Annotated in this window: 49 protein-coding genes (1 of these 49 running past the window's edge); 35 read left to right on the top strand and 14 right to left on the bottom strand. The window is 72.2% G+C overall.

The window, feature by feature from the left end; translation table 11 throughout:
- Nucleotides 1-692: the 5' portion of an NADP-dependent oxidoreductase gene (locus AB0D29_RS15220; RefSeq protein WP_362854477.1), read on the bottom strand. Its footprint begins 232 nt before the window's first position; the window shows 692 of its 924 coding nt (coding positions 1-692); it begins with the start codon at nt 690-692; the stop codon falls past the left edge of the window.
- A 126-nt stretch (nt 693-818) separates the two neighbouring features.
- Between AB0D29_RS15220 and AB0D29_RS15215 the strand changes: the two genes are divergently transcribed.
- The 12 genes from AB0D29_RS15215 (at nt 819) to AB0D29_RS15160 (ending at nt 14,329) form a co-directional block, all read left to right on the top strand.
- Entirely contained in the window at nt 819-1,841 is a 1,023-nt protein-coding gene (locus tag AB0D29_RS15215; RefSeq protein WP_362854475.1) for a helix-turn-helix domain-containing protein, read from the top strand.
- 90 nt (nt 1,842-1,931) lie between these two features.
- Entirely contained in the window at nt 1,932-2,276 is a 345-nt protein-coding gene (locus tag AB0D29_RS15210; protein ID WP_362854474.1) for a DUF1330 domain-containing protein, read from the top strand.
- Between the two features lie 2 nt (nt 2,277-2,278).
- Entirely contained in the window at nt 2,279-3,229 is a 951-nt protein-coding gene (locus AB0D29_RS15205) for a hypothetical protein (RefSeq protein ID WP_362854472.1), read from the top strand.
- Between the two features lie 49 nt (nt 3,230-3,278).
- Complete coding sequence (locus AB0D29_RS15200) at nt 3,279-3,968, top strand: SDR family oxidoreductase (protein WP_362854470.1); 690 nt, start codon at nt 3,279-3,281, stop codon at nt 3,966-3,968.
- Nucleotides 3,965-4,948 (top strand): methionine synthase, encoded by a 984-nt coding sequence (locus AB0D29_RS15195; RefSeq protein WP_362854468.1) that lies wholly within the window; start codon nt 3,965-3,967, stop codon nt 4,946-4,948. Before AB0D29_RS15200 ends, AB0D29_RS15195 begins: the two co-directional genes overlap by 4 nt.
- Before the next feature lie 30 nt (nt 4,949-4,978).
- The gene (gene ligA, locus AB0D29_RS15190) at nt 4,979-7,180 is read left to right on the top strand and encodes an NAD-dependent DNA ligase LigA (protein WP_362854467.1); all 2,202 of its coding nucleotides are present in this window, start codon (nt 4,979-4,981) and stop codon (nt 7,178-7,180) included.
- A gap of 407 nt (nt 7,181-7,587) precedes the next feature.
- Nucleotides 7,588-9,768: a bifunctional diguanylate cyclase/phosphodiesterase gene (locus AB0D29_RS15185; protein ID WP_362854466.1), complete on the top strand. Its 2,181-nt coding sequence runs from the start codon at nt 7,588-7,590 to the stop codon at nt 9,766-9,768.
- Nucleotides 9,769-10,109: 341 nt separating this feature from the next.
- Nucleotides 10,110-10,406 carry an Asp-tRNA(Asn)/Glu-tRNA(Gln) amidotransferase subunit GatC gene (gene gatC, locus AB0D29_RS15180; RefSeq protein ID WP_030010586.1) on the top strand — a complete coding sequence of 99 codons (297 nt, stop codon included), beginning with the start codon at nt 10,110-10,112 and terminating at the stop codon, nt 10,404-10,406.
- A 5-nt stretch (nt 10,407-10,411) separates the two neighbouring features.
- Nucleotides 10,412-11,905, top strand: a complete 1,494-nt coding sequence (gene gatA / locus AB0D29_RS15175; protein WP_351287528.1) for an Asp-tRNA(Asn)/Glu-tRNA(Gln) amidotransferase subunit GatA — start codon at nt 10,412-10,414, stop codon at nt 11,903-11,905.
- Nucleotides 11,902-12,147, top strand: coding sequence for a hypothetical protein (locus AB0D29_RS15170; protein WP_356878288.1), 246 nt, complete (start codon nt 11,902-11,904; stop codon nt 12,145-12,147). Before gatA ends, AB0D29_RS15170 begins: the two co-directional genes overlap by 4 nt.
- Nucleotides 12,148-12,163: 16 nt before the next feature.
- Nucleotides 12,164-13,672, top strand: a complete 1,509-nt coding sequence (gatB, locus tag AB0D29_RS15165) for an Asp-tRNA(Asn)/Glu-tRNA(Gln) amidotransferase subunit GatB (protein WP_362854465.1) — start codon at nt 12,164-12,166, stop codon at nt 13,670-13,672.
- 90 nt (nt 13,673-13,762) lie between these two features.
- The gene (locus AB0D29_RS15160; RefSeq protein ID WP_362854464.1) at nt 13,763-14,329 is read left to right on the top strand and encodes a hypothetical protein; all 567 of its coding nucleotides are present in this window, start codon (nt 13,763-13,765) and stop codon (nt 14,327-14,329) included.
- A gap of 154 nt (nt 14,330-14,483) precedes the next feature.
- Here AB0D29_RS15160 and AB0D29_RS15155 read toward each other — a convergent pair whose 3' ends face one another.
- The 3 genes from AB0D29_RS15155 to AB0D29_RS15145 form a co-directional block, all read right to left on the bottom strand.
- The gene (locus tag AB0D29_RS15155; RefSeq protein WP_362854463.1) at nt 14,484-16,376 is read right to left on the bottom strand and encodes a protein kinase; all 1,893 of its coding nucleotides are present in this window, start codon (nt 16,374-16,376) and stop codon (nt 14,484-14,486) included.
- 170 nt (nt 16,377-16,546) lie between these two features.
- The gene (locus AB0D29_RS15150) at nt 16,547-17,146 is read right to left on the bottom strand and encodes a GNAT family N-acetyltransferase (RefSeq protein WP_362854462.1); all 600 of its coding nucleotides are present in this window, start codon (nt 17,144-17,146) and stop codon (nt 16,547-16,549) included.
- Nucleotides 17,143-19,275, bottom strand: a complete 2,133-nt coding sequence (locus AB0D29_RS15145; protein ID WP_362854699.1) for a penicillin acylase family protein — start codon at nt 19,273-19,275, stop codon at nt 17,143-17,145. The genes AB0D29_RS15150 and AB0D29_RS15145 overlap by 4 nt, the downstream gene beginning before the upstream one ends.
- A gap of 85 nt (nt 19,276-19,360) precedes the next feature.
- On the opposite strand from AB0D29_RS15145, the gene AB0D29_RS15140 reads away from it, so the two are divergent.
- Nucleotides 19,361-20,101, top strand: coding sequence for a siderophore-interacting protein (locus AB0D29_RS15140; RefSeq protein ID WP_362854461.1), 741 nt, complete (start codon nt 19,361-19,363; stop codon nt 20,099-20,101).
- 237 nt (nt 20,102-20,338) lie between these two features.
- Here the strand turns inward: AB0D29_RS15140 and AB0D29_RS15135 are convergent, their stop codons facing one another.
- Both AB0D29_RS15135 and AB0D29_RS15130 read right to left on the bottom strand, forming a co-directional pair.
- A complete protein-coding gene (locus AB0D29_RS15135; protein WP_362854460.1) occupies nt 20,339-20,839 on the bottom strand; it encodes a DinB family protein in 501 nt (166 codons plus the stop codon).
- A 164-nt stretch (nt 20,840-21,003) separates the two neighbouring features.
- The gene (locus tag AB0D29_RS15130; protein ID WP_362854697.1) at nt 21,004-21,807 is read right to left on the bottom strand and encodes a GNAT family N-acetyltransferase; all 804 of its coding nucleotides are present in this window, start codon (nt 21,805-21,807) and stop codon (nt 21,004-21,006) included.
- A 60-nt stretch (nt 21,808-21,867) separates the two neighbouring features.
- Between AB0D29_RS15130 and AB0D29_RS15125 the strand changes: the two genes are divergently transcribed.
- The 6 genes from AB0D29_RS15125 to AB0D29_RS15100 all read left to right on the top strand — a co-directional run bounded on the left by AB0D29_RS15125 (nt 21,868) and on the right by AB0D29_RS15100 (nt 29,483).
- Nucleotides 21,868-22,305: a signal peptidase I gene (locus AB0D29_RS15125; protein ID WP_362854459.1), complete on the top strand. Its 438-nt coding sequence runs from the start codon at nt 21,868-21,870 to the stop codon at nt 22,303-22,305.
- Between the two features lie 135 nt (nt 22,306-22,440).
- Nucleotides 22,441-24,690 (top strand): MMPL family transporter, encoded by a 2,250-nt coding sequence (locus AB0D29_RS15120; RefSeq protein ID WP_362854458.1) that lies wholly within the window; start codon nt 22,441-22,443, stop codon nt 24,688-24,690.
- Nucleotides 24,691-24,729: 39 nt separating this feature from the next.
- Nucleotides 24,730-25,284, top strand: a complete 555-nt coding sequence (locus AB0D29_RS15115) for a GNAT family protein (RefSeq protein ID WP_362854457.1) — start codon at nt 24,730-24,732, stop codon at nt 25,282-25,284.
- 109 nt (nt 25,285-25,393) lie between these two features.
- Nucleotides 25,394-25,984, top strand: a complete 591-nt coding sequence (locus tag AB0D29_RS15110) for a hypothetical protein (protein ID WP_362854455.1) — start codon at nt 25,394-25,396, stop codon at nt 25,982-25,984.
- A gap of 167 nt (nt 25,985-26,151) precedes the next feature.
- A complete protein-coding gene (locus tag AB0D29_RS15105) occupies nt 26,152-26,340 on the top strand; it encodes a hypothetical protein (RefSeq protein WP_362854453.1) in 189 nt (62 codons plus the stop codon).
- 11 nt (nt 26,341-26,351) lie between these two features.
- Nucleotides 26,352-29,483, top strand: a complete 3,132-nt coding sequence (locus tag AB0D29_RS15100; RefSeq protein WP_362854451.1) for an AAA family ATPase — start codon at nt 26,352-26,354, stop codon at nt 29,481-29,483.
- Here the strand turns inward: AB0D29_RS15100 and AB0D29_RS15095 are convergent.
- From AB0D29_RS15095 to AB0D29_RS15085, 3 genes are all read right to left on the bottom strand, one after another.
- Nucleotides 29,446-29,625 (bottom strand): DUF6191 domain-containing protein, encoded by a 180-nt coding sequence (locus tag AB0D29_RS15095; RefSeq protein WP_362854696.1) that lies wholly within the window; start codon nt 29,623-29,625, stop codon nt 29,446-29,448. The two genes, AB0D29_RS15100 and AB0D29_RS15095, sit on opposite strands and share 38 nt — an antisense overlap.
- A gap of 42 nt (nt 29,626-29,667) precedes the next feature.
- Complete coding sequence (locus tag AB0D29_RS15090) at nt 29,668-30,903, bottom strand: PQQ-dependent sugar dehydrogenase (RefSeq protein ID WP_362854449.1); 1,236 nt, start codon at nt 30,901-30,903, stop codon at nt 29,668-29,670.
- A 105-nt stretch (nt 30,904-31,008) separates the two neighbouring features.
- Nucleotides 31,009-32,016: an aldo/keto reductase gene (locus tag AB0D29_RS15085; protein WP_362854448.1), complete on the bottom strand. Its 1,008-nt coding sequence runs from the start codon at nt 32,014-32,016 to the stop codon at nt 31,009-31,011.
- A 73-nt stretch (nt 32,017-32,089) separates the two neighbouring features.
- On the opposite strand from AB0D29_RS15085, the gene AB0D29_RS15080 reads away from it, so the two are divergent.
- The 6 genes from AB0D29_RS15080 (at nt 32,090) to serA (ending at nt 41,828) form a co-directional block, all read left to right on the top strand.
- Nucleotides 32,090-33,037, top strand: coding sequence for a 2-hydroxyacid dehydrogenase (locus AB0D29_RS15080; protein ID WP_362854446.1), 948 nt, complete (start codon nt 32,090-32,092; stop codon nt 33,035-33,037).
- Between the two features lie 351 nt (nt 33,038-33,388).
- Nucleotides 33,389-36,220 (top strand): EAL domain-containing protein, encoded by a 2,832-nt coding sequence (locus AB0D29_RS15075; protein WP_362854444.1) that lies wholly within the window; start codon nt 33,389-33,391, stop codon nt 36,218-36,220.
- A 204-nt stretch (nt 36,221-36,424) separates the two neighbouring features.
- The gene (locus tag AB0D29_RS15070; protein WP_362854442.1) at nt 36,425-38,311 is read left to right on the top strand and encodes an acetolactate synthase large subunit; all 1,887 of its coding nucleotides are present in this window, start codon (nt 36,425-36,427) and stop codon (nt 38,309-38,311) included.
- Nucleotides 38,312-38,342: 31 nt separating this feature from the next.
- Entirely contained in the window at nt 38,343-38,867 is a 525-nt protein-coding gene (gene ilvN / locus AB0D29_RS15065; RefSeq protein WP_030010002.1) for an acetolactate synthase small subunit, read from the top strand.
- A 128-nt stretch (nt 38,868-38,995) separates the two neighbouring features.
- Complete coding sequence (gene ilvC / locus AB0D29_RS15060; protein WP_030708395.1) at nt 38,996-39,997, top strand: ketol-acid reductoisomerase; 1,002 nt, start codon at nt 38,996-38,998, stop codon at nt 39,995-39,997.
- A 241-nt stretch (nt 39,998-40,238) separates the two neighbouring features.
- Nucleotides 40,239-41,828, top strand: coding sequence for a phosphoglycerate dehydrogenase (gene serA / locus AB0D29_RS15055; protein WP_362854441.1), 1,590 nt, complete (start codon nt 40,239-40,241; stop codon nt 41,826-41,828).
- Nucleotides 41,829-41,894: 66 nt separating this feature from the next.
- On the opposite strand, the gene AB0D29_RS15050 is transcribed toward serA, so the two are convergent.
- Nucleotides 41,895-43,451: an MFS transporter gene (locus AB0D29_RS15050; protein WP_362854440.1), complete on the bottom strand. Its 1,557-nt coding sequence runs from the start codon at nt 43,449-43,451 to the stop codon at nt 41,895-41,897.
- Between the two features lie 89 nt (nt 43,452-43,540).
- Here AB0D29_RS15050 and AB0D29_RS15045 point away from each other — a divergent pair, with 89 nt between their 5' ends.
- On the top strand, nt 43,541-44,134 hold the full coding sequence (locus tag AB0D29_RS15045) for a TetR/AcrR family transcriptional regulator (protein ID WP_362854438.1): 594 nt from the start codon (nt 43,541-43,543) through the stop codon (nt 44,132-44,134).
- Here AB0D29_RS15045 and AB0D29_RS15040 read toward each other — a convergent pair.
- Together AB0D29_RS15040 and AB0D29_RS15035 are read right to left on the bottom strand one after the other, a co-directional pair.
- Complete coding sequence (locus AB0D29_RS15040) at nt 44,067-44,435, bottom strand: hypothetical protein (protein WP_362854694.1); 369 nt, start codon at nt 44,433-44,435, stop codon at nt 44,067-44,069. The two genes, AB0D29_RS15045 and AB0D29_RS15040, sit on opposite strands and share 68 nt — an antisense overlap.
- Before the next feature lie 159 nt (nt 44,436-44,594).
- Complete coding sequence (locus AB0D29_RS15035) at nt 44,595-45,914, bottom strand: helix-turn-helix domain-containing protein (RefSeq protein WP_362854437.1); 1,320 nt, start codon at nt 45,912-45,914, stop codon at nt 44,595-44,597.
- Between the two features lie 160 nt (nt 45,915-46,074).
- Between AB0D29_RS15035 and AB0D29_RS15030 the strand changes: the two genes are divergently transcribed.
- The 4 genes from AB0D29_RS15030 to AB0D29_RS15015 all read left to right on the top strand — a co-directional run bounded on the left by AB0D29_RS15030 (nt 46,075) and on the right by AB0D29_RS15015 (nt 50,023).
- Complete coding sequence (locus AB0D29_RS15030; RefSeq protein ID WP_362854435.1) at nt 46,075-47,001, top strand: proline dehydrogenase family protein; 927 nt, start codon at nt 46,075-46,077, stop codon at nt 46,999-47,001.
- A 31-nt stretch (nt 47,002-47,032) separates the two neighbouring features.
- Complete coding sequence (gene pruA / locus AB0D29_RS15025; protein ID WP_362854433.1) at nt 47,033-48,664, top strand: L-glutamate gamma-semialdehyde dehydrogenase; 1,632 nt, start codon at nt 47,033-47,035, stop codon at nt 48,662-48,664.
- A gap of 253 nt (nt 48,665-48,917) precedes the next feature.
- Nucleotides 48,918-49,808: a hypothetical protein gene (locus tag AB0D29_RS15020; protein WP_362854432.1), complete on the top strand. Its 891-nt coding sequence runs from the start codon at nt 48,918-48,920 to the stop codon at nt 49,806-49,808.
- Complete coding sequence (locus AB0D29_RS15015; protein WP_362854431.1) at nt 49,808-50,023, top strand: hypothetical protein; 216 nt, start codon at nt 49,808-49,810, stop codon at nt 50,021-50,023. Before AB0D29_RS15020 ends, AB0D29_RS15015 begins: the two co-directional genes overlap by 1 nt.
- Here the strand turns inward: AB0D29_RS15015 and AB0D29_RS15010 are convergent.
- Nucleotides 50,007-50,708 carry a nitroreductase family protein gene (locus tag AB0D29_RS15010; protein ID WP_362854429.1) on the bottom strand — a complete coding sequence of 234 codons (702 nt, stop codon included), beginning with the start codon at nt 50,706-50,708 and terminating at the stop codon, nt 50,007-50,009. The genes AB0D29_RS15015 and AB0D29_RS15010 overlap by 17 nt on opposite strands.
- 109 nt (nt 50,709-50,817) lie before the next feature.
- Here AB0D29_RS15010 and AB0D29_RS15005 point away from each other — a divergent pair, with 109 nt between their 5' ends.
- A complete protein-coding gene (locus AB0D29_RS15005; protein WP_362854427.1) occupies nt 50,818-51,369 on the top strand; it encodes an SMI1/KNR4 family protein in 552 nt (183 codons plus the stop codon).
- A complete protein-coding gene (locus tag AB0D29_RS15000; RefSeq protein ID WP_362854426.1) occupies nt 51,342-51,875 on the top strand; it encodes a GNAT family N-acetyltransferase in 534 nt (177 codons plus the stop codon). Before AB0D29_RS15005 ends, AB0D29_RS15000 begins: the two co-directional genes overlap by 28 nt.
- A gap of 30 nt (nt 51,876-51,905) precedes the next feature.
- Here the strand turns inward: AB0D29_RS15000 and AB0D29_RS14995 are convergent, their stop codons facing one another.
- Entirely contained in the window at nt 51,906-53,936 is a 2,031-nt protein-coding gene (locus AB0D29_RS14995) for a phosphocholine-specific phospholipase C (protein WP_362854425.1), read from the bottom strand.
- 728 nt (nt 53,937-54,664) lie between these two features.
- On the opposite strand from AB0D29_RS14995, the gene AB0D29_RS14990 reads away from it, so the two are divergent.
- From AB0D29_RS14990 to AB0D29_RS14980, 3 genes are all read left to right on the top strand, one after another.
- Nucleotides 54,665-54,793 (top strand): hypothetical protein, encoded by a 129-nt coding sequence (locus tag AB0D29_RS14990; protein ID WP_351287615.1) that lies wholly within the window; start codon nt 54,665-54,667, stop codon nt 54,791-54,793.
- A gap of 78 nt (nt 54,794-54,871) precedes the next feature.
- A complete protein-coding gene (locus tag AB0D29_RS14985) occupies nt 54,872-55,912 on the top strand; it encodes a 3-isopropylmalate dehydrogenase (RefSeq protein WP_362854423.1) in 1,041 nt (346 codons plus the stop codon).
- 228 nt (nt 55,913-56,140) lie between these two features.
- Complete coding sequence (locus AB0D29_RS14980) at nt 56,141-57,226, top strand: branched-chain amino acid aminotransferase (RefSeq protein WP_362854421.1); 1,086 nt, start codon at nt 56,141-56,143, stop codon at nt 57,224-57,226.
- Nucleotides 57,227-57,356 lie beyond the last annotated feature (130 nt).

The following is a 57,356-nucleotide window of genomic DNA, read 5'->3' as shown; positions in this document are numbered from 1 at the left end:
AGGTGCCCGCCGGGCTTCAGCACCTTCAGGGAACGCTCCGCGATCTCGCCGCCGACCGCGTCGAGGACGACGTCCACGTCCGAGACCGCCTCGGTGAAGTCCTGCTCCCGGTAGTCGATCACCTCGTCCGCGCCCAGCTCGCGCAGCAGACCGTGCTTGCCCGCGCTCGCCGTGCCGATCACGTACGCGCCGCGGGCCTTGGCGATCTGCACCGCCAGGTGCCCGACCCCGCCGGCCGCCGCGTGCACGAGCACCCGCTGCCCGGCCGCGACCGCGGCCGTGTCCACCAGCGCCTGCCAGGCGGTCAGCGCCGCCAGCGGCAGGGCGGCCGCCTGCACGTGGTCGAGGGAGGCCGGCTTGCGGGCGAAGTGCCGGGCGGGGGCGGCGACGTACTCGGCGTAGCCGCCGGCCTGCCGCGGGAAGCTCGGCATGCCGTAGACCTCGTCGCCCGGGCGGTACACGGTCACGCCGGGGCCGACCGCCTCGACGGTTCCGGAGACGTCCCAGCCGACGATCGGGACCTCGCCCCAGGTGATGAGGGCGCCGCTGGCCCGGGTCTTCCAGTCGACCGGGTTGACGCCGGCCGCGTGGACCCGGACGAGGATTTCGCCCAGGCCCGGCTCCGGCCGGTCCACCTCGCGCTCGACCAGGGTCTCGGGGCCGCCCCATCCGTTCACGATCATCGCGCGCATGCCTGTCCGCCTCATTTCGTTCGATCACATCCGATACCGGGTTCTCCCCGGCGACACGTCCCACATTCGGGCATCGCCGGCCCGCACGGTGTTGGCCGAATGGCCACTATCTGACAGAATCTGGCCATGAGCTGCGTACGGAAGACGACACCGGAGGCAGGGGACGTCCAGGGAGGCGGCAGGCTGCACCGGATCGCGGTGCTCGCCCTGCCCGGCGTGCCCCCCTTCGAGCTGGGGATCCCCTCGCGCGTCTTCGGCAGCGCCGTGGACGAGGCCGGCGAGGCCCTGTACGAGGTCGTCGTCTGCACGGCCGACGGCCGCCCCGTGCTGAGCGACGCCGGGTTCACCATCCAGCCCGCCGCCGGACCCGAAGCGCTCGCCGCCGCCGACACCGTGATCCTCCCGCCCACGCACGCCATGCCCGAGCTGGCCGACGGTGCCCCGCTGCCCCCAGAGGTCACCGCCGCCATCGCCGGCATCCGCCCCGGCACCCGCCTGGTCTCGATCTGCACCGGCTCGTACGTCCTCGCGGCCGCCGGACTGCTCGACGGCCGGCCCGCGACCACGCACTGGAACCTGGCTCCCGAGTTCCGCCGGGCCTACCCCCGGGTCCTCGTCGACGAGGACGTCCTGTTCGTCGACGACGGCGACGTCCTGACCTCCGCCGGGGTCGCCGCCGGGGTCGACCTGTGCCTGCACCTGATCCGGCGCGACCACGGCGCGGCCGTCACCAACCGGGCCGCGCGGATGTGCGTCGTACCGCCCTGGCGCGACGGCGGGCAGGCGCAGTACATCGACCGGCCCGTCCCCGAACCCACCGTGGCCACCACCACGGCCACCCGCGCCTGGGCCCTGGAACGCCTCGCCGAACCGGTCACCCTCGCCGAACTGGCCGCCCACGCCCGGATGAGCCTGCGCACCTTCACCCGGCGCTTCCGCGACGAGGTCGGCATGACCCCGGTGCAGTGGCTCACCGCGCAACGCCTCGAAGTGGCCCGCCAGTTGCTGGAGTCCAGCGACCTTCCGGTCGACCTGGTCGCCCACCGCGCCGGCTTCGGCTCCGGCAACTCCCTGCGCCAGCACATGCGTGCCGCCCTCGGCATCTCCCCGATCGCCTACCGGCGCACCTTCCAGCCCGCCTCGGCATGACCTGTGGGGTAATCGCCGCGGCCGGCGCGCGCTGACAGGATCGGACCAACGGGCCCGGACCGACGGGCCGGTCACACCGGGGAGCAGACCATGACCGCGTACGCCATCGCCCACATCCGCCCCGAGACGATGAACGAGGACGTCCTCGAGTACATCGAGCGGATCCAGTCGACCATGGACCCCTTCGAGGGCCGCTTCCTCGTGCACGGCAAGGAGGTCGAGGTGGTCGAGGGACCCTTCCCCGGCACCGTCGTCGTGATCGGCTTCCCGGACATCGAGCGGGCCCGCGCCTGGTACGCCTCCGACGCCTACCGGGCCATCCTCCCGCTGCGCACCCGCCACATGGCGGGCGAGGTCCTCCTGGTCGAAGGCGTCCCCGCCGACTACGACGCCTCCAAGACGGCCGCCCGTCTGCGCGAGGAAGCGGGGCTCTGACGATGGGCAACCGGGCCGTCTTCGTCCTCTCGGGGCCCCTGGGCCACACCCGCCACCGCTCCTCCCACGGCGCCGTGGACCTGGGCCTCGACCTGCTCGCCGGGCCCGAGGCAGTGCTCCCGTTCCTGCGCAGCCACGCGAGGGAGGACGGCTGGTACCCCGACGACATGGTCGAGGCCGGCGTCCTCGCCGACGAGACCCGCCGGCTCCTGCTGGTCTTCGCCCAGGAGGGGCCCGCCGCTTCCCTGCGCACCCGGGCGGCCACCCTGGAGCTGCTGCGGTGCGCCTGGCCGGGCTGGGAGGTGCGCTGGCTCTACGACGGCCAGAGCGGGCTGCGCGCCCACCTCGGGCTCGACCCGGGGGAGCCGGACACCGCCGTGTACCCCGGTCCCGCACTGGAGCCGGACGACGAGGAGCTGGACGACCCCGACCCGCTGGTCGCCGTGGTCACCATCGGCGCGGACCGCTGCCACGTGCTCGCCGACATCGACGACCACCCGGTCGAGGAGGGGCCCGCCCTGCTGGAGCGGCTCCGGGACGCTCCGGACCACGGGAGCCACCGGCTGCGGGCGGACGCCGGCATCCACGTGGATCCCGAGCGGCGCCGGGTCGGCTGGTGGCTGAACACGGCCCGCGCCCACGGCCGTACCCTCGCCGCCCGGTGGCCCGGCTGGACGGTGGAGTTCTGGGAGGACCGCTGGGCCGAGCACGAGCGGGCCTGCGGCGGCCGCTTCGCCCCGCCCGCGCCGGACCGCGCCGCCGCGCTGGCCGAGGTACGCGACCAGGCCCTGGAGCGGTGGGCCGGGCCGCGGGGCGACGTGCGGGCCCGGCTCGTCGCGACGCTCCCGCACGCCGTGATCGGCCAGGGCTTCGCCCCCGCCGTCCCGGCGGAGCGGGCGGCCGCCGCCCGCGCCGCCGTGGAGCGCGCGTACCGGACGGCCGTCGGCACCTGACCTCGACCTTCGGCTCCCGCGCCCGTCCGGGGGTGCGAGCATGGGCGGTATGGCTACTCACATGATCACCGGTGCCGGATCCGGCATCGGCGCGGCCGTCGCGGCCCGCCTGCACGCCCGTGGCGACGACCTCGTCCTCCTCGCCCGCGACGCCGCCCGCGGCAAGCAGCTCGTCGAGCGGTACCCCGGAGCGGGCGTCCTCGTCGGCGACCTCGCCGACCCCGAGCGGCTCTCGTGGGCCTTCTCCAAGCAGGCGATCCCCGAGCGGATCGACTCCCTGCTGCACGTCGCCGGGATCGTGGACCTCGGACCGGTCGGGGAGCTGCGGCCCAAGACCTGGCACCAGCAGCTCAACGTCAACCTGATCGCGCCCGCCGAGGTCACCCGGCTGCTCCTGCCCACCCTGCGCGCCTCCAAGGCCACCGTCGTCTTCGTGAACTCCGGCGCGGGCCTGACCGCCCACGCCGACTGGAGCGCGTACGCCGCCTCCAAGCACGGGCTGAAGGCCCTCGCCGACTCGCTGCGCGCCGAGGAGAAGGCCAACGGGATCCGCGTCACCTCCGTGTACCCGGGGCGGACCGCCAGCCCCATGCAGGCCAAGGTGCACTCCCAGGAGGGCAAGGAGTACGACCCGGCCGCCTGGATCGACCCCGAGTCGGTGGCGACCACCATCGTCATGGCCGTCGACCTGCCGCGCGACGCCGAGGTCAACGACCTGAGCGTCAGGCCGGGCCGGTGACCGCGAGCGCCACCGGCGTCGGTTCGCTGCCCGGCGGCGACGCCCGCGAGGCCGCCAAGACCGTCACCGGGTCCTTCGAGGAGTTCCCGTACCTCGCCGAGCTGCCCGCCCGGGGCCCCGGCGCCGACATGATCGGCCGTTCCCTCGGACTGCTCGTCGACATGTACGCGCACGTCGAGCCCAGCGGCTGGCGGATCAGCGACCGCCCCGGACGGGACTCGAAGCGGGCCCGGTCCTGGCTCGGCGAGGACCTCGACGCCCTGGAGGAGTTCACCCAGGGGTACACCGGGAAGCTCAAGGTCCAGGCGGTCGGCCCGTGGACGCTGGCCGCCGCCCTGGAGCTGCACGGCGGCGAGGCCATGCTCCAGGACGCGGGGGCCTGCCGGGACCTGGCCGGATCGCTGGCCGAGGGGCTGCGCGACCACCTGGCCGACGTGCGCAAGCGGATCCCCGGCGCCGACGTCGTGCTGCAGTTCGACGAGCCGTCCCTGACGGCCGTGCTGCTCGGCCGGGTCCGCTCCGCGAGCGGCTACCGCACCTACCGCGCCGTCGACCGGCAGGTCGTCGAGGGCACGCTGCGCGAACTCTTCGCCGTGCACGACGGGGACGTGATCGTGCACTCCTGCGCGCCCGAGGTCCCCTTCGGCCTGCTGCGCCGGGCCGGGGCCACGGGCGTGTCGTTCGATTTCTCGCTGCTCACCGAGCGCGAGGATGACGCCATCGGGGAGGCCGTCGAAGGCGGTGCGAAACTCTTCGCCGGAGTGGTGGCGGGCACGGACGGTCCGTTGTCGGACCCTGCCGGTAGCGTCATGGGTGTCAGGAAGCTTTGGCGCAGGCTGGGGCTGGCCCCGGGGACTCTGGCGGAGTCCGTCGTGGTCACTCCGTCGTGCGGTCTGGCGGGCGCCTCGCCCGCCTACGCCCGCGCGGTGCAGGCGCATTGCGTCAGGGCGGCGAGGTCGCTCGCCGACAACCCTGAGTGACGGTCGAGACGGGGCACGGGAGGACACGGCATGGCAGCCGAACAGCAGGACACGGCAGTACCGGCGGCGGTGCGCGAGCAGCACCAGCTGCTCGCCGAGCAGATCGAGGAGCACCGCTTCCGGTACTACGTGAACGACCAGCCGGTCGTCAGCGACGCCGAGTTCGACAAGCTGCTGCGCTCGCTGGAGGCGCTGGAGGAGCAGTACCCGGAGCTGCGCACGCCCGACTCGCCCACCCAGAAGGTGGCCGGGGCGTACGAGACGGACTTCGCCTCCGTCGAGCACCGGGAGCGCATGCTCTCCCTCGACAACGCCTTCGACGACGAGGAACTGGCCGCCTGGGCCGAGCGGGTGGCCCGGGACGTCAACACCTCGGACTACCACTACCTGTGCGAGCTGAAGGTGGACGGCCTCGCCGTCAACCTCACCTACGAGAACGGCCGGCTCACCCGTGCCGCCACCCGCGGCGACGGCCGCACCGGTGAGGACATCACGCCCAACGTCCGCACCATCGCCGAGATCCCGGACCGCCTCAAGGGCGACCGGACCCCGGCCCTCGTCGAGATCCGCGGCGAGGTCTACTTCCCGATGGAGAAGTTCGAGGAGCTCAACGCCCGGCTCGTGGAGGCGGAGGGCAAGCCCTTCGCCAACCCGCGCAACGCCGCGGCCGGTTCGCTGCGGCAGAAGGACCCCAAGGTCACCGCCAGCCGCCCGCTGCACATGGTCGTCCACGGCATCGGCGCCCGCGAGGGCCTCTCGATCGAGCGCCAGTCGCAGGCGTACGAGCTGCTGCGCGAATGGGGCCTGCCGACCGCCCGGCACAACAAGGTGGTCGCCTCCCTCGCCGAGGTCCGCGCGTTCATCGCGGAGTTCGGCGAGAACCGGCACTCGGTGGAGCACGAGATCGACGGCGTGGTCGTCAAGCTCGACGAGATCGCCCTCCAGGGGCGGCTCGGTTCCACCGCGCGCGCCCCGCGCTGGGCGATCGCCTGGAAGTACGCACCCGAAGAGGTCAACACCAAGCTGATCGACATCAAGGTCGGCGTCGGCCGCACCGGGCGCGTCACCCCGTACGCGCAGGTGGAGCCGGTGACGGTGGCGGGCTCGGAGGTGGAGTTCGCCACCCTGCACAACCAGGAGGTCGTCAAGGCCAAGGGCGTGCTCATCGGGGACACGGTCGTGCTGCGCAAGGCGGGCGACGTCATCCCCGAGATCCTCGGGCCGGTGGTGGACCTGCGGGACGGCAGCGAGCGGGAGTTCGTGATGCCCGCCGAGTGCCCCGCGTGCGGGACGGCGCTGCGGCCCATGAAGGAGGGGGACATCGACGTCCGGTGCCCCAACGCCCAGACCTGCCCCGCCCAGCTGCGCGAGCGGCTCTTCTACCTGGGCGGCCGGCAGTCCCTGGACATCGAGAACTTCGGCATGGTGGCCGCGGCAGCGCTGACCGCCCCGCTGGAGCCGGCGCAGCCGCCCCTGCTCGACGAGGGCGACCTCTTCGGCCTGACCATCGAGCAGCTGCTGCCCATCAAGGCGTACGTCCTGGACCCGGACAGCGGCCTGCCCAAGCGGGACCCGAAGACGGGCGAGGAGAAGATCGTCACGGTCTTCGCCAACCAGAAGGGCGAGCCGAAGAAGAACGCCCTGGCCATGCTGGAGCACATCGCCGCCGCCAAGGAGCGCCCGCTCGCCCGCATCATCAACGGCCTGTCGATCCGTCACGTCGGCCCGGTCGCGGCCGAGGCCCTCGCCCGCGAGTTCCGTTCGATCGAGCGCATCGAGCAGGCCACCGAGGAGGAGCTGACCGCCACCGACGGGGTCGGGGCGATCATCGCCGCCTCCCTCAAGGAGTGGTTCGCCGTCGACTGGCACCAGGAGATCCTGCGCAAGTGGCGGGAGGCCGGGGTACGGATGGAGGAGGAAGGTTCCGCCGAGGAACAGGGGCCCCGTCCGCTGGAGGGGCTGACCGTCGTCGTCACCGGCACTTTGCAGAGCCACACGCGGGACGGCGCGAAAGAGGCCCTGCAGAGCCGCGGGGCCAAGGTCACCGGCTCCGTGTCGAAGAAGACCTCGTTCGTCGTCGTCGGCGACAACCCGGGCTCCAAGTACGACAAGGCCGTGCAGTTGAAGCTGTCCATCCTCGACGACGCCGGTTTCGCCGTGCTGCTGGAGCAGGGCCCGGACGCGGCGCGGGCGGCCGCGCTCCCGGTGGACGGCGGAGGCGAAGGGGAGTAATACCGGGTAGTACCGGGGAAAGCCCGCGAGGGGAATCGCCGAGGGGGAGTAGCGAAGGCGAACGGATGCGTGGCGTGCGGCCGTACGGGCGGGCGCACGCCAGGCGCGGCGGCCGGTGGTAAACGGCTGGTACAAGGCTGGTCGCAGGGCGGTGACCTGTCGGATCATCGGATGGGTGACGTGGGGGTCCTGGTCCAAACTCACCCGTTCGGCGGATACCGTACTGATGAGGATGGCTGGGTCGCATTCGGGCAACCACTGCCGACCGCTGCCCCTGGGAGCCTCGCGCGTCCTACTGTTGAGGGGTGCGCCTGTCGTGCACGGCTGCAGGATGCGATCCGGCCGTGGTGGCATGACATCGGGGCCATCGCGTGACATCGGCATCGCCGGCTGTGAGAGGTACGGGCATGAAACCCACCGAAAGCGCCGACCCGTCACCTGAATTCGGCGGGGAACTCCCGTCCATGCGGGCGGGCAGGCTCGGTGTCCTGGGTGCCAGGACACCGGAGACCCGACCGATCGACACCGACGCGGGCGGACAGGAACGGCGCGGCGTGCTGCCCTTCCTGGTCGTGGGCCTCTCGGTCGTGGTCCTCGGCGCCGGCATCGTGTCCGCGCTGAGCGGCCGTCACGCACTGTTCCCCGGCGGCACGGTCGGCTGGGCGCTGGCCCTGCTCACCGGCATCATCGTCGGCCACCTGGTCGCCCTGGGCCGCGACCGCTGGTGGGGCGGCACCGGATCCGGCGCCGCGCTCACCCTCGGCGTGCTCCTCCTCTACGGGTGGGTGCCCGCCGGCCTGGTCTCGCTGGCCGTCGTCTCCCTGGTCGGAGCCGCCCGCCGGCACCGCTGGCGGCAGGGGCTGCTGCACGGCTCCGTGGACATCCTCGGCATCAGCGCCGGGGCCCTCGTCCTCGCCGCCTTCGGGGTGGAACCCTCCGTCGAGACCCCCTGGCTGCCCACCACCTGGGAGCTGGAGGCGGTCCCCGAGGTGGTCCTCGTCGCCGTCGCCTACCTGCTCGTCACCCGGGTCCTGCTCTGGATCGCGCTGGCCCCGCGCGGCGGCGGCCTGCCCACCGTCGCCCGCACCGCCCTGCTCCGGCAGGCCTTAGTCGCGGTCGCGCTGCTCGGCATCGCCCCGCTGATCTGCGTCGTCGCGGTCACCCAGCCGGTCCTGCTGCCGCTGTTCGCCGTACCGCTGATCGCGCTGGACTCCACCCTGTGGATCGCCCGGGCGCGCGCCGAGGAACAGCTGCGGGACCCGCTGACCGGGCTCCCGAACCGGCAGTGGCTGCTGGAGCGCGCCTGGTCCGCCCTGGACGAGGCTGAACGTTTGGGCACCCGGGCAGCTCTTGTGCTGATCGACCTGGACCGCTTCCGGGCGGTCAACGACACCCTCGGCCACCTGGCGGGCGACCGCCTGCTCCTCCAGATCGCCGACCGGCTGCGCCAGGCCCTGCCCGAGGAAGCCGAGGCGGCCCGGCTCGGCGGCGACGAGTTCGCCGTGCTGCTCCCCGTCACCGACTCCACCACCAGCGCCCAGCGCGTCGCCCGCCACCTGGTCGCGGAGCTCAGCTCCCCGCTCGACCTGGACGGGCTCACCCTCGTCCTGGAGGCCAGCGCCGGCCTCGCCGTCTTCCCCGACCACGCGCTGGACGCGGAGGGGCTGCTGCGGCGCGCGGACGTGGCGATGTACCAGGCGAAGCGCGACCGGACGGGCGTGGAGGTGTACGAGTCCAAGCGGGACAGCAACACCCCCGACCGCCTGGGCCTCCTCGGCGACCTGCGCAGGGCCCTGGACGCAGGCGAAGTGGAACTCCACTACCAGCCGAAGGTCCGCTTCGACGGCCAGGTGGCCGGGCTCGAAGCGCTGGTCCGCTGGGTCCACCCGGAACGCGGGCGGGTGTCCCCGGACGAGTTCATCGCGATCGCCGAGACCTCCGGGCTGATGCCGCACCTGACGGAGTACGTCCTGGAGACCGCCCTCGCCCAGGTGGCACGGTGGCGGGCCCAGGGACTGAAGGTCCCGGTGGCCGTCAACGTCTCGCCGCGCGACGTCCACACCCCGGGCTTCGCGGGTGCGGTGGCCGCGCGACTGGCTCGCCACGGGGTCCCGGCGAGCGGGCTGCAGCTGGAGATAACGGAACACGTCCTGCTGGAGGACCCCCAGCGGGCGGCCGACACCATGGCCGGGCTCACCGGCCACGGCGTGAAGATGTCCCTGGACGACTTCGGCACGGGCTACTCCTCGCTGGTCCACCTGAGGCGGCTGCCGGTCAGCGAGCTGAAGATCGACCGCTCCTTCGTGGGCCGGCTCGCGGTCGACGCGCAGGACGCGGAGATCGTCCGCTGCACCGTGGACCTCGCGCACTCGCTGGGCCTGCTGGTCGTCGCCGAGGGCGTGGAGGACGACGAGACGTGGGAGCGGCTGCGGGACCTGGGCTGCGACGCCGTCCAGGGGTGGCTGGTCGCCGCCGCGATGCCGCCGCAGGAGGCCACCGCCTGGCTGCTGGCCCGCGGCGAACGCGGCTGGCGCCGCCCGGCCGACATCTCGGCGGAACTGGCCGCGGCCGAGGCCGACGCGGTCTGACTCCCGTCGGGTTGCGGTCGGGCTTGCGAGTGCCGCGCCGCTGCCGGGGCTCCGCCCCAGACCCCGCGCCTCAAACGCCGGCGAGGCTGAAATTGCCCTGCGGGCATTCCAGCCTCGTCAGGCGCAGGGTTGCTCTGCGCGCACTTCTGGGCCGGCGCCAGCCAAATCCAGCCCCGCCGGCGATTGAGGCGCGGGTCCGGGCGGCTCCCGGGAGGCTCTGCGCAGCGGCCCGCGCGGCGAACCCGGGGCGGGCCGGGCCAAACCGTTTCGCAGGCCGGGCGCCGGGCCCCATAGGATTGGGTCCGAAACCAAACATCCACCCACCCCCAGAGGATCGCTGCATGCCTGGCATTACGCGCGAGGAGGTCGTCCACCTCGCTCGGCTGGCGCGCCTTGAGCTGTCCAGCAACGAGCTGGATCACTTCGCCGGACAGCTCGGCGACATCATCGGCGCGGTCGCCCGCGTTTCCGAGGTCGCCGACCAAGACGTCCCGCCGACCTCCCACCCGCTGCCGCTGACGAACGTCATGCGCGCGGACGAGGTCCGTCCGTCGCTCACCCCCGAGCAGGCGCTCTCCGGTGCTCCCGCCCAGGAGCAGCAGCGTTTCAAGGTGCCGCAGATCCTGGGGGAGGACTAACAGCCATGGTCGACATCATCAAGCTCACGGCCGCCGAGACCGCCGAGAAGATCGCCTCCGGCGAGCTCACGGCCGTCGAGGTGACCGAGGCCCACCTGGCCCGCATCGACGCCACCGACGAGAAGGTCAACGCCTTCCTGCACGTGGACCGCGAGGGCGCCCTCGCGCAGGCCCGCGCCGTCGACGCCAAGCGCGAGCGCGGCGAGAAGCTCGGCCCGCTGGCCGGCGTCCCGCTGGCCCTCAAGGACATCTTCACCACCGTCGGGGTCCCGACCACCGTCGGTTCGAAGATCCTCGAAGGCTGGATCCCGCCGTACGACGCCACCCTGACGCGCAAGCTGAAGGAAGCCGACGTCGTCATCCTCGGCAAGACCAACATGGACGAGTTCGCCATGGGGTCCTCCACCGAGAACAGCGCCTACGGCCCCACCGGCAACCCCTGGGACCTCACCCGGATCCCCGGCGGCTCCGGCGGTGGCTCCGCGGCAGCCCTCGCCGCCTTCCAGGCCCCGCTGGCCATCGGCACGGACACCGGCGGCTCCATCCGCCAGCCCGCCGCCGTCACCGGCACGGTCGGCGTGAAGCCCACGTACGGCGGCGTCTCCCGCTACGGCATGGTCGCCTTCTCCTCCTCCCTCGACCAGGGCGGGCCCTGCGCCCGTACGGTCCTGGACGCGGCGCTCCTGCACGAGGTCATCGCGGGCCACGACCCGATGGACTCCACCTCCATCGACGCCCCGGTCCCGCCGGTCGTCGAGGCCGCCCGCAACGGCTCGGTCGCCGGCATGCGCGTCGGTGTGGTCAAGCAGTTCGCCGGCGAGGGCTACCAGGCCGGCGTCGTCCAGCGCTTCAACGAGTCGGTGGAGCTCCTCAAGGAGCTCGGCGCCGAGATCGTCGAGCTGGACTGCCCCTCCTTCGACCTCGCGATGGCCGCGTACTACCTGATCGCGCCGTCCGAGTGCTCCTCGAACCTGGCCCGCTTCGACGCCATGCGCTACGGCCTGCGCGTCGGCGACGACGGCACCAAGTCCGCCGAGGACGTCACCGCCCTGACCCGCGAAGCCGGCTTCGGCGACGAGGTCAAGCGCCGCATCATCCTCGGCACGTACGCGCTCAGCTCCGGCTACTACGACGCGTACTACGGCTCCGCCCAGAAGGTCCGCACCCTCATCTCGCAGGACTTCGAGAAGTCCTTCGAGCAGGTCGACGTGATCGTCTCCCCGACGACCCCGACCACCGCCTTCCCGATCGGTGAGCGCACCGACGACCCGCTGGCGATGTACCTCGCGGACCTGTGCACCATCCCGACCAACCTGGCCGGCAACTCCGCCATGTCGCTCCCCTGCGGCCTGGCCCCGGAGGACGGTCTCCCGGTCGGGCTGCAGATCATCGCCCCGGCGATGAAGGACGACCGGCTCTACAAGGTCGGTGCCGCCGTCGAGGCCGCCTTCGTCGCGCGTTGGGGTCACCCGCTGCTTGAGGAGGCACCGTCGCTGTGAGCACCAGTGCACTGTCCAAGGCCAAGGGCTTCAAGAAGTCCAAGACCGGGACCTACCTGTCGATCGGCACCACCGCCTTCGGCGCCCTGAGCGTGATCAAGCAGGTCAAGAAGGCCCGCGTCGAGCACGACACGCTCAAGCTGATCGACGCCGCCGTGTCCGCCGCCGCCATCGTCACCGGCCTCGCGATCCTGTACCGCGAGCTGAAGCGCCTGGGCGACGACGACGTCCTGCTGGGCTGAGAGGGAAAGTTTCACCGTGACCTTCACCGAACTGCTGTCGTACGAGGACGCTCTCGCCTCGTTCGACCCCGTCATGGGCCTCGAGGTCCATGTCGAGCTCGGCACCAAGACGAAGATGTTCTGCGGCTGCTCCACGGAGCTGGGCGCCGAGCCCAACTCGCAGACGTGCCCCACCTGCCTCGGCCTGCCCGGCTCGCTCCCGGTCGTCAACGCGATCGGCATCGAGTCCGCCATCAAGATCGGCCTCGCGCTGAACTGCGAGATCGCCGAGTGGTGCCGCTTCGCCCGGAAGAACTACTTCTATCCGGACATGCCGAAGAACTTCCAGACCTCCCAGTACGACGAGCCCATCGCCTTCAACGGCTACCTGGACGTCCAGCTGGAGGACGGCGAGATCTTCCGCGTGGAGATCGAGCGCGCCCACATGGAGGAGGACACCGGCAAGTCGCTGCACGTCGGCGGCGCCACCGGCCGTATCCACGGCGCGTCCCACTCCCTGCTGGACTACAACCGCGCCGGCATCCCGCTCATCGAGATCGTCACCAAGCCGATCGAGGGCGCGGGCGTACGGGCCCCCGAGGTCGCCAAGGCGTACGTCGCCGAGCTGCGCGAGGTCATCAAGGCGCTCGGCGTCTCCGAGGCCCGCATGGACAAGGGCCAGATGCGCTGCGACGTGAACCTGTCGCTGCGCCCGACCCCCGAGTCCGAGTTCGGCACCCGCTCGGAGACCAAGAACGTCAACTCCCTGCGTTCCGTCGAGCGCGCGGCCCGCTTCGAGATCCAGCGCCACGCGGCGGTGCTCTCGTCGGGCGGCTCGATCGTGCAGGAGACCCGGCACTTCCACGAGGAGGACGGCTCCACCACGGCCGGCCGCATCAAGGACAACGCCGAGGACTACCGGTACTTCCCGGAGCCCGACCTGGTGCCCGTGGCCCCGGCCCGCGCCTGGGTCGAGGAGCTGCGCGGAGCGCTGCCCGAGATGCCGCGCGTGCGCCGCAACCGGCTCCGCGAGGAGTGGGGCGTCACCGAGCACGACATGCAGTCGATCCTCAACGCGGGCGCCGTGGACTCCATCGTCGCCACGATCGAGGCGGGTGCCGACTCGGCCGCCGCGCGCAAGTGGTGGATGGGCGAGCTGGCCCGCAACGCCAACGAGCAGGGCGTCGTGGTCGACGAGCTGCCGATCACCCCGGCCCAGGTGGCCCGGGTCGCGGCCCTGGTCGCGGACGGTTCGCTCAACGACAAGCTGGCCCGCAAGGTCCTCGAAGGCGTCCTCGCCGGCGAGGGCACCCCGGACGAGGTCGTCGAGAAGCGCGGCCTGAAGGTCGTCTCGGACGAGGGCGCGCTCGGCGCGGCCGTGGACGAGGCCATCGCGGGCAACGCGGCCATCGCGGACAAGATCCGCGGTGGCAAGATCGCCGCCGTCGGCGCCCTGGTCGGCGCGGTCATGAAGACCACCCGCGGCCAGGCCGACGCCGCGCGCGTCAAGGAGCTCATCCTGGAGCGCCTGGGCGTCTCCGAATAGGCCTCCGCACGCTGCACCAGACGACGGCCCCGTACCGGATTTCCGGTACGGGGCCGTCGCCGTTGCCGCAGCCGTCAGACTGTGCGCGGGGTGATCACCGTGCAACGGGCGCGGGACCGGAAGGAGTCGGGGGGTGCGCCGGTGGAGATCGGTGCGATCGTCATCGCGGTGGCGGGCGTCGCGGGCACACTGGGCGGCGCGCTGCTCACACAGCGGGGCGCGGAGCGCACGAAGCGCCGCGAGATTGAGCTCGTGCGCGCCCACGAGGAGAAACGCGAGAACCAGGCGTTGCGGCGCACCGGTTACGTGGACCTCAACCGCGACGCCCGGCAGTTCACCACCGCACTCAACCGGCATCTGCACACCCTGCGGGAACGCGGGATCGAGGACGCCGACCGAGCCGCGCTCGATGCCGCGAAGGACGCCTTCCGCGACAGGTACTCCGAGGCGCAGATGATCGCCCCGGACACTGTCCTCGCGCCCGCGGCGCGGGTCCACCACGCCCTGACCGCCGTCTACGGGCAGGTGAAGCGTCTGGAGCGGGGCACGCCGGAGCCGGGGGAGTCGATGGACTCGGCGGTGGAGGCGCAGCAGGCGATCTGGGACCCGCTCCGCGAGATGCGGGCGGCCATGCGCGCCGACCTCGGCGTGGACTGAGAACACGGAAGGCGCCCTCGCCGGCGAGGGCATCCCGGACGAGGTCGTCGAGGAGCGCGGCCTGAAGGTCGTCCCGGACGAGGGCTGAGCGTGAACGAAGGGCGCCCCGTGCCGGTTTCGTGCCGGTGCGGGGCGCCCTTGCGTGTATCCGGGCTCAGCGCTTCAGGGTGGGGCTGGCGAGGACGACGTACCCGTCCTTGAGACCGCAGGTGTCCTCCACCCGGATCCGCAGCCGCAGGGCGCCCTTGACCTCCACCGTCTTGGAGACCGGCTTGCCCAGGGCGACCTCCTCGTTGAAGAGGGCGGGCTGGTCGTCGATGGAGACGGAGATGCGGCCCCGCTCGACGGGCGAGTTGTCGGCGATCCCGGCCGTGAACTCCAGCGTGGACCAGGCCCGGTTGAGATTGAACTCGGCGGACGAAGTCTGCGAACAGTCCGCGACGAAGGAGCTGCCGTAGGACTTGGTGTTCAGCGTGGCGGCCTCCACCCGCAGGCCGTTCAGCCCGTCGATGGGCTGGAGGTTCGTCAGGTCCGCCATGCTGCTCGCCGGTGCGGTGCCGGGGTCGCTCGGCCCCGGACTGCCCGAGGGACCGGACCCGCTGCCCGGCGGGTTCGACGGGGTGGCGCGCGAGGCCGAGGGCGTCGGATCGGCGGGAGCGCTGGTGGCGCCCCCGGCGCTCGGGGTGGAGCCGCCCGCCCGGACACCCCCGTCCTTGTCCTTGTCCTTGTCGCCCAGCAGCTGTACGCCGACCACCGCGAGGGCGGCCAGCACCAGCACCGTGGCCGCCGAGCCCAGGACCAGGCCGGTCCGCCGCTTCTTCGGGCGCACGGGCTCCGGCGGGGTCGGGACCGGTGCCGGTGCCGCTGCCGGTGCCGGGTTCAGGTTGTACGTCGGCCCGTACCCGGCGGGCACGGCCGACGGGACCGGCTCCGGCCCCGCCGTCGGCGCCGGATCCGGCACCGTCTCCGGGGCGGTCGCCCGGTCCGGTACCGGGGCGGACTCCGGTGGCGCCGCAGCCGCGTGCGCGATCGGGGTGTACGCGGACGGCGCCGCCACCGGCGGCGGGCTCGCGGGCTGCGGCGGCACCGCGGGCTGCGGTGGGGCGGCCGGGCGCGGCGGGGTCTCCGGGACGGCCCGCTGCGAGGTGGAGGTCGTCGTGGACACCACCGCGTGCCGGACGTCCTTCATCCAGCCCGCCAGGTTCACCGGCCGCTTCCCCGGGTCGGCCGCGTAGATCGAGGCGATCCGCGCCCGCTGCTCGGCGTCCAGCACGGCGATCTGCGGCAGCGCCGTCAGCGCGTGCGCCAGCTGCTCCGGCGTGGCGGGCGGCGACTGCCCGCTCAGCAGGAAGTAGGCGATCGCCCCGAAGGCGTACCGGTCCGTGCCCGGCGTCCGCTTGCCGTCGAAGACCTCGGGTGCCGCGTAGCCCGGGGTGAACCAGACCTCCGCCGTCTGGTGGTCGGCGGTCAGCTTGCTGAGGCCGAAGTCCACGAGCGTGGCCTGCCCGTGGGCGTCGACCATCACGTTGCCGGGGGAGAGGTCGCCGTGGACGACCTGGCGCCCGGACGGGGTGGCCTTCCCCGAGTGCAGCCAGTCCAGTACGTCGGCCAGCTGCTCCAGGGTGCGCATCACCTCGCGCCGCTCGGCGGCGCTTGCGAGCGTCCGCTCGGCCCGCCAGTCCCGCAGGTCCAGGCCGTCGACGTGGTTCATCACGAGGACGAGCGCCCGCCCCGTCAGGGTCGAGGACTCCCCGGGCCGGTGGATCGGCGGACCCTCGAAGTGCTCGCGTACGCCCACGACGCCGGGCCGGTGGACGAAGCGCAGCAGTTCGGCCTGCTCGTTCCACTTCTGGCTGATGCGGTCGAAGATGTCGGGCGTGATGGTCGTCTTGGAGTCGAGCACCTTGACGACCACGGGCTCGGATCCGCCGGCGAGCTCGATCTCCGCAAGATAGAGCACGGCCTCCCCGCCACGCCCGATCGACCGGAGCAGGCGGTACCGGTCCGCCGCCGAGTCCGGTCCGATGTGCAGGTTCTGACTGGTCAATGTCCCCCACCTCAACACAGTTTGAGAGGGCATCAGCTTCCCGGGCGATACGTGTGGGGTCAATCGGAATCGGAAATCCCCGTGAGAAGCGCGGCCGGGCGCCCTGCGGGCGGAACCGCCCGCAGGGCAGGGTTCCGCTCGCCGGACGCCCGGCCGAGGGGGTGGATCCGTCAGCGGGCCGCCGGCGCGTCGAAGAACGCCAGCCGGGCCGGCTTCGCCGGGAGGTAGACCTCGGGCAGGTCGATCTCGGGGAGGACGACCTCCGGTCCGAGCACGAAGCCGGTGCGCTCCATGCGGGCGATGGCCTTGGTGTTGCGGGCGTCCGGTTCGACGACCAGGCGCCGCGCGGCGCCGTCGGAGAACACGAACCCGATGAAGACGTCCATCAGGGCCCCGGTGAAACCGCGTTCGGCCGTACCCTCGGTCGGGCCGATCAGCAGGTGCGCGCCGACGTCCCCGGGCCGGACCTCGTAGCACTCGCTGACCCGGTCCTCGGCGCAGTCGTACGTCTGGAACAGCGCGACCCGCACACCGTCGCGGCTGACCATGAAGGCGTGGTGGGTGGTGCGGCGGTCGACGTCCTCGTAGATCTCCTGGACCAGTTCGCGGCTGGCCTCGCCCATGCCCCAGAAGCGGGCGCGCTCCTGGGTGACCCAGCTGTGGATCAGGGCGGAGTCGGCGGCCGGGTCGACGGGGGTGATGGTGATGGTGCCGAAGCCCTCGACGACACAGGTGTGCACGGGCTGTCTGACGGAGGGGGCGGAGGTCATATCGATTCCTTGGTGAGACGGGTCCAGTCGGTGACGACGGGGACGAGTTCGCATGCGGCCCACAGGGGGAGCTGGTCGCGGTGGTGGGGTGAGCCGGTGACGCCGTCCGCGCCCAGGGGGACCGCCCAGAGGCTGTCCTCGCGGCGGGCGAGGTCCCAGACGTAACGGGCCGCCGACGCGCGGGCGGTGAGGTCGGTGAAGCCGGGGACGGTGGAGGTGGCGTTCACGCAGTCGTGGTCGCCGCCGAGCCCGGGCCACTGCGCGGCCTCCGGGTCGGGCACGGCCTGCCAGGGGGTCAGGCGGTGCACCTCGGACCAGGGGGTGTCGGGGGTGCCGGCCGCGGCCGTCTCCTCCAGGGCGGCCCGGACGTGCGCCGCACGGTCGAGGCCGGGGACGAGGGAGGTGGTGAGCAGGCCTTCGAGGGCGTAGCCGATCTTCGGGACCAGGTACAGCCACGGATGGAAGACGGCCGGGCCGGTGGGCGCGCCCCACAGCCCCTCGAAGACCGGGTCGGCGGCGAAGCGGCGTACGGTCGCGCTGCGGAAGGCCGAGAAGACGGTGGCGTCGGTGCTGTCGGCCGCCATGTGCCGGTCCCAGGCGAGCAGTCGGGTGCGCAGGGCCTGAGCCGCCGGGGTCAGGTCCTCGAAGGCGGGCAGCAGGGCGAGCAGGGGCGCGGCCGAGGCCAGGTGGGTGTCCCGGTGTACGTCGGCCATCGCCTTCGGGGTCCAGTCCGCGGAGCCGCTGAGCAGCTCGCGGATGCGGTTGGCGCGGTGCGGGGGCGCGAACTCGACGCCGAGCGGGGAGGCGATCCCGCGCGCGTTGGCCATCACGGCGAAGCCCTGCACGGGCTCGGCGGGGGTCGGGGCCCAGCCCTGCCAGGCGTGCTGCGGGTCCCAGGCGGGCACGGGGCGCAGCCGGTTGGCCCGGTGGCGCAGCGGCACTGCGCCGGCGACGCGGTGCAGCAGGCCGCCCTCGGTGTCGGCGGCGTGGACGACGTTGACCGGCTCGGCCCAGCCGTCGAAGGCGCGGTCGATGTCGGCGACCGTACGGGCGCGCAGGAGCGCGGGGAGGGCGGCGAAGCCCAGGTCCCGGCGGACCCGGGGCGGGTAGCGCAGGGAGAGCGTCTGCGCGCTGCCGTCGGCGTGGGCCTCGGCGTGCGCGTCGGCCCCGGTGTCCCCGTCCGCGTGGATGATCACGGGGCCGCGGGCGGTCTCCAGGACCTCCACCTCGACGTCCTCGCCACCGGCCACGGTGATGGTCTCGGTGTGGCGGGCGACGGGCTCCCAGGCGCCGTCCGCGCCGAGGGCCTCGACGACGCCGTCGGCACTGCGGCGCAACTGCTCGACGTACAGGTCCTGGTAGTCGGACATCGCATTGGTGATCGCCCAGGCGGCGGTGCCGGTGTGACCGAAGTGGCCGAGGCCGGGGACGCCGGGGACGGCCAGGCCGAGGACGTCGTAGTCCGGGCAGGAGAGACGTATCTGCTGGTAGACGCCCGGGTCCTCGATGAACCGGTGCGGGTCGCCCGCGATGATCGCCGAGCCGGAGGTGGTGCGGTCGCCCGGCACCAGCCAGCCGTTGCTGCCGGCGGTGCCGGGGCCGTCGGTGGCGAAGAGGGTGACCGCCTCGTCGCCGAGGGCGCGGGCCACGCGCTCGCGCCACAGCTTGGTGGCGAAGCCGGCGAACAGGATGTGGGTGGCGATCCAGATGGCGAGCGGGACCCACGGCTCCCAGGGGGTGGGGGTGAGGCCGGTGCGGGCGAAGCGCTCGTCGCGGGCGGCGCCGGCGGCGAGCCCGTCGTTGACGCCGTCCACGTACGCGCGGACCCAGGCGGCGGTGCCGGGATCGTCGGCTTCCATGGCCTCGTGGCAGAGGCGGGCGGTGTCGGCGAGGCGGCACTGGCGGACGAAGCGGTCCCAGCCGACGGAGTCCGCGCCGAGGAAGGAGGCGCTGGAGCCCTGGGCGCGTTGCCGTTCGACCTCCAGCTGCCAGGCGCGGTCGAAGGCGGTGACGCGGCCCTGCGCGTAGGCGAGTCGGAGCTCGTCGGATGCGCGGAGGTGGGGAATGCCCCAGGGGTCGCGGAAGACCTCATACGATTCGGAGGTCTCCGAGTCGTTCTCGCTGCTCACACTGCTCACGCTGCTCACACTCTTCCCCAGGGTGCATTAGGTTAGGCTGCCCTAACTATAGACGCGCACAGGGGAGGGGCTGGACATGGCTGTCGGCAAGGGCTGGGAGGGCGTGGTCCTGAAGCTCATGCGGGGCAAGGACTTCACGTTCACGGTCACGGGGGCGGAAGACGTCACGGAGCACTACCGCCGGGTGTACTTCACCGACGGCGGGCTGCTGGCGGCCGCAGGCGAGTCGCTGCACCCGACGATGTGGGTGCGGGTCTGGTTCGAGGGCGCGGGCCGTCCGCACCAGCGGGCCTACACCCTCGTCGACCCGGACCCCGAAGCGGGCACCTTCTGCTTCGAGTTCGCCCTGCACGACGGGGTCGCCAGCGCCTGGGCGCGCGGCGCCCGGCCGGGCGACACCATCGAGGCCACCGTCCAGGGCACCGGATTCACCGGCCCGGTCCCGGCCCCCGAGCGCCTGCTCGTCATCGGCGACCCGGCCTCCCTCCCGGCGGTCAACTCGCTGATGGACGCCTACCCGCAGACCCCGGCGACCCTCTGGTTCGAGACGCAGCACGCCTCGGACGCGGAACTGCCGGTCCGCGGGGACGCGGACCTGCGCGACGTCCGCCGCGTACCGCGGGGCGGCACGGCGCTGGCCGACCGGGTCCGGGCCGAACTCCCCGAGCTGCTCGGCGACCCGGAGTCGGCGTACGTCTGGCTCGCCTGCGACACGGTGACGACGCGCGCCCTGACGGCGTACCTGCGCAAGGACCTCGCGCTGCCGAAGCAGCGGGTGAACGGTCTCGGCTACTGGCGGCCGGGCACCGGCGGCTGAGCCGGAGCGCCGGTCGGCCGCGCCGCTCGGGGGTCGGTTGTGCCGGTTGGCTGCGCCGCTTGGGCGGGGTCGGTGTGGGGGTCGGTTGGGCCGGGGCCGGGCGCGCGCCGGGGCGTCTCCTCGGACGCCGAACGTGACGAGGGGTCGGAGAGCGGAGCCCCGAGGCGTTCGGCGCCCTGCGGGGATCACCTCGACACACACCCGACCCCGACACACACCCGACCCCGGCCCAACGGCCTAGGCGCCGGTGGCGCCGTCGAGCGCCTCGCGGAGGAAGTCGGCGTGGCCGTTGTGGCGGGCGTACTCGTGGATGAGGTGGAGCATGACCAGGCGCAGCGAGGCCTCCTCCTCCCAGCTCGGCACGTACGCCGTCACGTCCAGCGAGTCGGCGGCGGACTCGATCCGGCGGGCGTGCGCGACCTCGTCCCGCCAGGCGGTGAAGGCCTCGGTGCGGTTGGAGCCGGAGGCGTCGTAGGCGGCCTGGAAGTCGTGGGTGTCCGACCACAGGTGCGGGAGCTCCTCGCGGTTCAGGACGCGCCGGAACCAGTGCCGCTCGACCTCGGCCATGTGCCGGACCAGCCCCAGCAGGGACAGCGTGGACGGGGGCATCGCGCTCCGGCGCAACTGCTCGTCGGTGAGGCCCTCGCACTTCCAGGCGAGGGTGGCCCGGTGGTAGTCGAGAAACGCCCGGAGGGTCTCGCGCTCGTTGCCGGTCAGGGGCGGGCTGATGCGTTCCATGCGGGCGATCCTGCCCGTTGATCCCGGGCCGGGGAACCCCGTCGGGCAGGCGCCGTCCGTGAGCGGGCACACGAGCGGCGCCCTCGTACGGGGCCGGACCGCCCGGCGTCAGCTGCCCGGCGGTCCGGCCCCGTCGGCGGCGGACCGGACCTCCCCGCCGCAGCTCAGGCGGCGCCGGCGGCCGTCCACATGTACGGCACCGTCACGCCCAGGACCCCGAAGCCCAGCCGCTCCAGGATCGGGCGGCTGTCGTCCGAGGCGTCCACCTGGAGGTACGGGATGCCGCGCTCCGCCGCGACGCGGGCGCGGTGCGCCACCAGCAGGCGGTAGATGCCCCGGCCGCGCCACTGCGGGATCGTGCCGCCGCCCCAGAGGCCCGCGAAGGCCGTCCCCGGCCGCATCTCCATCCGGGCCGCGCTCACCGGGGTGTCGCCCGCCATCGCCAGCACCGCGGCGATGCACTCCGGCTCGTTGCGCAGCTGGTCGAGCAGATGCTCGCGGATCCGCGGCCGCTCGACTCCGAAGGCCCCCGCGTGGACCTCCATCATCAGGTCGACGCCGGCCTCGTCCGTCACCACCCGCAGCGTGATCCCCTCGGGCGGCTCCACCGGCAGCCGAGCGAGCTCGGCCGCCCGCCCCACCATCAGGGTCTCCGGCGGCTCCGGTACGAAACCGGCCGCCCGCAGCCGTGCCCCGAGATCAGCCGGCGCGTCGTAGTCGTACAGCTTCCACTCGAACTCGGGACATCCGCGTCCCGCGAAGAACTCCACCTGCGCGGCGATCTCCGCGTCCGCGCTCTCCTCGTCGAGGTCCGACCAGAGCACGCCGTTCCACCCGAGCCCGGGCATGCTGTGCCGTACGACCCGGCCCGCCCGCTCCACCCGGGCCTGGGCGCTGTCCGACTGCGCCCCCTCGCGCATCTCGGCGTCGTAGCGGGCGCGCACCTTCAGAAGTTCGTCAAGATCCATCGTCATCGTCCCAGCTCACCAGTGTCCGGCCGTCCGCCACAACTGCATTAGCCTCACCCCGTGAACGACGACTCCACCATCTACACCGGCAAGGCCACCCCCGACGCCGCCGCCGACCGCGGCTGGCTGCTGGGCCACTTCAAGGACCCGGGCGATCCCCGTCACAGCGAGGACGTGGAGATCAAATGGGGTGTCCACCCGAAGGGCGACGAACGGGAGCGGTGGGCGACCGCCGAGCGGCGCACCGCACTGCTGGTCCTGATCAGCGGGCGCTTCCGGCTGGAGTTCCCGGGGCGGACCGTCGTCCTCGCCGAGCAGGGGGACTACGTGCTCTGGGGCCGCGGCGTCGACCACTCCTGGTACGCCGAGGAGGACGCGGTGGTCCTCACCGTCCGCTGGCCCTCGATCCCCGGCTACCGGGTGGACGAGCCTTCCCGAACCTCCTGTGACGATGCACACGAAACGGGCCAACGATCACGAAACGCTGAGATCGTGTAGGTGTAGACCATCTGGGCCCAAACCCCCGGGGCGATCCCCCGGGCCGCCGGCCCGGTCCCGGTCTTCACGAGTTCATGCGTTCTTTGCGACGGGCCGCCTCCCGGTGAAGACCCGAACCATCAGGGAGCACGTCCGTTGGCAGGAATCGCACGCTGGTGCATGCGCCATCGTCTCCTCACCGTCCTGATCTGGCTGCTCGCACTCGGTGGGACAGCGGCGGCCGCAGGCACCGCCGGAACGGCGTTCTCCAACGACTACGGGGTCCCCGGCACCGAGTCCGGCAAGGCGAACGACCTCCTCCGCGAGGGCTTCCACGGCCAGGGCGGCGACACCGACACCATCGTGTGGCGGGCCCCGGACCATCAGAGCGCGCGCACCCCGGACATCGAGCAGCGCATGACCCGGGCACTCGACGCCGTCGCCGCGCTCCCGGGCGTCGGCTCCGTCGCCGGACCCTACGGGCCCGGCCCCGAGAGCGCCGCACGGATCAGCCCCGACGGGCGCACCGCCTATGCCGTGGTGACCTTCGACCAGCACGCGGACTCCGTACCCAAGGCCCAGGCCAGGGCCGTCGTCGACGCGGTGAAGAACCCCACCACCGAGGCCGACGGGCTCCAGGTCGAACTGGGCGGCCGCGCCATCCAGCTCACCGAGGCCCCCACCGCACACCTCGCCGAGGTCATCGGCGTGGCCGTCGCGGCACTGGTCCTCTTCCTCGCCTTCGGCTCGCTCGCCGCGAGCCTGCTGCCCATAGCGACCGCCCTGGTCAGCGTGGGCACCGCCTATTTCGGCATCACCCTCCTCGGGCACGCGATGCCCGTCGCCGACTTCGCACCGATGCTCGGCACCCTCATCGGCCTCGGCGTCGGCATCGACTACGCGCTCTTCATCGTCACCCGGCACCGCAAGGGCCTCGCGCGCCGCCTCCCCGTCGAGGAGGCGGCCGAGAACGCCGTCGCCACCACCGGCCGGGCCGTCGTCTTCGCCGGGGCCACCGTCTGCATCGCCCTGCTCGGCATGCTCGTGCTGCGGCTGAACTTCCTCAACGGCGTCGCGACAGCGGCCTGCGTGACGGTCGTGCTGACGGTCGCCGCCTCGGTCACCCTGCTGCCCGCCCTCTTCTCGTACATGGGAACGCGCGCCCTCTCTGGCCGCGAGCGCCGCAGGCTCGCCGCCGAAGGCCCGCGGCCCGCACAGCCCTCCGGCTTCGCCGCCCGCTGGTCCGTCTTCGTGGAACGCCACCCCAAACTGCTCGGCCTCGTCGCCACCGCGGTCATGCTGGTGCTGGCCCTGCCCACCCTCTCGCTCCACCTGGGCACCTCCGACCAGGGAAACAACCCGGCCACCTCCACCACCCGCAAGGCCTACGACCTGCTGGCGGACGGGTTCGGTCCCGGCACGAACGGCCCGCTCACCGTCGTCGCCCGGCTGGACGGCGCCGGCGACCGGCTCGCCGTCGACCACCTGGCGCAGGCGCTCCGTACGACCGAGGGCGTCGCCTCCACCGGCCCCGCCGTCCTCAACCGCAGCGGGGACACCGCCGTCCTGACCGTCGTACCGGACTCCGCCCCCCAGTCCCGGGCCACGAGCGACCTCGTCGACACCCTCCGCCAGGACGTCATCCCGCGCGCCGGGCACGGCAACTCCATGGAGGTCCACGTCGGCGGGGTGACCGCCGCCTACGACGACTTCGCCGAGGTCATCATCGGCAAGCTGCCGCTCTTCGTCGGCGTGGTCATCGCGCTCGGCTGCGTGCTCCTGCTGCTGGCCTTCCGGTCCATCGGCATCCCGGTGAAGGCGGCGGCCATGAACGTCGCCGCCGTCGCCTCCTCCTTCGGCGTCGTGGTCGCGATCTTCCAGTGGGGCTGGGGGAGCGAACTGCTGGGGCTCGGCAGCGCCGGACCCATCGAACCCTTCCTCCCCGTGATCATGGTGTCCGTCCTCTTCGGACTGTCCATGGACTACCAGGTCTTCCTCGTCAGCCGGATGTACGAGGAATGGCTGGAGACCGGCGACAACCGGCGGGCCGTGCGCGTGGGCCTCGCCGAGACCAGCCGGGTCATCAACTCGGCGGCCGTGATCATGATCTCCGTCTTCCTCGCCTTCGTCCTCAGCGGCGACCGGACCATCGCGATGTTCGGGATCGCACTCGCGGCGGCCGTGGCCCTCGACGCCTTCGTGCTGCGCACCCTCCTCGTCCCGGCCCTCATGCACATGCTCGGCGGCGCCAACTGGTGGCTGCCCGCCTGGCTCGACCGGCGGCTGCCCAGGATCAGCATCGAGCCCCCCGAATGCCGCCCGCATGCGAAACTTCCGGCACAGCGGTCCGCCGCGGTCCCCGCCACGAGCGAGGACGGCGCCGAGCCCGCCACCACCTCCCGGTGATCCGGCCACCCGCCGTCCGAGACCCAAGGAAGACCGCGCATGTTCTCGATAGACCTCGCCGACGACGCCCAGCTGTTCCCGCTTGAGGCCCGGCACGCCGAGGAGTTCTTCGCCCACATCGAACGCGGCCGGGAGTTCATCGGCCAGTACGTCGGCTTCCCGGACCGCTCGCCCGACCTCGACTCCGCCAGGGCCTTCCTGGCCAAGTACGCCGTGAAGGCGGGCGAGGACGGCGCCCGCTTCTTCGGCATCCGGCTCGACGGCACCCTCGTGGGCGGGGTCCTCTTCCCCGCCTTCGACGCGGACGGCGGCAACTGCGAGATCGGCTGCTGGCTGGAGCCCGCCGCGGCCGGCCGCGGCCTCGTGACCAAGGCCTGCCAGGTCCTGATCGACTACGCCTTCGGCGAGCGCGGCATGCACCGCGTCGAGTGGCACGCCGCCACCGGCAACAAGAAGAGCCTCGCCGTGGCCGAGCGCCTCGGCATGACCCGGGAAGGCGTCATGCGGGAGAACTACCTGCACCGCGGCGTCCGCCAGGACACCGAGGTCTGGTCGCTCCTCGCCCACGAGTGGTCCGCGGCCCGCTCCGCCTAGACCGCATCGACCGGCCGCCGGTCCGGGCCCCGCCGACCGCGGGGCCCTTTGTGGCCACAACCAGCGGATTCTCAGAAAACTCTCAGACAGGGCGCCTACGGTGCCCCGCATGGACACCACGAAGACCCCCGCCGCGAACGCCACCGAGGCGGACGCCACCCCGGTCGACCTCGACAAGACCGAGGCCGCCCAGCCCGCCGAGGCCGAAGCCGACTCCGTACGCACCGACGCGGACCCGGAGGACGAGACCTTCGCCGAGGACGCGGACGAGGACGAGGCGCAGACCGCGCAGCCGAGCCACGTCGGCTCCGCCGCCTCCGCGATCGTCGCCGCGGGGCTCGGCGTCGTCGCCCTCAGCGGCAGCTGGGTCGCCGGCATCGTGTCCGAGCGCGCGAGCGTCGCCGCCCGGCTGGAACTGAGCCAGGCCGCCGACGCCAACGCGCAGATCGCCGCCCAGTTCGTCGACCCGTGGCACACCACCGCGATGGTGAACGGCGTCTTCTCCGCCCTCGCCCTGATCATCGCCACCTTCGTGCTGGCCCTCCCCGCCTTCAGCACCCCCGAGCGCGTCCTCCCCACCTGGGTGCGGTCCGTCTCCTGGGCGGGCATCGGCCTGGGCGCCCTCGGCGTACTCCTCTTCGTCCTCATGTACTTCGACCTCCTCCTCGCCATCCCGAAGGCGGCGGGCGCGGGCGCCTAAGCAGTGCCTTAGGTCCTCACGGACCGGTCCGGGGCTCCACGGCCCCGGACTAAGGCCCCCCGCCCCCGGCAGATGCGGCATGCGACCGATGTGCCGGCACCCCCTGGGACGCGAATCTTGGATCACACCGAACGAGGTGCCCGAGAAACGCCACCAGGGAGTACGAGATGTTCGAGTACGAGATCGCCGCCACCACCCGCACCACCGACCTCCTCCGCGAGGCCGCCGCGTACCGCACCGTCCGGGACGCCGGAGCGCGCCGCGCCTCCTTGCGCGGCCTCGAACCGCGAGGGTCGGTGAGAGCACTCCGGAGCCGCTTCGCCCGCACCGCGGGCCACGCGCCCCGCACCGCCTGAACCGACACGTGATGAGAAGCGCACCGATATCGAGTGCCGCCGCACCGGACGGCTGTGCGATGCTCGGCGACGTGGAGACCAGATCTGTCAGCCCGGTGTTCGTCGGCCGAGCCGACGAACTGGCCGTACTCACCGACGCACTGACCCGCGCCGCCGGCCGGGAGCCGCAGGCGATGCTCATCGGCGGAGAGGCCGGGGTCGGAAAGACCCGCCTCACCGAGGAGTTCGTCTGCGAGGCCGAGCGCCGCGGCGCCGTCGTCGCCGTCGGAGGCTGTGTCGAGATCGGGGCGGAGGGACTTCCCTTCGCCCCCTTCTCGACGGCCCTGCGCACCCTGCACCGCCTGCTCCCCGAGGAACTGGCCGCCGCCACCGCGGGCCAGGAGGACGAACTCGCCCGGATCCTCCCCGAACTCGGCGACACCCCGCGCGGCCCGCACGACGAGGAGAGCACCGCCCGGCTCTTCGAACTGACGGCCCGGATGCTGGAGCGGCTCGCCGCCGACCGCACCGTCGTCCTCGTCCTGGAGGACCTGCACTGGGCGGACGCCTCCACCCGGCACCTGCTCTCCTACCTCTTCCGCACCCTCGGCAGCGGCCGGCTCGTCGTCGTCGCCACCTACCGCGCGGACGACGTCCACCGCCGCCACCCGCTGCGCCCGCTCCTCGCCGAACTCGACCGGCTCCGCACCGTCCACCGCATCGAACTGGCCCGCTTCAACCGGGCGGAGGTGCGCCGCCAGCTCGCCGGCATCCTCGCCACGCAGCCCGGCGAGGACTTCGTCGACTCCGTCTTCGACCGGTCCGACGGCAACGCCTTCTTCGTCGAGGAACTCGTCGCCTCCCAGGAGAGCGGCTGCCGTACCGGCCTCACCGAATCCCTGCGCGACCTGCTCCTCGTCCGCGTCGAGGTGCTGCCCGAGGAGACCCAGCGCCTGGTGCGGATCGTCGCCGAGGGCGGCTCCACCGTGGAGTACCCGCTGCTGCGCGCCGTCGCCGGACTCACCGAGGACGAGCTGATCGAAGCACTGAGGGCCGCGGTCGGGGCCAACATCCTGCTCGCCACCCCCGACGGCGACGGCTACCGCTTCCGGCACTCGCTGGTCCGCGAGGCCGTCAGCGACGACCTGCTGCCCGGTGAGCGGGCCCGCGTGAACCGCCGCTACGCCGAGGCCATGGAGGCCGACGAGTCGCTGATCCGCTCGGGGGAGCGGGTCATCCGGCTGGCCAGCTACTGGTACCAGGCGAACGACCCCGCCAAGGCGCTGCCCGCCGTACTGGCCGCCTCCGTGGCGGCCCGCCGCCGGCACGCCTACTCCGAACAACTGCGCCTGCTCGAGCGGGCCATGGACCTGTGGGACAGCGCTCCGGAGGAGGTCCGCGAGGCGCTGCGCCCGGCGGACTACACCGAGGTGTACCCGCCGTGCGGCTGCGACGACTCCGCCGCGACCCCGCTCCAGCGGATCGACCTCCTGGCCGAGGCGACCGTCGCGGCACGCTACGGCGGCGAGCGCGAACGCGCCCTGAAGATCACGAAGACGGCGCTGCGCCTGCTGGAGGAGGAGCGCGACTCGCTGCGGGCCGCCTGGTTCTGGACCGAGCGCTCCCGGCTGGTCGCCAGCCTCGGCCGCGGCGACGGCTGGGAGGAGATCGCCAAGGCGCAGGAACTCGTCCGGGGGCTGCCCCCGTCCCAGGTGCACGCCGAGGTCCTGGTCCGGGCCGCGAGCTGGGGCATGCTCCACAAGCCGGGTCCGGACAACCTCGCCGCAGCCGAACGCGCCGTCGAGTACGCGCGCATGCTGGGCGCCGAGGACATCGAGCTCAATGCCCGGATCACGGTGGGCTGCCTGCTCACCGACTCCGGTGACGGCTCCGGCGGCCTCGCCGAACTGCACGCGGTCAGGGAACGGGCCGCGAAGCTCGGACTCACCAAGCTGGCAGGGCGTACGCATGTCAATCTCACCTCTCAGTTGGAAAGCATGGGCCGGTCCCGCGAAGCCGTGGAACTGGCCGAACAAGGGGCCGAACTGGTCCGGAAATCCCGGCTGATGGACAGCGAGGCCTGGGTCTGCGGAAACATGGCCGAGAGCCTCTACAGCCTCGGCCGCTGGGACGAGGCCGCCGAGGCGGCCCGGCGCACCCTGCGCGTCGGCCAGAGCGCGGCCCCGCGCGGCTCCGCCTCCGCACGGCTGGCCTACCTGGCCCTGGGCCGTGGCGAGCTGACCGAGGCGGCCCACCAGCTCGCCGCCGCCCACGCGCACTTCGGCACCCACGACACCCAGCCCCAGCGCCAGATCCCGCTGTACCGACTCGCCATCGGGATCGCGGCGGGGGAGGGCCGGATCGCCGACGTGCGCGCCGAGACCGCCGCCGCCGTCGCCTACGGGTTCCCGCTCGGCCAGCACCGCTACGCCTGGCCGCTGCTGCTCGCCTCCGCCTCCGCCGAGGCGGACGCCCGCGGGCTCCCGGCCGCCGACGCCGGCCGGGACGCCGCCCTGGGCGTGCTGCGCGGCGCCGCGCGCACGCTCGCCACCCCGGTCCCGCTGTGGGCCGCCCACGCCGAGTACCTCCGGGTCGAGCTGCTCCGCGCCGAGGCCCGGGACACCCCCGCGGACTGGACCGCCGTCGAGGCGGCCGTCCGCCCGCTGGAGCGCCCGTACCTGCTGGCCCGGGCCCGCCACCGGCTCGCCGAGGCCCTGCTGGCCGCCGGCGGCGACCGGGAACCGGCGGCCGCCCTGCTCCGCGAGGCCTACGCCACCGCCGAGCAGATCGGTTCACGCCCGCTGCGCGAGGACCTGGCCCTGCTCGCCCAGCGCGCCCGGCTCCCACTGACCGACGCCGACACGTCCACGGCCCCGGCCGCCCCGCAGAGCGACCCCGTCGAGGCGCTCGGCCTGACCAGCCGCGAGCGGGACGTCCTGCGCCTGGTGGCGACGGGCAGCACCAACCGCAAGATCGCCGAGGAGCTCTTCATCTCCCCGAAGACGGCGAGCGTGCACGTCTCCAACATCCTGGCGAAGCTGGGCGTCGCAGGCCGCGGCGAGGCAGCCGCCCTCGCCCACCGGCTACGGCTCTTCGCCCCGCCCGTCCAGGGCGGCCCCGACGCGGTCAGTCCTCGTCCGGAGGCTGCTCGGCAAGGCGTATGAGCACTCTGCCGGACTCCAGGTCTATCGGCCCCCGTCCCGGATCGTTGTCATTGACATCGGTCCGGGACAGCTCCAGCCGCTTCTTCTCGTCGTTCGTGTGCTTGCGTCCCGGGCTGAACAGCTCCTCGATCATGTTGAACAACGCGCCCACCGTCCCTGTGGTCCCCGTGCGGGAACGTGCTGGTCACCGCACCGTCAGTGTCAAGATCCTGTCGTCGCCCGCCTCCGGCGAGCCCCGGCCGTCCGTCTCGCTCGTGACCAGCAGCAACCGGTCACCGCCGAGCGCCACCACGGACCGCAGCCGGCCGTACTGTCCCTCCAGGAAGGCCTCGGGCTCCGCCACCGGCTCCGTCCCGGCCAGCGGTATCCGCCACAGCCGGTTGCCCTTCAGTCCGGCCATCCACACGGAACCCTCCGCCCAGGCGATCCCGCTCGGCGAGGCCTCGTCGGTCTTCCACACGGCCACGGGATCCCGGAAGCCGGGTTTGCCCGCCTTCCCCTCGGCCTCGGGCCAGCCGTAATTCGCCCCGGGTTCGATCAGGTTCAGCTCGTCCCAGGTGTTCTGGCCGAACTCGGCCGCCCACAGCCTCTTGTCCTTGTCCCAGGCGAGGCCCTGCACATTGCGGTGCCCGTAGGAGTAGACGACCGAATCCGCCTCCGGGTTGCCGTGCACCGGATCCCCGTCCGGGGTCATCCGGAGGATCTTGCCGCCCAGCGACTTCTTGTCCTGCGCGAGCCCCTTGTCACCGGTCTCGCCCGTCCCCGCGTAGAGCATCTTGTCCGGGCCGAAGGCGATCCGGCCGCCGTTGTGCACCAGGCCCTTGGGGATGCCCCGGAACACGGTGTCCGGCGCGCCCAGTTGCTGGCCGGCGGATCTGTGCTCGTCGTACCGCAGCCGGGCGATGCGGTTGTCGGACTCGGTCGTGAAGTACACGTACACCAGCCGGTCCGAGGCGAAGGAGGGCGACAGCGCGAGGCCCAGCAGCCCGCCCTCACCGCCCGGGGCCACCCCCGGCACCTCGCCGATCCGCGTCACCGTGCCCGAGCCCACCGCGACCCTGCTGATCGTCCCCTTGTCCCGCGAGGCGACCAGCAGGTCCCCGCCCGGCAGCTCGGCCACGCCCCACGGCGACTCCAGGCCCTTGGCGACCTCGCCGGTCACCGTCACCGCGCCCTTGGCCGGCGGACCCGAGGGCTCCGGCGGGGCGGGCGCGCTCCCCGACGGACCCGCCGGCCCGGAGCCCGCCGCGGCCGTGCCCGGTGGAGAGCTCCCGCGCCCCGCTCCGGGGGTGCCGGCCGGCGAGCATCCCGCCGCCAGCAGTGCGCCGCACCCCGCCAGAGCCACCGCCGCCAGCACGCTCCGGTGCCGCGCGCCCGGCGGCCCGTACCCCACCTGCCCGGCAGAACTTCCGTATCGCATCGCCCTGCTCCCTTCCGGTCCTCCGATCGTGCCCTTCACCCGTCTCAACACCGGCGGCAGTTCCCGAAGTTCCACCACTCGTACACTCGATCGAGTGGTAGTCGCTCAGTCCCAGGCTCCCACCTCGACCGGCAGGGCCGCGATCTCGGCCAGGTCCCCGGCGGAGAGCCGCACCTCCGCCGCCCGCGCGTTCTCCGCCGCCCAGTGCGCCCGGTCGGCCCCCGGCACCGGCACCACCTGCGGTCCCTGCGCCAGCACCCACGCCAGGGCCACCTGCGCCGCCGTGACCTCGGCCCCGTGCCGCCGCGCCACCCGTCGCAGCCCCGACACCAGCACCTGGTTCGACGCCATCGCCTCCGCCGTGAACCGCGGATGCCGGGCCCGCACGTCCTGCGGCTCGAAGCCCTCACCCGGGGTGAGCGTCCCGGTGAGGAACCCGCTGCCCAGCGGCATCGCCGCCAGGAAGCCCACACCCCGCGCCGCACACCACGGCAGCAGCTGCCACGCCGCCTCCGGCGACCACACCGACAGCTCCGCCTGCACCGCGCTCACCGGGAACACCTGCTGCAGCCGCTCCAGGTGCCGCAGCGTCGTCCGGTACTTGCGGTCCCCACTGCGCCCCGCCCCCGGCCCGGCCCCGGCACCCAGCGCGCAGTAACCGAGGGCGCGCACCTTCCCCGCACCCACCAGCTCCGCCATGGCGCCCCAGGTCTCCTCCACGGGCACCTCCGGATCCACCCGGTGCAGCTGGTAGAGGTCTATGACATCGGTCCGCAGTCGCCGCAGCGAGGCGTCGCAGGCCCGCCGCATATAGCCGGGCCGCCCGTCGGCGACCACGTGCTGGTCACCCGCCCGCAGACCCACCTTGGCCGAGACGAACGCCTCGGAGCGCCGTTCCTGCAGCACCCGCCCCAGCAGCAGCTCGTTCGTGAACGGCCCGTACACATCGGCCGTGTCCAGCAGGTTCGACCCCAGGTCCAGCGCCGCGTGCACGGCCGCCAGCGACTCCGGCCCCCGCCGCCGCGAAGGCGCGTACGCCCAGCTCATCGGCATACAGCCGAGGCCGACGGCGCCCACGGTCAGCGCCCCCGCCCCGATCGACCTGCGCTCCACCCCTGGGTCCCCCTCACGCTCCGGCCACCAAAATAACGGCTTGATCAAGACGGCTTGGCATAGCCTCGTGATCATGACTGCTACGCCCCAGGACGTCTGGCTCCCCTTCCCCGCCGAGGAGGTCGCCGGCCTTCCCGACTCCTTCCGGTACCGCCTGTGGGACGGCGAGGACACCTACCCGGCCGATCCCGCCGACTGCGTGTTCTACGTGGCCCCCTACATGAAGCCCGCCGAGGTCACCGTGCGGCCGCTCGCCGCGATGACCGCGGTCCGCGTCGTCCAGACCCTGACCGCCGGCATCGACGACGTGCTGGGCCGCCTCGGCGACCTGCGCCCCGGCGTCCGGCTGTGCAACGCCGCAGGGGTCCACACGGCCAGCACCGCCGAGCTCGCCCTCGCGCTGACCCTCGCCTCCCTGCGCGGCATCCCCGGCATGGTCCGCGGACAGGACCGTGAGGAGTGGCACTCCGGCTTCTACGACGCACTCGCGGACAAGTCCGTTCTGATCATCGGCTACGGATCGATCGGCTCGGCCATCGAGGACCGGCTCGTACCGTTCGAATGCGGCCCGGTCGCGCGCGTGGCCCGGACGGCGCGGACCACCGGGCGCGGGCCCGTGCACGCCCTCGCCGACCTGCCCGGCCTCCTGCCGCAGGCCGACGTGGTGATCCTCGTGACGCCGCTGACGGACGCCACCCGGGGCCTGGCGGGCGCCGAATTCCTGAGCCGCATGAAGGACGGCGCCCTGCTGGTGAACGTGTCCCGCGGCCCCGTCGTCGACACCAAGTCCCTGCTCGCGGAGGTCGAATCGGGCCGGCTGCGCGCGGCGCTCGACGTCACCGACCCGGAACCGCTGCCCGCCGGCCACCCGCTCTGGCATGCTCCGAATGTCCTGATCACGCCTCATGTCGGCGGCAGCAGCACGGCGTTCGAGCCACGGGCCAAGCGCCTGCTGGCCCGCCAGCTCGGCCGGTTCGCCGCCGGAGACCCCTTGGAGCACACGGTACTGATCACCGAATGACCCACGTCGTCGCACACGCTCCGCATTCACCCGGACGCGCACCGTGGGCACGACTCCCCGATCGGTAACTGAGAGTAGAGGGACTATGTCCCTGAGTGACGAAAGTGGTGTATCGTCCGGAACAAGGGGCTGCGCCACGAACGTCTGGCGCTGGGGAGTGATCGGACACTTTGGGGGGCGACGGGCGATGCACGGCCAATGGACGAAGGATCCGACGCGGCACAGCCGCCGGAGGCGGCGCTGCCGAGACTGGGCTGCACCGGAACCAGCCAGCGAGGGGGACCGGTGAGTGCCCCGGGGGCGGCGCTCCTGAACCGGCCAGCCGCCCCGGGCGGAGGCAGGGGTCTGGCGATGCAGCTGCTCCTCGCGGTGGTCAGCGGCGGGTACGCCGTCGGCGCCGCCCTCAACTGGGGCTCGGAGGAAGTCGCCGAGATCATGGGCGACTTCGGACTGAGCGCGGCCGGCTTACTCGCCGCCGTCTCCTGCTACACCTACGCGCGCGCCATCGACAGCCGTGAACGCCCCGCCTGGCTGCTCTTCGCCTTCTCCTCCCTCATGGGCGCCGGTGGCAACGCGGTCTGGGGCTGGTACGAGGTGGTCCTCGGCCAGGAGGTGCCCAAGCCCTCGCTCGCCGACTTCGCCTTCCTCTGCTTCGCCCCGCCCGCCATCGTGGGCCTGCTCGTCCTCGCCAAACGCCCGGTCACCCGCGCCGGCTGGGTCTGCCTCGGGCTCGACTCCTGGCTCATCGGCGGCTCCCTGCTCACCCTGTCCTGGAGCCTGGCCCTGGCCCATGCGGCGCGGACCGCCCAGTCCGGCGCCCCCGGCAGCGTCCCGCGCGCCGCGCTCTCCCTCGCCTATCCGCTCCTGGACATCGCGCTCGTCTCGATGGTCCTGGTCCTGCACTTCCGGCGGAGCGAGAGCAACCGCTCCGCCGTCAACACCGCCATCGCGGCGCTGGCCCTGACCGTGCTCAGCGACGCACTGTTCACCTCGCCCCTGCTGAGCGCCGAGTACCAGTCCGGACAGCTGCTCGACGCCGGCTGGTTCGCCGGCTCGCTCCTGCTCGCGTACGCCCCCTGGGGCGCCCGGCGCATCCACCCGGGCCCGGAGCCGGCCGGGCACCCGCGCGGGGAGCGGCCGCACAGCCGTCCGATCACCGGCTCGCTGCCCGCCCTCACCCCGTACCTCGCGGCCGCCGTGTGCACCCTCGGCATCCTCTACAACGTCGTGGACGGCCGGAAGGTCGACAGGATGGTCGTCTTCACCGGCTGCACGGTCGTGCTCGCCCTCGTCATCCGGCAGGGCATCATGCTCCTCGACAACATCGCGCTCACCCAGGAACTGGCCCAGAAGGAGAACCACTTCCGCTCCCTGGTCCAGGGCTCCAGCGACGTCATCATGATCGCCGCGCCCACCGGGACCCTGCGCTACGTCAGCCCCGCCGCCGCCGGGGTCTACGGCCGCGAGGCCGAGGAGCTGGTCGGCACCGAGCTCGCCACGCTCATCCACCCGGACGACCTCGGCCGGGTGGTCCACGAGGTACGCCGCTTCCTCGCCGCACCACCGACCGAGGAGCCCACCACCCGCATCGAGTGCCGCTTCAAGTCGGGCGGCGGCGAATGGCTCAACGTGGAGTCCACCGTCAACCGCCACCAGGGCGGGCTCATCCTCAACAGCCGGGACGTCACCGAGCGGGTCCGCCTCCAGGCCCAGCTCCAGCACAGCGCCGAGCACGATCCGCTGACCGACCTGCCCAACCGCGCCCTCTTCACCCGGCGGGTGCGCCAGGCCCTGACCGGCCGGCGCGCGGGCGACCACAGCACCGCCGTGCTCTTCATCGACCTCGACGGCTTCAAAGCGGTCAACGACACCATCGGCCACCAGGCCGGCGACGAGCTGCTCATCGAGGCCGCGCGCAGGCTCCAGGACTCCGTCCGCGCCGGGGACACCGCGGCCCGGCTCGGCGGCGACGAGTTCGCCGCGCTGATCCTGGGCGACGGCAACCGCGACCGCAGCGCACGCGAGTACCAGGTGCGCGAGATCGCCGACCGGCTGCGCACCACCCTCTCCCAGTCGTACCGGATCGGCGGCAGCGAGGTACGGGTGGCCGCCAGCATCGGCGTGGCCTTCGCCGACCCCGGCATCACCCCTTCGGACCTGATGCGCAACGCGGATCTCGCGATGTACCGGGCCAAGGCGGGCGGCAAGGACCGCGTCGAGATGTACGCCCCCCAGATGCAGGCCGAGGTCGTGCGGAAGGCCGAGCTCGCCGGCCGGCTGCGGACCGCGCTGCACGAGGGGGAGTTCGCGCTGCTGCACCAGCCCGTGGTCTCGCTGGCCACCGGCGAGGTCGCGGCCGTCGCCGCGCAGGCCCGCTGGCGCTCCGCCCAGGGGATCCTCTTCACCCCGGCCGAGTTCCTCCGCGTCGCCGAGTACAGCGAGGGCGGTGCGGGCGGATCCGGCGGCTCCGGCACGGCGGGCCCCGACGCCTCGCGCACCGCCGAGCTGGGCCGCTGGCTGCTGGAGGAGGCCGTCGAGCAGGCCGCGGACCGGCACCGGGCCGGGCACGACGTGCCGGTGGCCGTGCGGATGACCGCCCAGCGGCTCCTGGACCGCGCCATGCCGCTCGGCTCCGTGGAGGCCCTCCTGACCCGGCACGGCCTGCCCTCCGGAGCCCTGGTGCTGGAGCTCGCCGTATCCGACCCCAGAGTGCCCTTCGACGACCTCGAGCGCCGCCTGACGGCTCTGCACCGCCTCGGGGTGGGTATCTCCCTGGACGGCTTCGGCAGCGGCTACGCGGCCATCAGCGCCCTGCGCCGGCTCCCCGTGGACATGCTCAAGCTGGACCGGGGCCTGGTGGAGGGGGTGGTCGAGTCGGCCCGCCTGCACAAGATCACCGCCGGTCTCTTGCGGATCGCAAACGACCTGGGCATGCGCTCGGTGGCCGACGGGGTCGACCTCCCCGAGCAGGTGATGGCCCTGCGCGCGATGGGGTGCACGCACGGTCAGGGAATGGCCTTTTCCGGCCCCCTCGACGAGTACAGGCTGCGGCGTGCGCTGGTGCGCGGTACGTTCCCAGTACCGGGCGGAGCGGCCCAGCCGGCTCTGGCCGGCGGCTCCCCCGGCGGCTCGATGGCCATCCGCAGAGGCTCACATAATGAGACGCCCGTCCCACCTACTTGACATCACCCTCCCGCCAGAGGGAGGGTCAGTGCCATGCGCACCCGAATTCTCGTACTTGGAAAGCGCGTCGGCTGAAGCTGGGACCTGCATGTCCCCGCTCAACACCCCCGACGCGCTCCCCTCGCTTGCCTCCTGGCACGAGGGGTTTTTTGTTGCACTGGCACAGAGTCGAATCCGCGTAAAACCCTCAGCTTCGAGAAGAGAATGCCGATGACCGAGCAGGCCACCGGGGCCCACCATCCGCAGCCGCGGCCCCGTTCCGGCGGACAGCAGTCCGCCGCAGTTGAGCACGTCACGGGTGCGCAGTCCCTCATCCGCTCTCTCGAAGAGGTGGGGTGCGACACCGTCTTCGGGATTCCGGGCGGCGCCATCCTCCCCGCGTACGACCCGATGATGGACTCCAAGAAGGTCCGTCACATCCTGGTCCGCCACGAGCAGGGGGCGGGTCACGCCGCCACCGGCTACGCGCAGGCCACCGGCAAGGTCGGCGTCTGCATGGCCACCTCCGGCCCCGGCGCCACCAACCTGGTCACCCCGATCGCCGACGCGCACATGGACTCGGTCCCGCTGGTCGCCATCACCGGCCAGGTCTCGTCCAAGGCGATCGGCACCGACGCCTTCCAGGAAGCGGACATCGTCGGCATCACGATGCCGATCACCAAGCACAACTTCCTGGTCACCAAGGCCGAGGACATCCCGCGGACGATCGCCGAGGCCTTCCACATCGCCTCCACCGGCCGCCCCGGCCCGGTCCTGGTCGACATCGCCAAGGACGCCCTGCAGGCGAAGACCACCTTCTCGTGGCCGCCCGCCCAGGACCTCCCCGGCTACCGGCCGGTCACCAAGCCGCACGCCAAGCAGATCCGCGAGGCCGCCAAGCTCATCTGCCAGGCCAAGCGCCCGGTGCTGTACGTCGGCGGCGGCGTCATGAAGTCCGGCGCGACCGCCGAGCTGAAGGTCCTCGCCGAGCTGACCGGGGTCCCGGTCTGTACCACCCTGATGGCGCTGGGCTCCTTCCCCGACAGCCACCCGCTGCACGTCGGCATGCCGGGCATGCACGGCAGCGTCACCGGCGTCACCGCGCTGCAGAAGTCGGACCTGCTGATCGCCCTCGGCACCCGCTTCGACGACCGCGTCACCGGCAAGCTGGACAGCTTCGCCCCCTTCGCCAAGATCATCCACGCGGACATCGACCCGGCCGAGATCGGCAAGAACCGCGCGGTCGACGTCCCGATCGTCGGTGACGCCCGCGAGGTCATCGCCGACCTGATCCAGGCCGTCCAGGCCGAGCACACCGAGGGCAACGCCGGGGACTACACCGCCTGGTGGAACGACCTCAGCCGCTGGCGCGAGACGTACCCGCTCGGCTACGACCTGCCCACCGACGGCAGCCTCTCGCCCCAGCAGGTCATCGAGCGGATCGGCGCGCTCGCGCCGAAGAGCACGATCTTCGCGGCCGGCGTCGGCCAGCACCAGATGTGGGCCTCGCACTTCGTCAAGTACGAGGAGCCCCGCACCTGGCTGAACTCCGGCGGCGCCGGAACGATGGGCTACGCGGTCCCGGCCGCGATGGGCGCCAAGGTCGGCATGCCCGAGCGCACGGTCTGGGCGATCGACGGCGACGGCTGCTTCCAGATGACCAATCAGGAGCTGGTCACCTGCGCCCTGAACAACATCCCGATCAAGGTCGCGATCATCAACAACGGTGCGCTGGGCATGGTCCGCCAGTGGCAGACCCTGTTCTACAACCAGCGGTACTCCAACACCGTCCTGCACGCCGACGAGACCGGCCACGACACCGTCGGCTCCCAGCTCGGCGAGTCCATCGCGCCCCGCAAGGGCACGCGCGTCCCGGACTTCGTCAAGCTCTCGGAGGCCATGGGCTGCGTGGCGCTGCGCTGCGAGGACCCGGCCGACCTGGACAAGGTCATCGCCGAGGCCAACGCGATCAACGACCGTACCGTCGTGATCGACTTCATCGTCCACGAGGACGCCATGGTGTGGCCGATGGTCGCCGCCGGCACCTCCAACGACGAGGTCATGGCAGCCCGGGGCGTCCGTCCCGACTTCGGCGACAACGAAGACGACTGAGCCGAGAGAGCCGAGAGAGAGAACGCCCCACATGTCCAAGCACACGCTCTCCGTCCTGGTCGAGAACACGCCCGGCATCCTCGCCCGGATCGCCGCCCTGTTCTCCCGCCGCGGGTTCAACATCGACTCCCTCGCGGTGGGCGTCACCGAGCACCCCGACATCTCCCGCATCACCATCGTCGTGAACGTCGAGGACCTCCCGCTGGAGCAGGTGACCAAGCAGCTGAACAAGCTGGTCAACGTGCTCAAGATCGTCGAGCTGGAGTCCCACAACGCGATCGAGCGTGAACTCGTCCTGGTGAAGGTCCGCGCCGACAACGAGACCCGTTCGCAGATCGTCGAGATCGTCCAGCTGTTCCGCGCCAAGACGGTCGACGTCTCCCCGGAGGCCGTCACCATCGAGGCCACCGGCGGTTCCGACAAGCTCGGCGCGATGCTCAAGATGCTGGAACCCTTCGGCATCAAGGAACTCGTGCAGTCCGGCACGATCGCCATAGGGCGTGGCGGACGGTCCATCACGGACCGCAGTCTGCGCGCGCTCGACCGCAGCGCCTGACCCGCCCGGCGCAGCGGCCACCCAAGCCGCTCCAGACACGCTCAGCTCGCATAGCGAGACCGAGAAACTCAGATTCCGTTCCCCGCCGTACGGTGGGAGCAACACCAGCGCACCAAGGAGATATCCCAGTGGCCGAGCTGTTCTACGAGAACGACGCCGACCTGTCCATCATCCAGGGCCGCAAGGTCGCGGTCATCGGTTACGGCAGCCAGGGCCACGCCCACGCGCTGTCGCTCCGTGACTCCGGCGTCGACGTCGTCGTCGGCCTGAAGGAGGGCTCGAAGTCCAAGGCCAAGGCCGAGGAGCAGGGCCTGAAGGTCGTCCCCGTGGCCGAGGCCGCCGAGTGGGCGAACGTCATCATGATCCTGACCCCGGACCCGCTGCAGGCCGAGATCTACGAGGAGTCCATCAAGGACCACCTCAAGGAGGGCGACGCGCTCTTCTTCGGCCACGGCTTCAACGTCCGGTACGGCTTCATCAAGCCCCCCACCAACGTCGACGTCGCCCTGGTCGCCCCGAAGGGCCCCGGCCACCTGGTCCGCCGTCAGTACGAGGAGGGTCGCGGCGTTCCCTGCATCGCCGCCGTCGAGCAGGACGCCACCGGCAAGGCCTTCGACCTGGCGCTCTCGTACGCGGCCGGCATCGGCGGCACCCGCGCCGGCGTCATCAAGACCACCTTCACCGAGGAGACCGAGACCGACCTGTTCGGTGAGCAGGCCGTCCTCTGCGGTGGCGCCTCCGCCCTGGTCAAGGCCGGTTTCGAGACCCTGACCGAGGCCGGCTACCAGCCGGAGATCGCGTACTTCGAGTGCCTGCACGAGCTGAAGCTCATCGTCGACCTCATGTACGAGGGCGGCCTGGAGAAGATGCGCTGGTCGGTCTCCGAGACCGCCGAGTGGGGCGACTACATCACGGGCCCGCGCATCATCACGGACGCCACCAAGGCCGAGATGAAGCAGGTCCTCGCGGAGATCCAGAGCGGCGAGTTCGCCAACACCTGGATGGCCGAGTACAAGGCCGGTCTGCCGAAGTACAACGAGTACAAGAAGGCCGACGAGGCGCACCTGCTGGAGACCACCGGCAAGAAGCTGCGCAAGCTGATGAGCTGGGTCGACAGCGACGAGAGCTGATCGTGGACGGCGGGGCCGGGACGGTGTGTCCCGGCCCCGCCGCGCGTCGCTTGTCCAACACGGCCAACCCCGGAAGGGTGATCCTTCCGTACAGGCGGAAATCCGGTCCGTCAGCGCCACTACACTGCTCAACACATACGCGTCAGGCCCACAGTGTCGTGCGTCTTCCACGCGGCTACCCCCTCCACCGCCTGCGGCCGTCGGGACGGCCGTCCGCACTGGACTTGTGAGGATGACCCACGTGAGCTCGAAACCTGTCGTACTCATCGCCGAAGAGCTGTCGCCCGCCACGGTGGACGCGCTCGGTCCGGACTTCGAGATCCGGCACGTCAACGGTGCCGACCGCGCGGAGCTGCTGCCCGCGATCGTCGACGTCGACGCGATCCTCGTCCGCTCGGCCACCAAGGTCGACGCCGAGGCCATCTCCGTCGCCAAGAAGCTGAAGGTCGTCGCGCGCGCCGGCGTCGGTCTGGACAACGTCGACGTCGCCGCCGCCACCAAGGCCGGCGTGATGGTCGTCAACGCCCCGACCTCGAACATCGTGACGGCCGCCGAGCTGGCCTGTGGTCTGCTCGTCGCCACCGCGCGCAACATCCCGCAGGCCAACACCGCCCTGAAGAACGGCGAGTGGAAGCGGAACAAGTACACGGGTGTCGAGCTCAGCGAGAAGACGCTCGGCGTCGTCGGCCTCGGCCGCATCGGCGTCCTGGTCGCGCAGCGCATGTCGGCCTTCGGCATGAAGATCGTCGCGTACGACCCCTACGTGCAGCCCGCGCGCGCCGCCCAGATGGGCGTCAAGATGCTGACGCTGGACGAGCTCCTCGAGGTCGCCGACTTCATCACCGTGCACCTGCCCAAGACCCCCGAGACCCTCGGTCTCATCGGGGACGAGGCCCTGCACAAGGTGAAGCCCTCCGTCCGCATCGTCAACGCCGCCCGCGGCGGGATCGTGGACGAGGCCGCGCTGTACTCGGCCATCAAGGAGGGCCGCGTCGCCGGCGCCGGCCTCGACGTGTACGCGAAGGAGCCCTGCACGGACTCCCCGCTCTTCGAGCTCGACCAGGTCGTCTGCACCCCGCACCTCGGCGCGTCCACGGACGAGGCCCAGGAGAAGGCCGGTGTCTCGGTCGCCAAGTCGGTGCGCCTGGCCCTCGCCGGTGAGCTCGTGCCGGACGCGGTCAACGTCCAGGGCGGCGTCATCGCCGAGGACGTCCGTCCCGGCCTGCCGCTCGCCGAGAAGCTCGGCCGCATCTTCACCGCCCTCGCGGGCGAGGTCGCGGTCCGCCTCGACGTCGAGGTCTGCGGCGAGATCACCCAGCACGACGTCAAGGTGCTCGAACTCTCCGCGCTCAAGGGTGTCTTCGAGGACGTCGTCGACGAGACGGTCTCCTACGTCAACGCCCCCCTGTTCGCACAGGAGCGCGGGGTCGAGGTGCGCCTGACCACCAGCTCGGAGTCCCCGGACCACCGCAACGTGGTGACCGTCCGCGGCACCCTGTCGGACGGTCAGGAGGTCTCGGTCTCCGGCACGCTCGCGGGTCCGAAGCACCTGCAGAAGATCGTCGGCATCGGCGAGTACGACGTGGACCTGGCGCTCGCCGACTACATGGTCGTGCTGCGCTACACCGACCGCCCCGGCGTGGTCGGCACCGTCGGCCGCGTCCTCGGCGAGGCCGGTCTGAACATCGCGGGCATGCAGGTCGCCCGTGCGGAGGCGCACGGCGAGGCGCTCGCCGTCCTCACCGTCGACGCCGAGGTGCCGGCGAACGTCCTCACGGACATCTCCGCCGAGATCGGCGCCGTCTCGGCGCGTACGGTCAGCCTCGGCTGACCCGTGTGACACGACGAAGGGCCCGGGGGATTCCCCCGGGCCCTTTCGCGTTCCGCGCCGTCCCGATCAGTTGTACGTCGGCACCGGCGCGTCGTCCTGCTCCGCCTCGGCCTGCTGCGCCTCGGCCGGGGCCGGGGTCTCCATGCCCCGCATCAGAGCCGCGGCGAGCACGGCCGCCCCGAGCAGCAGGGCCGCGCCGCCCCAGGCCGCGTACTGCATCCCGTGGACGAAGGCCTCCCGGGCCAGGGCCAGGACCTGCTCGCCCGCCTCCCCGCCGATCCGGTGGGCGGTGGCCACGGCCCCGCCGAGGGTCTCCCGCACGGCGGGCTCGGAGCCCGCCAGGTCGCTGCGGTAGACCGCGGTGCCCAGGCTGCCGAGGACCGCCATGCCCAGGGCGCCGCCGAACTCCGTTCCGGTCTCCAGCAGGGAGGCGGCGGATCCGGCCTTCTCGGCGGGGGCCGCGGCGAGCGCCATGTCGGAGACCAGCGACATCACGGCGACGACGCCCGAGGAGAGCACCCCGGCGCCGGTCAGGACCAGCCACAGGGAGTCGGTGCCCACGAGGCTGAACAGGATGAACCCGGCGGCGGCGAGGACGAACCCGCCGGCGATGACGTAACCCCGGTCCACCTTCTGGGCGAGGGCGGCGGAGACGGGGGCCGCGGCGCCGATGACGACCGAGGGGGCGAGGCTCCACAGGGCCGCTTCCAGGGTGCCCATGCCGAGCACCGACTGGAGGTACTGGGTGGTGAAGTAGGCCGAGCCCATCACGGCGAAGGCGGAGAGGGTGTTCAGCGCGATGCCCGCCCCGAAGCCGCGGCCCTGGAAGAGGGCCCGGGGGATCATGGCGTCGTCGCGGGTGCGCTGGCGGCGGACGAAGACGTGGGCGAAGGCCAGGCCGACGGCGAGGCAGCCCAGGTAGAGCGGCTCGAAGCCCTCGGCGGCGATCTCCTTGAGCCCGTAGACGACGGGCAGCACCGCGGCCATGGACAGCGGGACGCTCAGCAGGTCGAAGCGGCCGGGGGCCGGGTCCTTGAACTCCGGGACCAGGACCGGGACGAGGAGCAGCAGGAGCAGCATCGCCGGCACGTTGATGAGGAAGACCGAGCCCCACCAGAAGTGGTTCAGCATCACACCGCTGAGCACCGAGCCGAGGGCGATGCCGCCGGTCATGGCCCCGGACCAGATGGCGATTGCCTTGCCGCGCTGCTTGTCGTCCTGGAAGAGGTTCCGTACGAGGGCCAGGGTGGACGGCATCAGGGTCGCGCCGCCGATGCCGAGCAGGACGCGGCAGGCGATGAGCATCTCGGCGCTGGTGGCGTAGCCGGCGCCGACCGAGGCGAGGCCGAAGGCGGTCGCGCCGATCAGCAGCAGTTTGCGGCGGCCGATCCGGTCCCCGAGCGAGCCCATCGTGATCAGCAGCCCGGAGAGGGCGAAGGCGTAGCTGTCGAAGATCCAGAGCTGCTGGGTGGCGCTCGGGGCGAGCTGGTCGGTGATGGCCGGGATGGCGAAGTAGAGGACGGAGACGTCCATCGACACCAGGAGGAGGGGCAGCAGGAGGACGGTGAAGGCGGTCCATTCGCGGCGGCCGGCAAGTCGCGCTGTGGCGGCGGGAGTTGTCATGAGCAGGAATGTACAGACGTCTTAAACGTTTGTCTATGACGAGTGTCTAGAACTGTTGTCCCAGACGGTTGTCTTGCTACGGTGTGGCCATGGGACATCGCGAAGATCTGCTCGAAGGCGCCAAGAAGTGCCTGGTCGAGAAGGGGTTCGTGCGCACGACCGCGCGCGACGTCGTCAGCGCCTCGGGGACCAACCTGGCGTCCATCGGCTACCACTACGGCTCGAAGGACGCCCTGCTCGCCCAGGCCTTCATCGGTCTGATGGAGGACTGGGGCGCCGTCTTCCAGGCCGGCCTGGACGGTGAGGGCGGCTCGCTGGAGCGGTTCCGCGCGCTCTGGGAGGGCGTCCTGGCCCAGCACGACACGTCGGGTCCGGTCTGGGCGGCCAGCCTGGAGGTGGCGCTCGGCGGGGACCAGCGGCCGGAGTTGCGCGCCATGCTCGCGGCCTCGCAGGCCGAGGGGCGCCGCGGCCTCATCTCCATGCTGACCGGGACCCCCGAGGACCAGCTCGACGACCGGGACGTGCGCACGCTGGGCACCTTCTACCAGGCGCTGCTGAACGGCCTGATGATCCAGTGGCTGTTCGACCCGGAGTCGGCGGCCACGGCGGAGGAGTTCACCGAGGGCATGCGCCGGGCCGCCGAGGCGATGATCCGCCCACGGGACCCCGAGGCCGGGGAGTAGGCGGAGCGACGGCCACCCCGGCCGCCCGCGTCAACGGCGCGTCAGGCGGGGTGGGAACGTTCGCCGTTCGGATCGCCGAGGCGTTCGGCGCGGAGGTGACCGGCGCGTGCGGAACGCGGACCTGGTCCGCTCGCTCGGCGAAGGCGCCTTCGGCCTCGCCGAACACCTCGTCGCCGGGACGCAGTCGGGTCACGTCCTTGCCCACGGCCTCCACCACGCCCGCGAAGCCCGTGCCCCGGACCCTCACCTTCGGCCCGCCGAACCCGAGCACGAGGCGTGCCAGGTACGGGTCGCCCCGCATGAGGTGCCCGTCGCGGGCGTTGACCGCGGCCGCGCGGACGACCCGTACGAGCACCTCGTGGTCCCCGCCGCCGGCCTGCCGATCTCCCGCAACTCCAGTACGCCGGGGGAGCCGTACCGGTCCTGGACAATCGCCTTCACCGGGCTCCTCGGACGTCCCCTACGTCAGGCGGGCGGCCTTCAGGGCCATGTGGAGCAGCAGGCGGTCCTCGCCCTCGTCCAGGTCGAGGCCGGTCAGCTGTTCCACCCGGGCGAGGCGGTAGTAGAGGGTCTGGCGGTGGATGCCGAGGGCCGCCGCCGCGCGGCCCGCCTGGCCGGCGCAGTCGAGGAACACCTCGGCGGTGCGGGCGAGTTCGCGGTGGGCCGGGGTCAGCAGGGCGCGCGCCGCCGGATCGTCCACCGGGTCGGCGGAGAGGGTCGCGAGCAGCCGGTACGGGCCGATCGCCGACCACTGGGCCACCGGTCCGAGCCGGGGCTGCGCGACGGCCGCCCGGGCCGCCGCCACGGCCTGCTCCCAGGCGGCGGGCAGCTCCGCGAGGCCCCGCACGGGGTCGGCGACGCCCGCGGTGATCCGGCGGGCGGGGGCGGCCGTGGGCGTGGGCGCGGCCTTGGCCTTGGCCGCCGCGGTCGACCCGGCCGCCTTGGCCGTTCCGCCCGCGCCGCCGCCCGTTGCACCCGCCGCGGCCGCTGTGGCAGAGCCGCCCGCTCCGGCCGTCCGCGCCGGTTCCGCCGTGCGCGGCAGCAGCCGGGCCACCGCGGTCAGGGCCGGGGTCAGCGCGTCCGTCGAGCGCAGCCGGAGCAGGACCGCCAGGGCCAGGTCGCCCGCCGCCCCCGCTTCGTCCCCGCCCCCGCCCCGCCGCGGTACGAGGCACACGGCCGCCGCGCCCGGTACCGACGCCGGAGCCTCCCCGGACCACGGCGCCACGCAGACCGCCGCGTGCAGCCCGTCCCCGCCCGGGCCGAGGGCGGCCCGCAGCGCGGCCACCGCCATGTCCTGCTGCCAGCCGCGCCCCGCGGTGAGCACCGCCTGGAACTCCCTCGACAGGTCCGCCCCCGCCTTCGCCTCCTCGGCGAGCAGCACCCCGATCCGCTGGGCCACCTCCATGGCCGCGGCCAGGGCCGCCGGATCGGGGCCGGGCGTGCCGGGCTCCTGGTCGAGGAGCCATACGTAGCCCTGGACGATGCCCCGGAACCGGACCGGAAGGCAGATCCGCCCCCGGTACACCCCGGCGTCCGGCGCCGCCGGGATCCGGACGGGTCCGGTGGCGCGGGCGATGCCGAAGCCCTCGAACCAGGACCGGACGGCCGCCGTCGACTGCCGCGTCAGGATCGAGCGGGTCCGTACCGGGTCCATGGCCAGATCGTCATCGCTGTCGTGCGCGCCGAAGGCGATGAGGCGGAAGTCCCGGTTCTCCAGGGTCGCCGGGGCGCCGAGCAGCGCCGAGATCTCGTCCACCAGGTCCTGGTAATCGCCCTTCACCCGGACATTCTCCCACCCCGGGACCGGCTCTTCAGACAGATGTATGAGATCCGGGACACGGATGCGTGACAGCTGTCGATGGCAGAGGATCAAAGCGATCCTTAGGTTTCACGGTGGTTTTACTTGCGCTTTTCTTCTGCCACCCGCTGGAGGTGCCCCCGTGCTGGGTCCCGTGATCCTCGCCGCTTCGCGCAGCGACAAGATGCGTCGTATCGTCTCTGCCGCCCCGGTGACCAAGCCCGTGGTGAATCGGTTCATCCCCGGCGAGACGGTCGACCAGGTCATCCCGATCGTCGAGGAGCTCACTCAGGCCGGGCTTGAGGTGACCCTCGACGTCGTGGGCGAGGACATCACCGAGGTGGAGCAGTCCTACGCCGCCCGGGACGCCTACCTCCAGCTCATCGAGCGCCTCGCGGAGCTCGGCCTCGGCGAGAAGGCCGAGATGTCCGTGAAGCTGTCGATGTTCGGCCAGGCGCTGGAGGGCGGCCACGAGCTCGCGCTGGCCAACGTCCGCCCGGTCGTCGAGGCCGCGGCCGCCATCGGCACCACCGTGACGCTCGACGCCGAGGACCACACCACCCTCGACTCGATGTTCGCCATCCACGAGGAGCTGCGCCGGGACTTCCCGCAGACCGGCTGCGTGATCCAGGCGTACCTCTTCCGCACCGAGGCCGACGCCCGGCGCCTGGCCGCCGCCGGCAGCCGCGTCCGGATCGTCAAGGGCGCCTACAAGGAGCCCGCCGAGGTCGCGTACCAGGACAAGGCGGAGATCGACAAGGCGTACGTCCGGATCATGAAGATCCTGATGGACGGCGAGGGCTACCCGATGATCGGGTCCCACGACCCGCGGCTGATTGCCATCGGCCAGGAACTGGCCCGGCAGGCCGGGCGCAAGCTGGACGAGTACGAGTTCCAGATGCTGTACGGCATCCGCAGCGAAGAGCACCTGCGGCTCGCCGCCGAGGGCCACCGGATGCGGGTCTACACCGCGTACGGGACGGACTGGTACGGCTACTTCATGCGCCGCCTCGCGGAGAAGCCGGCCAACCTGCTGTTCTTCCTCCGCTCGATGATCACCAAGAACTAGCCAAGAACTAGGTCAAGGAGTTACCAGCCCCATGGATGCTGTGACCCAGGTCCCCGCGCCGGTCAACGAGCCGGTCCACTCGTACGCCCCCGGTACCCCGGAGCGCGCGCGGCTCGAAGCACAGCTCAAGCAGCTGTCCGAGAACCCGATCGACCTCCCGATGACGATCAACGGCGTCAAGCGGATGGGCGGCGGCGAGCGTTTCGACGTGGTCCAGCCGCACGACCACAAGTCGGTGCTCGGCACCTTCGCCAACGCCACCCAGGGCGACGCGCAGGAGGCCATCGACGCCGCCCTCGCCGCCGCCCCGGCCTGGCGCTCGATGTCCTTCGACGACCGCGCCGCGATCATCCTGCGCGCCGCCGAGCTGCTGTCCGGCCCGTGGCGCGAGAAGCTCGCCGCCTCGACCATGCTGGGCCAGTCGAAGACCGCGCAGCAGGCCGAGATCGACACCCCGTGCGAGCTCGTCGACTTCTGGCGCTTCAACGTCCACTTCGCCCGCCAGATCCTGGCCGAGCAGCCGGTCGCGAACTCCGCCGGCGTGTGGAACCGCAGCGACCACCGCCCGCTCGAGGGCTTCGTCTACGCGATCACGCCGTTCAACTTCACGGCCATCGCCGGCAACCTGCCGACCGCCCCGGCCCTGATGGGCAACGTGGTCCTGTGGAAGCCGTCCCCGACGCAGACCCACTCCGCGGTCCTCCTGATGGAGCTCCTGGAGGAGGCCGGCCTGCCCAAGGGCGTCATCAACCTCGTCACCGGTGACGGCATCGCGGTCTCCGAGGTGGCCCTGAACCACCCCGAGCTGGCCGGCATCCACTTCACCGGCTCGACCAAGACCTTCCAGTACCTGTGGAAGACGGTCGGCAACAACATCGAGAAGTACAAGTCCTACCCGCGCCTGGTCGGCGAGACCGGCGGCAAGGACTTCGTCGTCGCGCACCCGTCCGCGGACCGCGCCGTCCTGAAGACCGCCCTGACCCGCGGCTCCTTCGAGTTCCAGGGCCAGAAGTGCTCGGCGTCCTCGCGCGCCTACGTGCCGGCCTCGATCTGGAACGACGGCTTCAAGGAGGCCTTCGCGGCCGAGGTCGACGGCATCGCCATGGGTGACGTCCGCGACCTGACCAACTTCATCGGCGCCGTCATCGACGAGCGTTCGTTCGCCAAGAACAAGGCCGCGATCGACCGCGCCATCGCCGACCCGACCTGCGAGATCGTCGCCGGCGGCACCTACGACGACTCGGAGGGCTACTTCGTCCGCCCGACCGTCATCGCGTGCACCGACCCGGAGAACGAGGTCTTCACGACCGAGTACTTCGGCCCGATCCTTGCGATCCACGTCTACGAGGACGCCGACTTCGACGCGATGCTGGCGCAGATGGAGTCCGTCTCGGCGTACGCCCTGACCGGCTCGATCATCGCGGCGGACCGTTACGCGGCCGCGGACGCGATGGAGAAGCTCCGCTTCGCGGCGGGCAACTTCTACATCAACGACAAGTCCACCGGCGCCGTGGTCGGCCAGCAGCCCTTCGGCGGCGGTCGCGCCTCGGGCACCAACGACAAGGCGGGCGCGGCGACCAACCTGCAGCGCTGGACCTCCACCCGCTCCATCAAGGAGACCCTGGTCGCGCCGACCGAGTACGGCTACCCCCACATGGGCTGATCCCCAGCCCCGCTGAACCCCGCCCCCGCTCCGGTACCCCCAAGTCCGGAGCGGGGGCGGTTTCCATTTCGCAGACCTCCAACTCCTGCTAGCCTGGATGGAGTTGTCGTGTACGGCGACCAGCTCCACTACCCGGGCCCGGTGACCCGGGGGAGCCAAGGGCTCTGACGAGTTCCCGTACGGGGTGGGACAGACCGCTGGGAGATACGCAACCTCTACGCGCCCGTACCGGGACCGGCGCCCGGGGAGACGTATGTCCAGGCGCACAGACAACCACCACCGTGCCGCGTCCCTGTGCCGCGCAGCCACCGGGCAGCCGCACCGCACCTGCCTCGGCTGGGCCGAAGCGGGGCTGATCGACTACCGCCAACCGGTCCCGGACGCCGACGACGGGGGACAGCGCCTCCTCGAGTCGCTCATGGTGGCCGAGCTCGCCGACGGACTCCGGGAGAGCGAGCTCCGCGACGGCGCCCTGCTCGGCTTCACCTCCGCCCGGCCCGCCCGGACCGGTCTCGCGCTCGGGCTGCACCCGGACATGGCCGACCGGGTCCTCGCCACGCTGCTGCCGCGCATCGACGAGCCGTACGGCGGCCTGCGCGGGGTGCCGGGGTTGCGCGTCGTCCCGGCGGGCCGGAGCTGGGTGCTGATCCACCTGCGCAGCCGGGCCGCCGTCCATCTGGTGCACCCCGACCCGGACTGGCGCCCGGCGCTGCCGGAGCACGGTGACGGGCTGACGCAACTGTGGCGGAGCAACCGCCACCGCCTGCACCCCGACGAGGCGGCGGACCTGCGGGAGCGCGCCGGCGCGGGGGCCGATCCCGGATCGGCCGCGGCCCAGGACTGGCTGAACAGCAGGCTCCTGAGGCGGCCGCGGCTGCTGGGAGCGGCCGGGGCCGCGCACGGATCGGCGAACGTGTACACCCACGGGGGCGGGGACCTGGTCGTCGAGTGGTGCTGCGCCGTGGAACGGGACGAACTCGAACGAAGGCTGCGCCGGAGCGGGCTGGCGCAGCCGCCGGGCCGGATCGCCGCGCGGCTGCGGGACCAGCCGTGGTTCCCCGGCGAGATCGCGATGGGCGGGGCCTTCATCACCCTGCGGCGCGGCCCCTGCTACGCGGCCACCGCGGAAGCGGGGGTGCGCTGATGCTGACCGCGGCGATCGTGACGGCGGCCGTGCTCGGCGTGGCCAAGGTGGCGCGGGACTGGCTGATCCTGCGGCAGGTGCGGGCGGCCATGGACGCGGGCACGCCGCAGGACCGGGTGCGGATCGGGATGCGGCTCGCCGAAGCGCTGGGCGGCGGGCAGTCCGGGCCGGCCCCGGAGCCGCCCGCCGGGGAGGTCGTCACACCTCCACGATGACCTGGGGCAGGGATTTGCGGACCAGGTCGGGGACCTCGCAGTCGTCCGCCGGGTAGCCCACCGGGATGACGGCGAAGGCCTTCTCGTTCTCCGGGCGGTTCAGGACGTGGCTCAGGAAGCGCATCGGGCTCGGGGTGTGGATCAGTGCGGCGAGGCCCGACAGGTGGAGGGCGGACAGGAGCATGCCGACCGCGATGCCGACCGACTCGTCCACGTAGTAGTGCTTGCGCTTCGTGCCGTCCGGGCCGAGCCAGTAGCGCTGCTGGAAGACCACGATCAGCGCCGGGGCGTCGGTGAGGTGGGTCTTCACGGAGTCGGTGCCGAGCGGGCGCAGGGCGGCGAGCCACTCGTCGCCGAGGCGGCCGTCGTAGGACAGCTGCTCTTCCTGCTCGGCGGCCGCGCGGATCTGCTGCCGTACGGCCGGGTCCTTGACCAGGACGAAGGTCCACGGCTGCTGGTGCGCCCCGGAGGGGGCGGTCGCCGCGCAGGCGATGGCGTCCCGGACGACCTGCTCCGGTACCGGGTCGGGGGAGAAGTGGCGTACGGTCCGCCGCTCGTCCATCCGGGCCCGCAACTCGGCGGCGCGCGCGAGGGATTCCTCCTGCGGCATCCGCGCGGGGCGGTAGGGGGCGGGACGGTACGGCTGGCCGTGGATCGGGGTCCACTGCTGGGTATCGGGCGACATGCGGCGAGTCTGCCGAGGCAATGGTCCAGACCGCCAGGGCCGCGTCGGTCGATTCCGGCCGGCCGACGGCGGACGGCGTCCGCAATGCCGTGCTTGGTACGGTCGCGGGATGAGCGACTGGGATGCGGAGGCCGTACGGGCGCGGCTGCGTACGAAGATCCTCCGGTACGAGCTGCGCGCGCCGCTCCCGGAGGCGGAGGTCCGGGCCTTCGAGGTGGAGCACGGCATCCGGCTGCCGGAGGAGTACCGGACGTTCGTCACGACGGTCGGCGACGGCCCCGCGGGCCCCGAATACGGGCTGATGCCGCTGGTCACCCCGCGCCCCGAGGCCGACGACGACTGGGCGGTGGACGGGGAGTGGGAGGACGACCGCCGCCCGGGCCGGCTGGCGGCGCCCTGCCCGATCCGGGAACCCCGTCCGTTCGACCTGAACCGGAGGTTCGACGAGCGCGAGGGGCTGACCCTGGGCACGCTCATGCTGGCCGAACAGGGGTGCGGCACGTACTCGCGGCTGATCCTCAACGGGCCGCTGGCCGGTCAGGTCTGGCACCTGGACCAGGACTTCGGGACCTGCCTGCCCGAGAGCCCGGACTTCCGCACCTGGTACACCGACTGGCTGGAGAAGGGAGGGACGTGCACGTCTCGCACACCGCCGGGCTGACCGGCGAGGAGCTCCGCGAGGTGCGGGCCCTGCTCGACGAGGCCTTCGAGGGGGACTTCGGCGAGGAGGACTTCGAGCACGCCCTCGGCGGGATGCACGTGCTGGTCCGGGACGGGGGCGGCCTGCTCGTATCGCACGGCAGTGTGGTGCAGCGCCGGGTCGTGCACGGCGGGCGTGCCCTGCGGACCGGGTACGTGGAGGCCGTCGCCGTACGGGCCGGCTCGCGGCGGCGGGGCCTCGGCGGGCAGGTCATGGCCGAGCTCGAACGGATCGTCGCGCGGGCGTACGTGCTGGGCGCGCTGTCGGCGTCGGAGGAGGGCGCCGGGCTCTACCTCGGCCGTGGCTGGTCGGTGTGGCCGGGCCGGGTCGGGGCGCTGTCGCCCGACGGGCCGGTCCCCCTCCCCGAGGAGGAGGGCTCCACGTACGTGTGGGTGCCGCCCGGCGGGATCCGGCTGGACCCGGCCGGGCGGCTCGACTTCGACTGGCGGGACGGGGACGTGCTCTAGAGACGGCCCAGGTCGTCCGGCCGGCAGGGGTCACGAGCCCGAGATGCTCGGTGCCCCGGACTCGATGTGGCCCGTGTAGCGGCGCGACCAGGTGCCGTCGGAGTCGGCCAGGATCGTGAAGTCGTACCAGCCGTTGCTGTAGGCCACGGCGTTGAAGTAGTCCTCGCGCGAGGAGTTCGCCGGGACGGTGTAGGTCCAGGGGCCGTCCGTGCGGTAGGCGTTCGAGCGGATCGTGAAGGTGACGGGGGAGGCGGAGGAGTTCGTCATCTTGAAGTAGACCGCCGTCTTGCCGGTCCCCGGCTCGATCGCGAAGCGGGCCGCCACCTCGATGTCCTTGCCCGCCTTCGAGGCGTCGCCGATGAAGCGCCGCAGGAAGCGGTTCGGCCCGTACATCGAGATGTCGTACTTGCCGGAGCCGCTGCCGAGGCCGATGTTGAAGTAGTCGCTGCCGGTGGCGCCCGGGTCGACCGTGTACTGCCAGGCCGCCGTGTCCCGGTGCTGGTGCGGGTGGATGGAGAAGTGCGCCGGCCGCTTCGCCTCCGCGCCCTGGTTGGTCATCGAGAACCAGGCGAGGATCTTGCCGGCCGCCCCGAACTCGAAGCGGTCCAGGTTCCCGTTCACCTGGTACGGAAGGGCCCGCGCCGGGCGGGTGCCGGGCTCCTGCGCGGGGAGGGCGTTGTCCTGCGGCGCAGGGTTGGGCAGCGGGCCGCAGGTCGACTGGCCGATGACCTTGGCGGTCGACGGGAGGCCGGCCGGCACCCCGTAGACCGGGTGCGCGAAGTCGAAGACGCCGGTCAGGTCGCCGACCACCTTGCGGCGCCACGCGCTGATGTTCGGGCAGGTGGCCGGGGTGCCGAGGGCGGCCGTCCACTGCTCCATGAACCGCAGGACGGAGGTGTGGTCGAAGACCTCCGAGCTCACCCAGCCGCCCCGGGTCCACGGGGACATCACGATCATCGGGACGCGGAAGCCGAGCCCGATCGGGATGCCGTCCAGGTATTCGCCGGGGGTGCCGGGCGGGGCGATGGGCGGGGGCACGTGGTCGAAGAAGCCGTCGTTCTCGTCGTAGTTGAGGAAGAGGACGGTGGAGTCGAAGACCTCCGGGTTCGCGGCCAGGGCGCGGTAGACCAGGTCGACGAAGTGCGCGCCGTCGCCGGGCGGGGCGTACGGGTGCTCCGAGAAGGCCTCGTTGGCGACGACCCAGGACACCTGGGGGAGGGTGCCCGCGACGACGTCGGCGCGGATCGCGGCCGCGATGTCGTCCGGGGTGGAGCCGGTGACCTTGGGGACCGAGCCCATGCCCCGGTCCCACAGCGGGTTGCCGGGGGCCGCGTCCGTGAACTTCTTGAAGTAGGCGAGACCATTGTCCCCGTAGTTGTCCTGGGCGTTCTGGTAGACCTTCCAGCTCATGCCGGCCCGCTGGAGGGCCTCCGCGTACGTCTCCCAGGTCAGCCCGGACTCGTCGCCGCCGTCCTTGCTGGAGGCGTCGACCTTGCCGCTCCACAGGAAGGTGCGGTTGGGGCCGGTGGCGCTGAGGGTGGAGCAGAAGTAGGCGTCGCAGATCGTGTAGTTGTCGGCGAGGCCGTAGTGGAACGGGATGTCCCCCCGGTCCAGGTACCCGAGGGTGCGGGTGTTGCCCACGCCGGTGACCCAGTTGTCCATCCGGCCCTTGTTCCAGGCCGCGTGCTGTGAGCTCCAGCTGTGCGGGAGGTCGCCGTTGCACTGGGCCAGGGTCTCGCCGTCGACGCCGCCGGCCGGCGGGGTGGAGCTGAGCTTCCACGGGTACTGGCGGCCGCCCCAGTTGGGCTGGTTGAACATGCCCCAGCCGCCCGGGATGTTGCCGGCGGCGCGGTCGCCGAATCCGCGGACGCCCTTCAGCCTGCCGAAGTAGTGGTCGAAGCTGCGGTTCTCCTGCATGAGGATCACCACGTGCTTCACGTCGGTGATGGTGCCGGTCGCGGCGGCCGCGGCAGCCGTCGTCGGCAGGGCCGCGGGCAGGGCGGCCCCCGCCATCAGCCCGGCGCCGATTCCCACGAAACCTCTGCGGCTGATCGGTGTCACTGGCCCCTCGCCTCCCACTCACGTGCCCCGCTGGCACATTGACGGAAAGAGTGACGGGGGTCGGTTCAAAGGTCTACATCCGTGCGGTAAGAGTTCGGTGAACTTCCGGGTGGCTGGAATCGATCGGCGGTCAGCGCGGGCCTCTTGCCTGGAATGTCCCCGTGGATCAGGTGTCCGGGGCCTCCGTCACGTGCTCCGGCTCGTCCGGTGGATTGGTGTGAAAGCGAACCAATGCCACTTCCGGGTGCGGTGACGGTCGCCGGGTGAGCCGGTCCGGCCGTCGCCGTACCGGACGGCGCGGCGGATCTCGCCGCGGAGGCCGGAGAGGTCCCGCGGACCACTCGTCCGGCCCCGTGGGGCGGGTGCGGAGGCCGGTGCGGAGGGTGGGATACGTCACGGCACCGGAAGCGGGGTCTTCCCTCTCCGGCAGGCCTCTGACCTGGGGAATCGTGCTCCTGGAAGGCCTCAAGTGGACCCGCTCCGCGGGGCCTTCCGGGGGGTTCCGCGTCTCAGATAGTAGGAAGTCCGAGTAATTGCCGAGACATACAGCGAGACCTGCCCTAGCTTTGTAGGAGCCGAACGTCTCGCCGATCCGGCGAATGGCGGTCGAGAGCGCGCGCCCCTGGCAGGCAACCCCTGCGGCGCACTGCTCCCCGCCTCTTCCGGCGCCTTGAAGGAACCCCTCATCCGTGGCCCCGCCACGCCGTGATCTCAAGGAGTCGATCACCATGACCGCAACCACCGCCGTCCGTCGCGTCCGCCACACCTCCGCCTCGGCCGCCGACCGCAAGAACGCCGCCGCCGCCCTCCAGCGCGCCCTCGACCGCCGTGACAACGGCGGATCGACCGGCCACTGAGCCACCCGCGCAGACATATTGCGTCCACATGATGGACGCAATATGTCTGAGGGCTGGGACAGGGAGTACGGTTTCGCCATGTCGACCAGCATCAATCTCGCAGTGATCCCCGGTGATGGCATCGGCCAGGAAGTCGTGGCTCAGGGACTCAAGGTCCTTACCGCGGTCCTGCCCCAGGATGTGAAGCTGGAGACCAAGCAATACGATCTCGGCGCGCAGCGCTGGCACCGCACCGGTGAGACCCTCCCGGACGCGGAGCTCGAAGCCCTCAAGCACCACGACGCGATCCTCCTCGGCGCCATCGGCGACCCCTCGGTCCCGTCCGGCGTGCTGGAGCGCGGTCTGCTGCTGAAGCTCCGCTTCGCCTTCGACCACTTCATCAACCTGCGCCCGTCGAAGCTGTTCCCCAACACGGCCACCCCGCTCGCCGGCCGTCCGGACATCGACTTCGTCGTGGTCCGCGAGGGCACCGAGGGCCCGTACACCGGCAACGGCGGCAGCCTGCGCACCGGCACCCCCGCCGAGGTGGCCACCGAGGTCAGCCTCAACACCGCGTACGGCGTGGAGCGCGTGGTCCGCGACGCGTACGAGCGGGCCAACGCCCGCCCCCGCAAGAAGCTGACGCTGGTCCACAAGAACAACGTCCTCGTGTACGCCGGTCACCTGTGGAAGAACATCTTCGACAAGGTCGGCCAGGAGTACCCCGAGGTCACCACCGACTACCTGCACGTCGACGCCGCGACGATCTTCTTCGTCACCCAGCCCGACCGCTTCGACGTCATCGTCACGGACAACCTCTTCGGTGACATCCTCACCGACCTGGCCGCCGCCGTGACCGGCGGAATCGGCCTCGCCGCCTCCGGGAACATCAACCCGACCGGCGCCTTCCCGTCCATGTTCGAGCCCGTCCACGGCTCGGCCCCGGACATCGCCGGCACCGGCAAGGCCGACCCGACCGCGACGATCCTCTCCGTCGCCCTCCTGCTGCGCCACCTCGGCTACGACGCCCAGGCCGTCCGCATCGAGGACGCGGTCTCCGCCGACCTGGCGGAGCGCGACGGCACCTTCCGCTCCACCGACGCGATCGGCGACGCGCTCGCCGCTCGAGTAGCCGGCTGACCCGGCAGCCCCACTCAGGAAGGAAGCCGCCGGGTCACAATGGGACCTGGCGGCTTTTCCTGTGCGGCCCCGGGTGCCACCATCTCCCCTGGGCCGCAGTCCCCGCTTCTCCGCAGCTCCCTCGCGCGCGATAATCGAACGCGAGGCCGCGGAATGCGGGGAAGCTCGGACGTCCTAGTACGCCGTGAGCGCGGTCCGCCATACACAACCGGTGAAGGACAAGCACTCATGACGACGCCCACGATCGAGCTCAAGCCCTCCTCGAACCCGCTGTCCGATGCGGAGCGCGAGGCGATCCTGGCCAGCCCCGGCTTCGGCCGCCACTTCACCGACCACATGGTGACGATCAAGTGGACCGAGGGCCGCGGCTGGCACGATGCCGAGCTGGTCCCGTACGCGCCGCTCGCGATCGACCCGGCGAACATGACCCTGCACTACGCGCAGACGATCTTCGAGGGGCTCAAGGCCTACCGTCAGCCCGACGGCACCGTGGCCACCTTCCGCCCCGAGGCCAACGCCGCCCGCTTCCAGGCCTCCGCCCGCCGCATGGCGATGCCGGAGCTGCCCGTCGAGCTGTTCATCGAGGCCTGCGACGCCCTCATCAAGCAGGACCGCGCCTGGGTGCCGGACTCCGGCGAGGCCTCGCTGTACCTGCGGCCGTTCATGTTCGCCTCCGAGGTCGGCCTCGGCGTCCGCCCGGCCAACGAGTTCCTCTTCATCGTCATCGCCTCGCCCGCCGGCGCGTACTTCCCCGGTGGCGTCAAGCCCGTCTCCGTCTGGCTGTCCGAGGACTACGTCCGCGCGGTCAAGGGCGGCACCGGCGCGGCCAAGACCGGCGGCAACTACGCGGCCTCGCTGGTCGCGCAGGCGCAGGCGGCCTCCCACGGCTGCGACCAGGTGGTCTGGCTCGACGCCGTCGAGCACCGCTGGATCGAGGAGATGGGCGGGATGAACCTGTACTTCGTGTACGGCGACCGCATCGTCACCCCGGAGCTCACCGGCTCGCTCCTTCCGGGCATCACCCGCGACTCCCTTCTCACCATCGCCCGCGACCTCGGCTACACCGCCGAAGAGGGCCGCCTGACCACCGAGGACTGGCAGCGCGACAACGCGAACGGCACCCTCACCGAGGTGTTCGCCTGCGGCACCGCCGCCGTCATCACCCCGGTCGGCTCCGTCAAGTCCGAGGGCGCCAACTGGACCCAGGGCAACGGCGAGCCCGGCGAGGTCACGATGCGGCTGCGCAAGGCGCTCCTGGAGCTCCAGACCGGTCACAGCGCCGACACCCACGGCTGGATGCACCCGCTGGGCTAGTCCCGACGGCCGTACGTACGCAGGCCCGCGCCCCGGCTCAACATCAACAGCACCGCCGAAATGACCCGCATGGCCATCGCCCTCGGACTCTGACACCCCGGTGTCAGTGGGGACTGGGACCATCGGTCCA

The sequence above is a fragment of the Streptomyces sp. NPDC048424 genome (genome assembly GCF_040651555.1).
Taxonomy (GTDB): Bacteria; Actinomycetota; Actinomycetes; order Streptomycetales; family Streptomycetaceae; genus Streptomyces.
The sequence above is the reverse complement of the archived record's forward strand: the minus strand, read 5'-3'. Positions and strand labels throughout refer to the sequence as shown.

Bases quoted from the DNA above. Each gene is read 5' to 3' on its own strand.
- pruA (WP_362854433.1), top strand. From the start codon at position 47,033: ATGGATGCTGTGACCCAGGTCCCCGCGCCGGTCAACGAGCCGGTCCAC.
- ligA (WP_362854467.1), top strand. From the start codon at position 4,979: ATGGCAGCCGAACAGCAGGACACGGCAGTACCGGCGGCGGTGCGCGAG.
- gatC (WP_030010586.1), top strand. From the start codon at position 10,110: ATGCCTGGCATTACGCGCGAGGAGGTCGTCCACCTCGCTCGGCTGGCG.
- gatA (WP_351287528.1), top strand. From the start codon at position 10,412: ATGGTCGACATCATCAAGCTCACGGCCGCCGAGACCGCCGAGAAGATC.
- ilvN (WP_030010002.1), top strand. From the start codon at position 38,343: ATGTCCAAGCACACGCTCTCCGTCCTGGTCGAGAACACGCCCGGCATC.
- AB0D29_RS15200 (WP_362854470.1), top strand. From the start codon at position 3,279: ATGGCTACTCACATGATCACCGGTGCCGGATCCGGCATCGGCGCGGCC.
- AB0D29_RS15210 (WP_362854474.1), top strand. From the start codon at position 1,932: ATGACCGCGTACGCCATCGCCCACATCCGCCCCGAGACGATGAACGAG.
- AB0D29_RS14985 (WP_362854423.1), top strand. From the start codon at position 54,872: ATGTCGACCAGCATCAATCTCGCAGTGATCCCCGGTGATGGCATCGGC.
- AB0D29_RS15150 (WP_362854462.1), bottom strand. From the start codon at position 17,146: ATGACCTCCGCCCCCTCCGTCAGACAGCCCGTGCACACCTGTGTCGTC.
- AB0D29_RS15100 (WP_362854451.1), top strand. From the start codon at position 26,352: ATGAGAAGCGCACCGATATCGAGTGCCGCCGCACCGGACGGCTGTGCG.
- AB0D29_RS15140 (WP_362854461.1), top strand. From the start codon at position 19,361: ATGGCTGTCGGCAAGGGCTGGGAGGGCGTGGTCCTGAAGCTCATGCGG.
- AB0D29_RS15215 (WP_362854475.1), top strand. From the start codon at position 819: ATGAGCTGCGTACGGAAGACGACACCGGAGGCAGGGGACGTCCAGGGA.
- AB0D29_RS15015 (WP_362854431.1), top strand. From the start codon at position 49,808: ATGCTGACCGCGGCGATCGTGACGGCGGCCGTGCTCGGCGTGGCCAAG.
- AB0D29_RS15130 (WP_362854697.1), bottom strand. From the start codon at position 21,807: ATGGATCTTGACGAACTTCTGAAGGTGCGCGCCCGCTACGACGCCGAG.
- AB0D29_RS15040 (WP_362854694.1), bottom strand. From the start codon at position 44,435: ATGCGGGGCGACCCGTACCTGGCACGCCTCGTGCTCGGGTTCGGCGGG.
- AB0D29_RS14990 (WP_351287615.1), top strand. From the start codon at position 54,665: ATGACCGCAACCACCGCCGTCCGTCGCGTCCGCCACACCTCCGCCTCG.
- AB0D29_RS15115 (WP_362854457.1), top strand. From the start codon at position 24,730: ATGTTCTCGATAGACCTCGCCGACGACGCCCAGCTGTTCCCGCTTGAG.
- AB0D29_RS15010 (WP_362854429.1), bottom strand. From the start codon at position 50,708: ATGTCGCCCGATACCCAGCAGTGGACCCCGATCCACGGCCAGCCGTAC.
- AB0D29_RS14980 (WP_362854421.1), top strand. From the start codon at position 56,141: ATGACGACGCCCACGATCGAGCTCAAGCCCTCCTCGAACCCGCTGTCC.
- AB0D29_RS15075 (WP_362854444.1), top strand. From the start codon at position 33,389: ATGCAGCTGCTCCTCGCGGTGGTCAGCGGCGGGTACGCCGTCGGCGCC.
- AB0D29_RS15050 (WP_362854440.1), bottom strand. From the start codon at position 43,451: ATGACAACTCCCGCCGCCACAGCGCGACTTGCCGGCCGCCGCGAATGG.
- AB0D29_RS15070 (WP_362854442.1), top strand. From the start codon at position 36,425: ATGCCGATGACCGAGCAGGCCACCGGGGCCCACCATCCGCAGCCGCGG.
- AB0D29_RS15135 (WP_362854460.1), bottom strand. From the start codon at position 20,839: ATGGAACGCATCAGCCCGCCCCTGACCGGCAACGAGCGCGAGACCCTC.
- AB0D29_RS15045 (WP_362854438.1), top strand. From the start codon at position 43,541: ATGGGACATCGCGAAGATCTGCTCGAAGGCGCCAAGAAGTGCCTGGTC.
- AB0D29_RS15020 (WP_362854432.1), top strand. From the start codon at position 48,918: ATGTCCAGGCGCACAGACAACCACCACCGTGCCGCGTCCCTGTGCCGC.
- AB0D29_RS15185 (WP_362854466.1), top strand. From the start codon at position 7,588: ATGAAACCCACCGAAAGCGCCGACCCGTCACCTGAATTCGGCGGGGAA.
- AB0D29_RS15090 (WP_362854449.1), bottom strand. From the start codon at position 30,903: ATGCGATACGGAAGTTCTGCCGGGCAGGTGGGGTACGGGCCGCCGGGC.
- AB0D29_RS15105 (WP_362854453.1), top strand. From the start codon at position 26,152: ATGTTCGAGTACGAGATCGCCGCCACCACCCGCACCACCGACCTCCTC.
- AB0D29_RS15110 (WP_362854455.1), top strand. From the start codon at position 25,394: ATGGACACCACGAAGACCCCCGCCGCGAACGCCACCGAGGCGGACGCC.
- AB0D29_RS15080 (WP_362854446.1), top strand. From the start codon at position 32,090: ATGACTGCTACGCCCCAGGACGTCTGGCTCCCCTTCCCCGCCGAGGAG.
- AB0D29_RS15205 (WP_362854472.1), top strand. From the start codon at position 2,279: ATGGGCAACCGGGCCGTCTTCGTCCTCTCGGGGCCCCTGGGCCACACC.
- AB0D29_RS15005 (WP_362854427.1), top strand. From the start codon at position 50,818: ATGAGCGACTGGGATGCGGAGGCCGTACGGGCGCGGCTGCGTACGAAG.